A 51919-nucleotide genomic window follows, 5' to 3' on the forward strand; every position below is an offset into this window, starting at 1 on the left:
GAGAACTAAAACTATCAAGCTTTTGTTGGGATATCGCCAAGCGGTAAGGCAGCAGGTTTTGATCCTGCCATTCCCAGGTTCAAATCCTGGTATCCCAGCCACAATGGCTAAGTAGCTCAGTTGGTTAGAGCACATCACTCATAATGATGGGGTCACAGGTTCAAATCCCGTCTTAGCCACCATTCTTCTTTTAGAATGGCTCTGCAGGAGTTAAAGCTGCGCTCAATGAAGAGTTTAAAATAACTACCAGTACTTTTAGTACGAATGATGCGGGAGTGGCGGAATTGGTAGACGCGCTGGATTTAGGTTCCAGTAACTTCGGTTGTGAGAGTTCAAGTCTCTCCTTCCGCACCATGTTCTTAAGTAGAACTAAAACTTTTCAAGTTTAGCGTTGGGATATCGCCAAGCGGTAAGGCAGCAGGTTTTGATCCTGCCATTCCCAGGTTCAAATCCTGGTATCCCAGCCAACTACTTACTTCCCTTTCAAGTTTCAAGTTTCAAGTTTCAAGTTTCAAGTTTCAAGTTTCAAGTTTCAAGTTTCAAGTTTCTCCAAAGTATATTCGGTAATTTTATACCAATTCGCTTAATTAAGTAGTCTATTTTGAGGCAATAAAAACTCGTTGATAACAAGGCAAAAATTTCGTTATTTAGTTGTTCTAAATCAGAAATTTTTAACGCAGGTAGCGACAGGTTTAATCCCTCAAAATGATTAAGTATTATTGCGGATTGGTATTAGCATAAAAAAACGGGCTAATTTTCATTACCCCGCTTCTTTGTCTTTAGTACGATTAATTTTTACGATTAACTTAATGTCCCGCTAATCGCATACTTTAAAACCCAATTTTTTGCAGGGCCTGTGTTATTAGCAAGCTTTAAAAACTTACTGCGCACCCAGCTTAATGGCTTTATCTCGTTTGAAAAACCAAAGTAACATGCATCCATCATACTCATCATTAGTAAATTAGCGTGGCGGCGTTTTTTCTCGTAGCGCTTCAATAACGCTTGCTGACCAACATCAGGTTGATCTGCCAAAATATCTGCCAGTGCAACGACGTCTTGAAAGCCTAAGTTCACGCCTTGCCCAGCGAGCGGGTTAATTGTATGCGCCGAATCACCAACTAAAACTAAACGACCGTGCGAATAATCATTAGCGTGTTGGCGTGCAAGTGGAAAAACAGCATGCTCAAGCACTCAAAGTCGCCCGGTAGTTCAGGAAAATGCGCAATGAGGTTTGCTTTGAGTTGCTCATTCGACAATGTTTGCCACTGCTTTAAAACCGCAGCATCGTGATAACAAATTAAATTAGCATAAGGCGCTTGCATCGGTAGAAACGCTACGGGTCCGGTTGGCTTAAATTGTTGCCACGTTTTTACTTGCTGCGGGGCATCTAACTTAATTAATACGCCCATGCAGTGCTGACCATATTGCCACCCCGTCACACCTAAGCCAGCTTTGCTTCGCAATTGTGACTGTCCACCGTCTGCTGCAACAACTAAATCGGCGGAATATTGAGTATCGCCATAATGTAAGGTGATTGAATCAGCCGTTTGTGTAATATCCGTGATGGCTGACGTTTGCTCTATCACTTCGATGTTGTATTTTGAAAATTGCTGCCAGAGACTTGCTTGAATTAAATTATTTTCGATTAAATGACCTAAGTGCGTTTCGCCAATTTCATGGCAATCAAACAATAAATTCTCACCTTGTTGTTGGTAGGCTTCAAGTTGTTGATAAGGCGCAATGCGATTTTCTCTTAGCAATGGCATGGCACCAAGGTCATCGAGTAAATTTTCTGAAAAACGATTAATAGCCGAAATGCGAATATCGACCTTATCTGAGCTAAGAATATGATCGGCATCGATAAGGTGCTTTTCAATAACGGTGACATCCCTACCCTGTTTTGCCAGTTTTACCGCTGTAGCAGCACCGACCATGCCACCACCGACAACAATTACCTTATTTTTATTCATTTAATATTCGCTCATTTGGCTATTTAAATACGCGACAAATTGTAACGTAATTCAATAATCAGTGTCAGTGCATTTACTGCTTAAGAATTTCAAAACAGTGACTTGTTTGATTTCACACCACAAAGATAAAAACTATACTTGGATCTGTGCGGGTATCCAGCTAAAATACGCGTCCTTTAAGTCGGCATACTTGCCACTTAATCCTGTTTCTAACACATTTTTGTGTCACTACCGAATTGAAAACGAGGCTATATTTCAATGAGTAAAAAGCTGCATATTAAAACCTGGGGTTGTCAGATGAACGAGTACGACTCTCAGAAAATGGCTGATCTACTAGATGCGACTAACGGCTATCAGTTAACTGAAGAAGCTGAAGACGCTGACGTGATCTTACTCAATACTTGTTCAATCCGTGAAAAGGCACAAGAAAAAGTATTCCATCAGCTTGGCCGTTGGAAGCTATTAAAAGATGACAAACCTGACTTAATCATTGGTGTTGGTGGTTGTGTTGCATCGCAAGAAGGCGACTCTATTCGTCAGCGTGCGCCGTTTGTTGATGTAATCTTTGGCCCGCAAACATTACACCGCTTACCTGAAATGATTAAGCAAGTACAAAGTGGCGATAGCACATCGGTCGTTGACGTTTCATTCCCAGAAATCGAAAAGTTCGACCGCCTTCCTGAGCCAAAAGCTGAAGGTCCTTCTGCATTTGTATCAATTATGGAAGGTTGCTCTAAATACTGTACATTCTGCGTAGTTCCTTATACTCGTGGTGAAGAAGTAAGTCGTCCACTTGATGACGTTTTACTTGAAGTCGCACAACTTGCAGAGCAAGGTGTACGTGAAGTAAACCTACTTGGCCAAAACGTAAATGCGTATCGTGGTGAAACACACGACGGCGAAATTTGTTACTTCTCTGACTTATTACGTTATGTAGCAGCGATTGACGGTATTGACCGTATTCGTTACACCACTTCACACCCTGTAGAATTTACACCAGATATCATCGATGCTTATGCTGATGTGCCTGAGCTTGTTGATCACCTACACTTACCAGTGCAAAGTGGTTCAGACCGTATTCTTAACCTTATGAAACGTGGTCATACTGCAATCGAGTACAAATCGACAATTCGTAAGTTACGTAAAATTCGCCCTAACCTAAGCATGTCATCAGATTTTATCATTGGTTTCCCTGGCGAAAGTAAAGCTGACTTTGAAGCAACCATGAACCTTATCAATGATATCGGTTTTGATATGAGCTTTAGCTTCATCTACAGTGCGCGCCCAGGTACGCCTGCTGCTGATTTACCAGATGACGTAACAGAGCAAGAGAAAAAAGAGCGTTTATACGTATTACAAAACCGCATCACGCAAATGGCGCAGCAAATTAGCCGCCAAATGTTTGGTACTGAGCAACGTATCCTAGTTGAAGGTCCTTCTAAGAAGAACCCAATGGAATTACGCGGCCGTACTGAGAACAACCGTGTAGTTAACTTTGAGGGCCCTCATTCAGTGATCGGTCAATTCGTTGATGTTCGTATCACTGAAGCACTGCCAAACTCTTTACGTGGTGAATTAATTCGTACAGAATCAGAAATGAACTTACGTCGCGATGTGGCACCTTCAGCAATTCTAAGTAAAGCAGCTGAAGCAGAGGCCGCTGCGGCCCCTAACGAAATTGGCGTTGCTACTTTCGTACCTTAGGGTGACACTTGGTGCAGGCACCGCCTGCACCCATCAATAGGAAGCAATTTTGAGTAATCAGTTAAAAACATTAGAGATTTATTTAGAACCCGCCGACAACAAACGCCTTTCATCTTTATGTGGTCCGTTTGACGAAAACATTAAGCAAATTGAGCGCCGCATCGGTGTCGAGATTGCTCACCGTGATAATTTCTTCAGAGTAACCGGTAAACTGCACCTTGCAGCAGCGGCTGTTGAGATACTAAAAAACCTCTATATTGACACTCAACCGATTCGCGGCCTGATTGGCGAAATTGAACCTGAAGCCGTGCATTTGGCTATTAGCGAGTCAAATGCCTTAGAACAAGATGAAAACCCAGGTGTATACGGTAAAGACATCGTAATCAAAACTCGCCGTGGTGTAATTAAACCACGTAACGACAACCAAGGCGTGTATGTCGCGAATATACTTCATCACGATATAACATTTGGTATTGGCCCTGCTGGTACAGGTAAAACCTATTTGGCGGTTGCTGCGGCAGTTGATGCCTTAGAGCGTCAAGAAATTCGCCGTATTCTACTCACCCGTCCGGCGGTTGAAGCAGGTGAAAAACTAGGCTTCTTACCTGGTGATCTAAGTCAAAAAATCGACCCGTATTTACGCCCTTTATACGATGCATTATTTGAAATGCTTGGTTTTGAGCGCGTCGAAAAACTGATTGAGAAAAACGTGATTGAAGTTGCGCCCCTTGCCTACATGCGTGGTCGTACACTCAATGATGCGTTTATCATTCTTGATGAAAGCCAAAACACCACTGCTGAACAAATGAAAATGTTCTTAACCCGTATCGGTTTTAATTCAAAAGCAGTGATCACCGGCGATATCACGCAAGTCGACTTACCGCGCGGTGCTCGCTCAGGCCTTCGTCATGCTATCGAAGTATTAAACGGTGTGGATGAAATTAGCTTTAATTTCTTCCAATCACACGATGTCGTGCGTCACCCCGTTGTTGCCCGTATCGTTGAAGCCTATGAGCGCAATGATGAAGCAGAACGATTAAAGCGCGCTGAAAAGCAACGAGCTAAAGAAGCACAAGCAAACCAACAAGAAGCAAACTCGTGACCGAATTAGATTTACAAATAGCCTGTGAGTTTGACAACTTACCAAGCTTTGAACAATTTCAACTTTGGGCTGATAAAGCCCTCAGTCATTATCGTGAAGACGCAGAACTGACTATTGTGATCAGCGATGAAGCACAAAGTCAGCAGCTCAATAATGATTACCGTGGCAAAGATAAACCGACTAATGTCTTATCTTTTCCATTTGAAGCACCACCGGGTATTGAGTTACCTTTAGTGGGTGATTTAATCATTTGTCCGGCCATTGTTTTAGCCGAGTCAATTGAGCAAGAAAAGACCTTTCACGACCATTTTGCCCATATGGTTATTCATGGATGCTTGCATTTACTTGGATTTGACCATATAAAGGACGAAGATGCACTCGAAATGGAAAGCATAGAAAAGCAATTACTTGCCGATCTGAACATCGCTGACCCATATCGAGACGATATTTAAATTAACGGAGCAATTAGACGCAATGAGCGACGACAACTCGCAAACTAGCCAGGGTTCTTCTGGCAAAACGTGGCTGGGCCGCATAGCCCAAATGTTGCAAGGGGAACCCCAGAATAGAGAAGAGCTGGTAGAAGTAATTGCCGATGCGCAAGAACGCGACCTTATCGACCCTGAAACCAAAGAAATGATTGAAGGGGTACTAGGTGTATCAGAGCTAAAAGTGCGGGATATCATGATCCCTCGCTCACAAATGGTAACCTTAGAGGTTGATACACCTTTAGAAGAGCTATTACCTATGATGGTTGACTCAACACATTCACGTTTTCCTGTGGTGTGTGAAGACAAAGACCATGTAGAAGGTATTCTCCTCGCAAAAGATTTATTACCGCTTATCTTAAACAAAGATGAGCAGTTACCTTCATTACGTGGCTTTCTACGCCCAGCTGTCGTTGTGCCTGAAAGTAAACGTGTAGACACGCTGCTTAATGAGTTCCGTCAACAGCGTTACCATATGGCTATCGTTATTGATGAGTATGGTGGTGTGTCTGGCCTTGTGACCATCGAAGATATTCTCGAAATCATCGTGGGTGAAATCGAAGACGAACACGACGAAAGCGAAGAACAACAAGATATTCGCCAAGTTGCTAAACACGTTTATGCGGTGCAAGCACTGACAGAAGTTGACGACTTCAATGAATATTTTAAAACCGGTTACAGCACTTCAGATGCTGACACCATAGGGGGTATTGTTTTACACGCATTTGGTCATATGCCAAGCCGTGGTGAAACAATCGAGGTAGAAGGCTTACAGTTTAAAGTCACTAACTCTGATAACCGCCGCATCTTACAATTGCAAGTCACCATTCCAAAGGCTGATGATAACGACAGTGAAGAAACTGCTAACTAACCTAAGCCACCTTGCAAAAGATAAAAAAGCCTGGCTCGCACTTGTTGCGGGCCTCTTTTTAACCTTAAGTTACGCTCCCTATAACCTTTGGTTTTTAACCTTTCTATCTCTTGGTGCTCTACTCTACTGTATTAATCCACTGGCAAACGGTAAATTAGCCGCAAAACAAAGCGCTAAATATGCCTTTTTATTTGGTTTAGGCTGGTTTGGCGCTGGTATTAGTTGGGTGCATGTATCAATAGCGACCTTTGGTGGCATGCCATTAATCGCATCGATGTCGTTAATGGTGCTGTTATGTGCTTATTTAGCTCTGTATCCTGCATTAGCCGCTTGGCTGACTACACGCCTTGCTAAGGGCCCATATAGCTTTATCTGTTGGTTACTTGCCGCTGTAGCTACTACAGAGTACTTACGTGGCACATTGCTGACAGGCTTCCCATGGTTGAGCTTTGGTTACACACAAACCGATAGCCCACTCAATTTTTTAGCCCCAGTAATTGGCGAGTTTGGTATTACGCTGGTATGCGTGCTTATTGCATTTGCTTTATATCGCTTAACAAATAAAGATGGCAAACCTCTTATCGCCTCTGTAATCCTCCTAGCAGGCTTATATACGATTGCAAGCAGCGCTCAGCTGCAGCACCAAGACAAAACCATAAAAACTGTACTGGTGCAGGGTAATATTAAACAGCATCTTCGCTTTGAGCCGTCTGAGTTTTGGACGACAATGAGCAAATACCAAGATATGACTCGCCTGCATTGGAATGCTGATTTAATTGTCTGGCCAGAAGCTGCAGTTCCAGAGCTTGAAGCTTTATCAACCGAGTATTTAACAGGCCTTGATAGTGCTGCCACGTTTAATAACACCGCACTCATTACCGGTATTGTTGACTATCAATACGACACGCGTAACATTTTTAATACGCTCATTGTGCTGGGTAAAAAAGAGCATGATGACAGTGAAGGCCACTATCAATATTTAGGTAAAAACCGCTATCAAAAGCATCAGTTATTACCCATTGGTGAGTTTGTGCCGTTCCAAGACTTCTTACGCCCTATCGCACCACTGTTTGATTTGCCTATGTCATCCTTCACTCGAGGTGATGAAGTGCAAAACAATTTACGTGCAAATGGCTTAAATATCTTGCCGGCTATTTGCTATGAAATTGCCTTTGCTGATTTAGTTCGTGGTAATTATCGCAGTGACTCCGACATCTTATTCACGGTGAGTAACGATGCATGGTTTGGTGACTCGCATGGCCCGCATCAACATATGCAAATAGCGCGTATGCGCGCCCTAGAGTTACAGCGCCCGCTAATTCGCGTGACGAATAATGGTATTAGCGCCGTTTACGACCCCATCACTAAATCACAATTGGCTATGCCGCAATTTAAAGCGGATGTACTCGAAGCCAATATCTCGTTAATTAAAGGCGATAGCATTTATAGCCAATATGGTAATTGGCCGGTATGGATTGTAGTGATATTACTTGGTGCTGTTGGTGTGCTTGTTAGGGTTAAAGAATAACAATTAAAAAGGCTTCATGATGAAGCCTTTTTTACATTTTAAGATTCTATCTTTATCAGCTCTACATCAAATATCAGTAGCGAGCCTGCTGGAATGCTGCCTGCACGTTTACGGCCATATGCAAGCTGTGGCGGGATATAAAAGGTAAACTTATCCCCTTCGCTCATAAGTTGTAAGCCTTCGGTCCAGCCTGCAATCACTTGATTTAAACCAAAGCTAATTGGCGAATTTCTTACCACTGAGCTGTCGAAAACACTGCCATCCATAAGCGTACCGTGATAGTGAACCTTTACTTTACTGGTTGCACTTGGCTTTGCGTCATTACCTGAACTTTGCTCAATTTTGTATTGCAACCCAGATGCGGTTTCATGAACATCATCAGCTTTGCCATTATTCGCTAAAAAATCCGCGGCAAGCTTCTCATTTTCAAGTGCTTGAAGCTTCGCTTTTTTACTATTTTTAAAAATTAAAAAGCAAAAAATACCAATGATCAGTAAAAGTATTAAATTAATCATTCAGCGTCCTTCTCATCATCATTATCGCCATTTACGATATCCGCAATATTGGCAAGCCTTGCTAACGCAAGTGCATTAATAGAGCCTTCTGGATAACCTTCTGCGGTCATTTCGCCTGCGTCTTTATCCATTAATAAACTCAGTGCTTGATCAACGGTTTCAACGGCATAAATGTTAAAGCGCCCTTTTTCAACGGCATCAATCACTTCATCATCAAGCACTAAATTAACTTGATTTGACTTAGGAATAATCACCCCTTGCTCGCCGGTTAGGCCACGCATTTTACAAAGCTTAAAGAAGCCTTCTATTTTCTCGTTGACGCCACCAATTGATTGCACATCACCATGCTGGTTAATTGAACCAGTCAGTGCAATAGATTGGCTAATAGGTAAGTTCGTAATAGCTGATATCAGCGCGCATAGCTCTGCTAATGAAGCACTGTCTCCATCAATATAGCCATAGCTTTGTTCTATCGCGATATTGGCACTGAGCGTTAGACTAAATTGCTGAGCATATTTATTGCCTAAGTAACCGGTTAATAGCATCACCCCTTTTGAGTGAATGGCTTTACCCAGTTCAGCTTCTCGTTCAACGTCAATTACGCCATCTGCACCTGCGTACACAGTGGCGGTAATACGTGCAGGGGTACCAAATGAAGTATCACCAATGTGCAGCACAGTTAAACCATTTACTTTGCCCACTGCGTGACCTTCGGTTGCAATTAAAATTTGCCCCTCTTTGATATCACTCAGCATGGTTTCTGAAATTTGTCCGGTGCGGTATTGCTTGCCTACAATGGCTTCATCAATGTGATGAGCATCAATCATAGTTTGCCCATCTTGCTTGGCATAAAAACTCGCTTCTGCCACTAATTCCAATACATCGGCAAAACGAGCTGAGAGCTTATTGTGATGCTCAGCTTGGCGGTAACTAAACTTCAATAGTCTTGCCATCGCTGCTTCATTTGCAGTGCAATTAAGGGTTTGCTGGCAATATTCAGTCACCTTGGTAATGAACTGATATTGCAGTTTATCGCTACTTGGCAAGTAGTAATCAAAGTCAGCAAGGACACGGAATAACTCAGCAAACTCTTCATCATATTCACCTATCGTGTAATAAAGGTCGCGAGAGCCTAGCAGCACTATTTTTACATCAAGAGGTATAAGCTGCGGACGTAGTGTAAAACTACTTCCTACAGAGCTGTCTTGATAGGGTAAGTCGTTTTTAATTTGATGCGTTTTTAAAGACAGTTTTAGGCCATCCCACACTTGTGGGTTCGCCATGACTTTCTCGGCATCCATAATCAAATAACCACCATTGGCACGATGCAGTGCCCCAGGCTGAATTGAGCGGTAACTGGTGATAAGCGAGCCTTGCGAAGTCGCATATTCAATTTTACCGAAAATATTACCAAAGGTTGGGTTCGGCTCATACACCACAGGGGCTGCATCGCCCTCTTTGTATTCCACGAGAATATTTGGCGCAAAGAAGTCCGTTAGCATCCCTTTACGGTCAAAATCTTCTTTGTTTTCGTCGTTGTCATCGTCGTCAAGCCACTCAAGAACTGCATCAATAATTTCTTCGCGGATGTCTTTTAAGTAACGTAATACACCAATATGCGTGGCGTATTTATGCTCAAGGGCTTTAATAAGTGGTTTCGTAGCAAGCTCTGCGGTAGATTTTTTAAGATTACGCAGTTTTTCAGATGATTCACGTTTCCAACGAGGTAGCTCTATCAATGCTTCGATTAATGCGTCTTCAAGTTTTTCAATAACCTCATAAAACTCAATACGTAGAGGCTCTTCTAGGGCTGAAAATTCATTGTCGCTCAGTTGTTTACCATCAACTAAAGGCGCAAATCCAACAACACCATTTTCTTCAATCAGCGCAACACTTTGCTCAAGAGCAGCAATTTCAACAGCAGTAATTGCCGCATCATAGGTATCGTTAAACTCACGGTCGATTGATTTTTTCTTGCGCTGATAACCCGGGTTATCAAAAGCTGCTGGGAATGTATCGAGTACTTCGTCGATAAAAGAGTCTATATCGTCAGCTAATTGCTTCGATTGACCGGCTTGCATAAATAACGCGATTGGCTCACGGTGGTCGTCATAGTTGTTAACATACAACCACTCATTAGGCGTTGGGCGGTCTTTAGAATGGGCTGTGAGTTTGTCTTTTACTAAAGTGTATCGACCGTGTGCAGCTTCACCCATCACATAAACATTATAACCAGGTAACTCCATGCCCAGTGAAAAGTCGAGGGCACTTTGCGCACGTTGCTGGCCAATAAATGGCAACGCTTCTGGATATGGGTTTTGCATACACGTGGCAACATGACTCGCCGCAATCTCAGGTGCTAACGCAGAAACAGGTAGTGGGATTAGTTTTTTTGTCATTCTAACTTCTTATTTCCCAGTCTTGACTGGGCATTATAGGTAACGCCCAGCACAAGCTTGCGTCACTGATTAAGGTTGTAATGCCTTACGGCGAAAATAAATACCGCCACATTCAGTACAAGGAGTAATTTGCGTAGCATGGTAAACATCGTAACTATGTTGACAATTTTTACATACTAATGTGCCCATGGCTATCCATTCTCCTTCTTGATAAACACCATTGTGTTGAAAATCTTGGTTTAAGGCTTGCCATTCGAGCTGAGTTTTATCTTCAATGTGCGACAACTCGTACCAAAGCGACTCTTTAAGCTCGAGCCATGCGAGTGAATCATAGTGACTGTCGTTTTCTTTGATGTGGTCGATATCGCGTTGTAAATAGTCACGATACTGATTTAATTTTTCTTGCCCTAAATCTTTAAGTGCCTGCTCTGATTCAACAAATTTCTCCATTGCATCCTTGAGCTCATGATCTTTTACGTCTTTAAGCCAAGCACTCAAATCACTCAGCCAAGATTTATAATCTGCCATCGTTTACTCCTTCAAAAGTGATGAAAAATCAACCGTTATTCTAGTTGAGTATAGGTTAACCTGCCCTGAAAATATATTTCCTTGGAAAATTAACAAAAGCGCCTATTTGCCGCTGTGATTAGCATGTATTTTGGGTTATCCTTATCGACAATTTTTTATTAATTTGCAAGAAGTCTGGAATCGTAGATGCAAGAGCAATATAACCCGCAAGACATTGAGTCAAAAGTACAAGCCTACTGGGAAGAAAACCAAGTATTTAAAGTCACTGAAGATGAGAGCAAAGAAAAGTATTACTGTCTATCTATGTTCCCATACCCAAGCGGCCGACTCCACATGGGTCACGTTCGTAACTACACCATTGGTGACGTAGTATCACGCTTCCAACGCTTGCAAGGCAAAAACGTAATGCAACCTATGGGTTGGGATGCGTTTGGTCTACCAGCTGAAAATGCAGCAATTAAAAACAACACGGCCCCTGCTAAGTGGACTTACGAAAACATCGATTACATGCGTAACCAGTTAAAGCAACTAGGTTTTGGTTACGACTGGGATCGTGAAATCGCAACATGTCACCCAGAATACTACAAGTGGGAACAATGGTTCTTCACTAAGCTTTACGAAAAAGGCTTAGTTTACAAAAAGATGTCAACAGTTAACTGGGATCCAGTTGACCAAACAGTACTTGCTAACGAGCAAGTAATTGATGGTCGTGGTTGGCGTTCAGGTGCGATTGTTGAGCAAAAAGAAATTCCACAATGGTTCATCAAAATCACTGATTACGCACAAGAGCTATTAGATGATTTAGATAAGCTTGATCACTGGCCTGAGCAAGTTAAAACCATGCAGCGCAACTGGATTGGTCGTTCTGAAGGTTTAGAAATCGAATTTAAGCGTGCTGATAACGAAGACACATTCAGTGTTTATACAACGCGTCCAGATACCTTCATGGGTGTGACGTATGTAGCTGTTGCTGCTGGTCACCCGATTGCTCAAGAAGCCGCTAAAAACAGCGATGCTGTAGCAATGTTTGTTGATGAGTGTAAAAACACGAAAATCGCCGAAGCAGACATGGCGACCATGGACAAAAAAGGCATTGCAACAGGCTTTTATGCAATTCACCCATTGACAGGTAAGCAAGTACCAATTTGGGTCGCTAACTTCGTATTAATGGATTACGGCTCAGGCGCTGTTATGGCTGTTCCTGCGCACGACCAACGTGACTACGAGTTTGCAACAGCGTATGGCCTTGAAATTGCCCAAGTTATTGCGCCAGCTGAAGGTTCAGAAGAAAGCGTTGATTTAGACAACCAAGCATTCACTGAAAAAGGCGTGTTAGTTAACTCTGGTGAGTTCGACGGCCTTGAGTTTGAAGCAGCGTTTAATGCCGTTGCAGACAAACTAGAAGCACTGGGTGTAGGTGAGCGTAAAGTGAACTTCCGTCTACGTGACTGGGGTGTTAGCCGTCAGCGTTACTGGGGCTCTCCAATCCCAATGTTAAGCGACGAAAATGGTAATGAGCTTGCTGCAACAGAAGACATGCTGCCAGTTCGCTTACCAGAAGACGTGGTAATGAATGGTGTTACTTCACCAATCAAAGCTGATCCTGAGTGGGCTAAAACAACTGTAAATGGCGCGCCGGCATTCCACGAAACAGATACCTTCGATACCTTCATGGAATCGTCTTGGTACTACGCTCGTTACTGTAGCCCACGTTTTGACGAAGGCATGATTGAACCAGGTGCAGCAAATTACTGGTTACCAGTAAACCAATACATCGGTGGTATTGAGCATGCGATCTTGCACTTACTTTACTCGCGTTTCTTCCACAAATTATTACGTGACTTTGGTTTAGTAACCTCTGATGAGCCATTTGAGCGCTTACTATGTCAAGGCATGGTATTGGCAGATACTTTCTATCGTAAAGATGAGAAAGGCGGTGATATCTGGATTTCACCAACAGACGTACAAACTGAAACAGACGACAAAGGTCGTGTTGTTAAAGCGTGGCACAAAGAAGATGGCGAGCCAGTATTCTCTGCAGGTATGAGCAAAATGTCGAAATCGAAAAATAACGGTATCGACCCACAACAAGTTATCGCCCAGTACGGTGCGGACACAGTGCGTTTATTCATGATGTTCACTGCACCACCAGAGCAAACTCTTGAATGGTCTGATTCAGGTGTTGAAGGTGCAATGCGTTTCTTAAAACGTATTTGGAAATACGCTGTTGATGTTGAAACAGTAGGTTATCAAGCGCTTGATAAATCAGCGTTAAATAACGACCAAAAAGTACTTCGCCGTGAACTTCATAAAGCAATTGCAAAAGTGACTGATGACGTTGAGCGTCGTCAAACATTCAACACTGCAATCGCTGCAATCATGGAAATTTCGAACAAGTTACTTAAAGCACCACTTGCTGATAAACAAGATGTAGCAATTGCTAACGAAGCACTTGAAGCATTACTTATCATGCTTGCGCCTATCACACCGCACATGTGTCACCAGTTATGGCAAGACCTTGGCAAAGAAGGCGATATCTTAGATGCAGCATGGCCAACAGTTGATGAGTCAGCACTTGTTGAAGATGAGAAGCTAATCATTGTACAAGTTAACGGTAAGCTACGTGCTAAGCTAACAGTGCCTGCAGATGCAACTAAAGAGCAAGTTGAAGCATTAGCATTTGCTGAAGAAAACGTGACTAAGTTCACTGATGGCGCGACTATCCGTAAAGTAATTTACGTACCAGGCAAACTACTTAACGTGGTTGCTAACTAAGATGGCAGCGCTTCACGCACTGAAAAACGGACTAGCCCTTGCGCTAGTCTGTTTACTGCTGACAAGTTGTGGCTTTCATTTAAAGAAAGCCTCTAACTTGCCTGACGACTTAAAAGTCATCACGCTTGTTGGCGATGATGAAAAGTCAGCGCTTTTCGAATTAGTTGAAAAAGAGCTTATTGCGAGCAAAGTTGAACTTAACCAAGGTGGTAAACACCCTGAGTTAAAGATCCACAAAGACCGTTTAGAGCGTCAAATCTTGTCATTATTTGATAATGGTCAGGTTGCTGAGTATGAACTTGCCTACAGTGTAAGCTATACCTTGAAGCGCCCAGGACAAAAAGCCATTAATCAAAGCTTTGAATTGTATCGTAACTACCAAGACGACCCAGACAATGCCCTTGCCAAAGCAAAAGAGCTTGATTTGCTATTAAGCGAAATTCGTAAGCAAGCAAGTCGTCGTATCGTTCGTGAGTTATCACAACTGTAATGCGTTGTTATGCAAACCAGCTTCCTAGCCAGTTAAAAAAAGGCTTAGCGCCTTTTTATATGGTATTTGGTGAAGAGCCTTATCAAATTGCGCAGTGCGTCATGCAAATACGCCAAGCAGCTAAACAACAAGGCTTTGACGAAGTCATTAAATTTACCTTAATGCCGGGTTTTGACTGGCAAGAAATTGTTGCTCAATACCAAAGTATGTCGCTATTCAGCGCTCGTACCTTAATCGAGTTTGATTTAAACGAACAAAAACCAGGTACGCAAGGCAGTCAAATCTTTAAGCAACTTGTTGAGCTTGCTAATCCCGATACTATTTTGGTTTTAAAAGGTGCCAAAGCAAGCCAAGATATACAACGCAGCGCTTGGTTCAAAGCCCTAGATAAACAAGGTTTATTTGTTCCGTGTTATCCGCTTACGGGTAACCACCTAAGCCGTTGGTTAGATGAACAGTGTTATCGTCTAAACTTAAATCTTCACAACAACGCAAAACAAAGCTTAATTGATGCCACTGAAGGTAACTTACTAGCCTGCCACCAAGAATTAGAAAAACTGTCTTTGCTTTATGGTAGCGAACTGATTGACCAGCAAGCTGTGATGCAAGGACTACTCAACCAATCAAAGTTTGATATTTTTGATTTAAGCGGTGCATTATTGAGTGGTCATGCTGATCAAGCGGTTAAAGTGATGACAAAACTGGCTGCCGATAACACTGAAGCCATGAGTATTTTTTGGGCCATTAATAAAGAAGCTGCTAACTTACTGGCAATGCAACACGGCCGTTTAAACGGTGCCAATATGGCTGATTTATACAAGCAGTTTAATATTTGGAAAAACCAACAAGCCGCTGTGCAGCAAGCTTTAAATCGCTTAAATATTAATACCCTCGAACAAATCATAAAGCATTTAGCGCAGTTTGATGCGGCTTATAAGCAAGGTAATTTGGTTGCTCCTTATCAAGCATTAATGCAAATATGCTTAGTGTTTTGCCAACCTGTGGCAATGCCATTACCTTGTCATCCGAACCTTGATTAAGAGTAACCATTGATGATTGCTATTTTCGGTGGCACCTTTGACCCAATTCACTTAGGTCATATTAATATGGCCGAGCAATGTGTTCAGCAGTGTCAACTCGATACCCTTTATTTTATGCCTTGCGCTATTCCTGCCCATAAAGCAAAACCTGGGATCAGTGATGAGCACCGTATTAACATGCTAAAGCTAGCCATTGAAAACAATCCACACTTTGCCATCGATTACCGTGAGTTAAACCGAGAAGGTGCCTCGTATTCGCTATTAAGCCTTGAAGAACTGCGCGCAGAAAACCCATCAGCACCGATTATGTTTTTAATTGGTATGGACTCATTCAATACCCTAGATAAATGGTTTAAATGGCAAGAAATTGTCAAACTTTGTCACATTGTGGTGTACCAGCGTCCGGGGCAACACTGCCAAGTAGATGGTGAACTCGCTGCCTATAAAGCTCATGCCTTTACGGAGCAGCTCAGTCAACTACAACACGCTCCTGCTGGTAAGTTATTCTTTTTAAATGGCTTACAAGTAAATGCTGCGTCTAGTGAAATCAGAGAAAAGTTACAATTAAATGCTACCGCAGCGGAACTTTTACCTACTGCTGTCAGTCAATACATTGCGCAGCATCATCTTTACCAAACAGATGAATAAATACTGCCTACGTGATAAAATAACAAATTACGATTATTTATTTTTGAGAAAACACTTTGGATTCTAAACAACTACTCGCATTTGCCCTTGATAAAGTCGACGATATGAAAGCCCGTGATGTGGTTCAGCTTGATGTTCGTGGTAAATCTGACATTACCGATTACATGTTAGTATGCTCTGGTAACTCTAAACGTCACGTGCAATCAATTGCAGCTCACGTTGCTAAAGAAGCACGCCATGCAGGTGAAGAACCGCTTGGTTACGAAGGCCAAAATGAAGGCGAATGGGTGCTTGTTGACCTAGGTGATGTGGTTGTGCACGTAATGCAAGACCAAACTCGCGATTTCTATGATCTAGAGAAACTTTGGGGTTAACCCTTAGCAAGGACATAGGTAACCATTTTGAAAATACAATTGATTGCTGTTGGTACCAAAATGCCAGCATGGGTTGAAACCGGATTCACTGAATATCAACGCCGTTTTCCGCGTGATATGCCTCTTGAGCTAATTGAAATCCCCGCAGGCAAACGTGGTAAAAATGCGGATATCAAACGTATTTTACAACTTGAAGGCGAAAAGACCCTAGCTGCGATCCCTAAAGGCAACCGCATTGTTACGCTAGAAGTAACTGGTAAACCAATGGATACCCATCAGCTGGCAAAAAGTATGGAAAAATGGCAACTTGATGGCCGTGATGTCAGCTTGCTGATCGGCGGCCCTGAAGGCTTAGCGCCTGAGTGTATCGCAGCCTCAGAGCAAAAGTGGTCATTATCCAACCTAACACTACCGCACCCTTTAGTGCGTATTATTGTTGCTGAAAGCCTATACCGTGGCTGGAGCTTGAATAACAACCACCCTTATCATCGCGAGTAGTAAAGCCAATGCGAAAACACAGACCCACAATTCGAGATCACTCGGCTGAAGCTAATTTATTTGCCCGCCGAGCATTTGTGGGTTTTGTGTTTGTTACACTGTTAATTGGCGTGTTGCTATCAAACTTATACAACATCCAAGTTATTGAGCATCAAGATTATCAAACCCGCTCGAATGATAACCGAATCAAAGTCATTCCTATCGCCCCTAACCGTGGCCTTATCTATGACAGAAATGGCGTGTTACTGGCAGAGAACAAGCCGGTTTATAATTTAGAAGTGATCCCCGAAGAGGTTGATAACCTCGAACAGGCACTGAGCGAAGTTGAAAAAGTTATTGAAATTAGTGAGCAGCAAAAAGCTGACTTTTTAGATGACATTAAGCACAACCGCCGCTTTAAAAGCCAAGTATTAAAAGCCCGTTTAGATGAAACCGAAGTTGCAAAATTTTCGGTTAATCAGCATAAGTTTCCAGGCTTTAGTATCGAAGCGCGTCTAGCTCGCTATTACCCCTATGGTGATACCCTCACCCATGCCTTAGGTTATGTAGCCAAACTCAACAAAAAAGAGCTCACCAAACTGGAAGCAGAAGACCAAGCAACCAACTACCGCGCAACGCACGACATTGGTAAGCTAGGTATCGAAAAATATTACGAAGAACTCCTTCATGGTGTAGTTGGTTCACAGCGCGTTGAAGTGAATAATCGCGGTCGAGTAATTCGTACTTTAAGCCTCACTCCTCCAGAGCCTGGTCACGACTTAGTACTAACTCTGGATATTGGCCTACAGCAAATTGCTCAGCACGCATTGAAGGATATGCGTGGCGCCATCGTGGTACTAGACGCTAAAGATGGTGGTGTTTTAGCCATGTATTCCAACCCAAGTTATGACCCTAACTTATTTGTGCACGGCATCAGCAGTAAAGATTATAAAGAATTATTAAACCCAGACCGACCACTTATCAACCGGACCACCCAAGGTCGCTATGCCCCAGCCTCAACAGTTAAGCCTCATATGTCAATTCTTGCCCTTGAAGAAGGATTGGTAACCGAGCAAACACAAATATGGGATCCGGGCTTTTTCCAAATTCCTAACGTAGAGCACAAATGGCGTGACTGGAAACGTTGGGGGCATGGTCATGTTGATGTTTATCGTGCCATTGAAGAATCATGCGATACCTATTTTTATGATGTAGCTTATCGACTTGGTATTACAAAAATCAGCGACTTTATGTCGCAGTTTGGCTTTGGCGAGCTATCGGGTATTGATATTCATGAAGAAACTGCCGCCATTATGCCTTCTAGAGAATGGAAAGAAGCACGTTTTAGAGAATCATGGTGGCGCGGTGATACGATTTCAGTGGGTATCGGCCAAGGCTATTGGACCGCCACACCGATGCAAATTGCTAATGCTACCAACATCTTAGTGAATCGAGGTTTAGATCACCCGCCACATCTTGTGCAGGTAGCGAAAAAAGAAGACGAAGTAACACAGATTAATAATGATGAGAAACCACCTTTGGTACTCAAAAACCCTCATCATTGGCAAATTGCACTAGATGCCATGCACAACACCGTGCATAAAGTCACCGGCACCGCCCATAAAGCATTTAAAGGAACAAATTACGACCCAGCAGGTAAAACGGGTACTGCTCAGGTTGTAAGTATTGCCCAAGGTGAGCGTTATGATGCTAAGTCACTTAAAGAGCGTCAGCGAGATAACGCTATCTACGTTGGTTTTGCTCCTTATAAAGACCCACAAATTGTGGTCTCTGTGGTGGTTGAAAACACCGGTGGTGGTAGTACGGTTGGTGCGCCAATTGCGCGTCAATTGATGGATTACTACTTTTCAGCTAACCCAATACAAATTGCCCAGAGTGATGCGCCATGATCCCATTAAATAAAAAGCGTTCAATATGGCAGCGCCTACACCTAGACTTTCCTCTGCTTCTAGCTCTGATGACGATGATGGTAGCCAGTCTTGCCATTGTATACAGTGCCAGCGGCCAAGACTCAGCGATGATGATACGCCACGCAACACGTATGTTTGGCGCTATCCTAGGCATGTTTATACTCGCGCAATTTTCACCTAATACATTAAAAAGCATGGTTATCCCTCTTTATTGCATCGGCCTTTTGATGCTGGTTGGGGTGTTGTTATTCGGGGTAAGTTCAAAAGGGGCACAGCGCTGGCTTGATTTAGGTGTGACCCGTTTCCAGCCCTCAGAATTAATGAAAATTGCCGTGCCTATGATGGTTGCTTGGTATATTGGTCGCAACCATTTACCGCCTCGACCGCTGCACTTAATTATTGGTTTTGTGATTGTGATGGTGCCCACCATTTTAATTAAAGAGCAACCCGACTTAGGTACATCTATTTTGATTGCCAGTTCAGGTATTTTTGTATTGTTTTTATCTGGTCTTAGTTGGCGCTTGATTGGCTTTTTATCAGCGACAGTGGCATTAGCAGCTTGGCCGTTTTGGCATTACGTGATGCTTGATTACCAAAAGCAACGAGTACTGACCTTTTTAGATCCTGAAAGCGATCCGCTTGGCTCTGGTTACCACATTATTCAATCGAAAATTGCAATTGGCTCGGGAGGAATTGAAGGAAAAGGCTGGCTGCAAGGTACGCAATCGCAACTAGAGTTTTTACCTGAGCGTCATACCGATTTTATCTTTTCTGTACTGAGCGAAGAGTTTGGCCTGTTTGGGGTCTGTTTATTATTGTGTATGTACTTATTTATCATTGGTCGTGGGTTGTATATCGCAGTGAACGCTCAAGATGCGTTTGGTAAACTACTTGCTGGCGCATTAACACTGACCTTCTTTGTTTATGTATTTGTTAATATTGGCATGGTATCGGGTTTACTACCGGTTGTCGGTGTTCCGTTACCTCTGATAAGTTATGGTGGCACCTCAATGGTGACCTTAATGGCCGGATTTGGCATTATTATGTCAATCGCCACCGATAAAAGGATGCTTTTAAAATAATGACACAGCGAGTCAATTTCTTACTTATTGCGTTATTTTCTGTGCTGCTAGCAGCATGTAGTTCATCTTCGCAACAAGGCCGTTATGCCATGGAGCATGATGCAGCCCCACTTCGAAAACCAACCGAGTTGGAAATGCAAGATGCGATTGTCACTGCGGTTGTTAAAAGTGCAAGCGCTAGCCGTCCTTACGAGGTTCGCGGTAAACGCTACACGCCGATGCTAGATGAAACTGGCTATGCAGAAGAAGGCATTGCTTCGTGGTATGGTCGAAAGTTTCACAATTATCACACCTCAAACGGCGAAGTATACGATATGTTTGCGATGACAGCCGCCCATAAAACGCTGCCGCTACCGAGCTTTGCCAGAGTAACAAATTTAGATAATGGAAAATCAGTGATTGTTCGCGTCAATGACCGTGGCCCATTTCATGATGACCGTATTATCGATTTATCTTATTCTGCGGCCTATAAATTAGGTTATTATCGACAAGGTACAGCCCGTGTTAAGGTTGAGGCTGTTACCCTTGCCAATTCTGCCCCTCGTTTAAGCTACATACAGGTTGCAGCGGGAAGTACTCTTGCTAATGTTGAGGCGCTCGCGTTTCAACTTCGTCAGCAATATCATGTGCCAACAAACATTGTTGAAAAAGACGGGATCTATCGATTACGTCTCGGTCCAATAAAAGATGCCGCAGAAGCACAAGCAGTTTTAGAGAAGCTAAAACAAAACCAATTTCAGAACGCGTTCTTGCTTTACAGTGAGTAAGGCCTTTAGAATAGGTCAACGCGACATGTTTAACTTTAACCATTAATGAGTACGATGAAATCTATAAAATATAAAATCTTAAGTGGCGTTTGTGGCCTTGTTTGCACTGCTAGCGTATTTTCAGCAACAGCCCAAATCATCCCTGCCCCACCTCAAGTTAATGCGAAAGGTTACTTTCTGGTTGATTTCACCACAGGTAAAGTGATTGCCGAAGGCGAAGCAGATACCAAATTAGCACCGGCTAGTTTAACCAAAATGATGACCAGTTATGTAATTGGTACAGAAATCAAAGCAGGCAATATTGCGCCAACTGATATGGTTACTGTAAGCGAAAAAGCGTGGGCAAAAAATTTCCCTGAGTCATCAAAAATGTTTATCGAAGTGGGTAAGCAGATCAGTGTTGATGACCTTAACCACGGTATTATTATTCAATCAGGTAACGATGCTTGTGTCGCAATGGCTGAGCACATTGCTGGAAGTGAAAGTGCATTTGCTGATTTAATGAATGCCCATGCAGAAAAGCTTGGTATGACGAATAGTCACTTCATTAACAGCCACGGCTTAGATACTAACGAGCACTACACAACACCACGCGATATGGCAACATTAGGTGCAGCTCTTATTCGTGATGTTCCAGATGAATATGAAGTATACGCACAAAAATCATTTACGTTTAATGGCATCAAGCAATACAACCGCAACTCATTGTTGTGGGATGAAAGCATGAATGTTGATGGTATTAAAACAGGCCATACATCAGAAGCAGGCTATAGCTTAGTTAGCTCAGCAACAAAAGACGACATGCGTTTAATCGCGGTAGTGATGGGCACAGAAAGCGAGCGTGCACGTAAAGTTGAAAGCAAAAAGCTATTAAACTACGGTTTCCGCTTTTTCGAAACAATCACACCATACAAAGCAGGCGACAGCTTTGCTGAGCAACGTATTTGGATGGGTAACAAAGAAAACGTATCGCTAGGTATCCTAGAAGATACGCCAATTACTATTCCACGTGGCCAACGTAAAAATTTAAAAGCGAACTTCGAGCTTGATAAAACATTAGAAGCACCGCTTGCTAAAGGCACGAAAGTAGGCACGCTTTTCTTACAACTTGAAGGTGAAGAAATTGCACAATATCCACTAGTTACACTAGAAGAAGTGGAAGAAGGCAGCTTCTTTAGCAAGATTTACGATTACCTACGTTTACAGATCCAGTAATCTGGTTATAAAGTTTATAAACGCCTTGCATCGCAAGGCGTTTTTTTTTGTCTGAAAAATGATAGAATGCGCCCCATATCAGTCGCGCTGGGTCGAGTGCGTCGTAATCTAAGTTTGCTTAATATCAAGAAATGGTAGAGATCACTTCTTTTAAGCACACGCATTGTTTGAGGAGTCACCGTCGTGGTTCAACCTGTAAAAAATACTAAGTTTGACGAGTATTTAGATTTCCCTTGCCCATTCACATTTAAAATCATGGGCTTAGCAAACGTAAATCTGACGGATCAGATCCTAGAAAAGCTGCAACCAATTGCACCGGGCGACTATGCGCCAAAGGTTAAACCAAGCAGCAAGGGTAATTACGAATCTGTAACGCTTGTAGCAACCGTTACAAGTAAAGAGCACATTGAAGAAATTTATAACGTGATCAGCAACATCGATGACGTACGTCACATGCTATAGGCCGATTACGGAGTAACTCGTGAGCGAAAGAGAATTAATCGTTCGTCAATTAGGTCGTCAGCGTTACATGCCAATTTGGCAAAAAATGCAATCTTTTACCGACACCCGTGATGAGCACACTGCCGATGAAATTTGGCTTGTAGAGCACGAGCCTGTATTTACGCAAGGCCAAGCTGGTAAAGCTGAGCACTTATTAAATACCGGTGATATCGAAGTGATCCAAGTAGACCGTGGGGGTCAAGTAACCTACCACGGACCGGGTCAGCAAATGATGTATGTGCTGTTCAACTTACGCCGTTTAAACATTGGTGTAAGAGAGCTGGTAACCTGGCTTGAAGAGTGCATTATCGACACGTTAAAAGACTATGACATTGATGCCTACGCAAAAGCAGATGCACCGGGTGTTTACGTTAACGATAGCAAAGTTGCTTCATTAGGTCTTCGCGTTCGCCGCGGTTGCTCTTTCCACGGTTTAGCACTTAATGTAAACATGGATCTAAGTCCATTTTTACGTATTAATCCATGCGGCTATGCTGGCATGAACATGGTGCAAACAACCGACCTTAACGGTCCGCAAAACCTCGAGCAAGCAGGTGCAGGGCTTGTAAAACACATGATTAAAAAGCTTAATGCTACTGTGGTTAAGCACACTGAAGGGTTTGAAAACGAATGAATAAACCAGTCAAAATGGAACCGGGCGTAAAACTGCGTGATGCAGAAAAAATGGCGCTGATCCCAGTTAAAGTTTTACCGACTGAAAAGAACGAAATGCTGCGTAAGCCAGAGTGGCTAAAAATTCGCTTACCAAAATCAACCGAGCGTATTGATGGTATTAAACAAGCGATGCGTAAACATGGTTTGCACTCAGTGTGTGAAGAGGCATCATGCCCTAACCTATCTGAATGTTTCAACCACGGTACAGCGACTTTCATGATTTTAGGTGCAATTTGTACTCGTCGTTGCCCGTTCTGTGATGTTGCCCACGGCCGTCCATTAAAGCCAGATGCAGCTGAGCCTGAAAAGCTCGCACTGACTATTAAAGACATGAAGCTGAGCTATGTTGTAATCACGTCAGTAGACCGTGATGACTTACGTGATGGCGGTGCACAGCATTTTGCTGATTGTATTCGTGAAATTCGTAAGCACAATCCAAATATCACAATTGAAATCTTAGTACCTGATTTCCGTGGTCGTATGGACAGAGCCCTTGATATCTTAATTGAGACGCCACCAGATGTATTTAACCACAACCTAGAAACAGCACCGCGTTTATACAAATTAGCGCGTCCAGGCGCTGATTATAAGTGGTCACTTGAGCTATTACGTCGTTTTAAAGAAGCGCACCCAAATGTGAAAACGAAGTCTGGCTTGATGGTGGGTCTTGGTGAAGAGATCAGTGAAATCGAAGAAGTGTTACGCGATTTACGCGCTCACAACGTTGATATGCTTACCGTAGGTCAATACTTGCAACCTTCTAAGCACCACTTACCGGTTAAACGCTACGTGCCGCCAGCAGAGTTTGATGGACTAAAAGAGTATGCAGATGAAATTGGCTTTACACATGCAGCTTGTGGCCCATTTGTTCGCTCAAGCTACCATGCTGACCAACAAGCAGCTGGTAAAGAAGTGAAGTAAGCCTTCTTACAGATGTTAAAAAGCCCGCATTAAGCGGGCTTTTTTATATTCCAAAATATCAGCGCCCATAACGCGCTAAGAACATTTTCACGGTTTCGCTTATCACTTTGTTGTCTGAGTCACCTTCTTGGCGCTCAAAGCCATACAGCAACGGATAAAAGATCAGCGACTTTAACTGATAAACAAACTGTTTTGCCGCAAACTCAACATCATCAATCGTTAACACCTGCGCTTGCACACCCGCTTCTAAAAACGCTACCAGATCTTGCATACAGCCCATGTTATTACTGGCTAATGATTTTGCTAAATCAGGTTGCTGTAACATTTGCATAAAAGCGACTTTCGCTACTTTTAAAAACTCTTCAGAGGTGAGTAACGTGACTTCTTGTTCAGCAATGCGTGTTAATTGCTCAGCAATTGGCAAAGCAGCATCAAACACCACCGCTTGCTCTTGGCGAACTTTTTCAAACATAAACACTAGAATAGCTTGAAACAACACATCTTTATTTTCAAAGTGATTGTATACGGTGCGCTTTGAGGCACCCGCTAAGCTTGCAACCTGATCCATACTTGTATGCTCAACACCCTGCTGAAAAAACAATGTTTCAGCTGCATTCAAAATATCTAATCGTTTTCTCTGTGATAATTTCATGGACCCCTCCGATAAGGGTTACTAGTGTAACGCAAAAATAAAAAATGCACTAGATAGTTTACTTTTATAGCAAACCATGAAAAACTACACTGTGTAGTTTACTTATGGTGACGATATGAAATTTCTAAAATGGCTCGCAATCGCCACTCTATGCATCGTGATAGGAGTGTTTATTATGAATAATCAATTAGCCGCTGAAGGCGTGAGTGAGAACAGCCACTCTGCGCAATTATCTGATGGCAAGTTCCACAATAGTGTTGAAGTAGAAAGACCCAGCTTTAAGAAAACGCTAGGTATCTTCAAACGCTTTATTACTGAAAAGAAAATTGATGCAGAGCCAAAGGGCGAGCTGCCTATGCATTCTGTTTCTCACGCTCAGCTTGAGCGTTTATCAAATGACACAGTGCATTTTGTAAAGCTAGGTCACTCCTCTATTTTAGCGAAAGTGTATGGCGAATACTGGCTATTTGATCCAGTATTTTCAGAGCGCGCTTCGCCTTTCTCATTCATGGGTCCAAAGCGCTTTCAGCCAACACCTATCAGCATTGCAGAGTTACCAAATATTGCCAAGGTGTTTATTTCACACAACCATTATGACCACTTAGATAAAGCAGCAATTAAACAGCTTGTTGATAAAACAGATTCTTTTTATGTGCCATTAGGAGTCGAAAACGACCTGAAAAAATGGGGCGTTGATGAACAAAAAGTGCATAGTTTTGATTGGTGGCAAGAGCAAAATATGGCTAATGGCCAAATTGTATTTACACCAACCCAGCACTTCTCTGGCCGAGGTTTAACAGACGGCAATAAAACCCTTTGGGGCTCTTGGGCTATTAAAATAAATGACAAGCGCTTTTATTTTAGCGGTGACTCTGGCTATTTTGCTGGCTTTAAAAAAATTGGTCATCGTTATGGGCCATTTGATATCACCTTTATTGAAACCGGCGCTTACGACAAAGATTGGGCTGACATTCATATGACACCAGAACAATCAGTGCAAGCCCACCTCGATTTACAAGGTGATGTAATGGTGCCAGTGCATAATGGAACATTCGATCTCGCCTTTCATGCTTGGTATGACCCACTTAAACGTGTCGCTAAAAAAGCAGGACAGGAGCAAGTATCACTGAGTACTCCGCTAGTTGGAGAGGTTTTTAAGATTCAAGATACCGCGATTGATAAAGCGTGGTGGTAAAATTGGCAGGGTGAAAGGTGCATTATTATCCTTTCATCCTGAATAATTAGTTATTTGTAGACTCTTTCTGGACAGCCCCCCTTCTCGTCCCATATAGTGAAACCCTGTGCAATCAACCAGAAAAACTATGACAACTCACCTTAAGTATGCAAGTTTGGCACTTGCAGTTGGTTTATTCGGTTGCTCTGAGCAACCAACATCAAGCGCTGATGCAACAAGCGCAAGCAGCCATGAAGCCGTTAACATTGCCAATGTACGCTCACATATTAAAACCCTCGCCTCTGATGAATTCTTAGGCCGCGGCCCTTTAACTGAAGGCGAAACACTGACCATTAACTATTTAGCCGACGAATATAAAAAACTCGGCTTAAGCGGCAGTTTTAATGGCGAGTTTTTACAGCCAGTTACCATGGCAAAACTCACTCCAGATCAAAACATGACCTTAAAAGTAGGTGATTTAAGTTTTAATGCTGGCAGTGATTTTACCGCCCGTACGCAGCAGATTAATCCTGAAATCAACATTGATGGCTCTGATGTAGTGTTCGTTGGCTACGGTATTAATGCACCTGAATATAACTGGGATGACTTTGCAGATATTGATGTAAAAGACAAAACAATCATTGTACTTGTTAATGATCCTGGTTTTGCCACCCAAGACGACGCACTTTTCACCGGTAATGCTATGACCTACTACGGTCGTTGGACTTACAAATATGAAGAAGGTGCACGCCAAGGTGCAAAAGCGGTATTTATCGTTCACGAAACAGCTCCTGCCGCATACCCTTGGGGTGTTGTAGAAAGCTCGAACACGGGTAGTAAATATACCTTAATCGACCAAGATAAAAACGCTTCTGACATCCCTGTAATGGGCTGGATTGATGAACAAGCAGCAAATGAAATTTTTGCTCAAGCGGGTCTTGATTATCAAACTGAAAAAGCCAACGCGCTAAAAGCAGACTTTAAACCTGTCGACTTAAAAGCGAAAGCAGCCCTAACACTGAAAAGTGATATCTCTCAAGCACAATCGCATAACGTTGTTGCAACGCTTAAAGGTAGCGAAACCCCTGATGAGTACATTGTAATTGGTGCACACTGGGATCATTTTGGTACCAAGCAAACTGATGAAGGCGTGAAAATCTACAATGGTGCTGTTGATAACGCATCAGGTAGCGCAGCAACGGTAGAAATAGCCCGTATTCTTACTGAAATGCATAAGAAAAAACCATTTAAACGCTCGATTATCTTTGCCAACTTTACGGCTGAAGAAACTGGGCTTATTGGTTCTGAGCAATTCGCTACTGGCGAAATTGTACCAACCAAGCAAATGGTCGCACTGCTTAATATTGATGGTATGAACGTACTTGATGGCGTTGACTACATATTACAATACGGTAAAGGCATGTCTGAAATGGAAGACTACCTTGCAGATGCAGCGAAAGCACAAGGTCGTCATGTAAAAATGGACCCTCGTCCTCAAAATGGTTTGTTCTTCCGCTCTGATCACTTCTCTCTAGCTAAGCAAGGCGTGCCTAGCTTACTATTTATGAGCTTAGGTGATACAGATCCTGATTACATCGCCCATAAATATCACAAAGAAGCTGACGACTATTCAGCAGATTGGTCGATGGGTGGTGTTGAGCAGGATATTGAGCTGATCGTAGATATTGCCGCTAAACTTGCTAATAACGGCGATTGGCCTAAGTGGAAAGCCGAGTCTGATTTCAAAACTCGTCGCTTACAAGACAAGCAATAATCTTCGCTTAGATATAAAAAAACCGAGCTAGTTAGCTCGGTTTTTTATTGGTTAGTTTTACTTATTACTCGTTAATTTTAGCTTTAAGTGATTGTGCTTCTTCTTGCACTTCCTCTGGGCCATTGGCAATAACATCTTCAATGGCTTGCAGCGCTGCATCAAAGTCATCTATTTCGATATATGCTCGCGCTAAATCCAGTTTTGCTGAGTAACCACCACTTTCGGCATCAACATCAGTTGGGTTATCGCCGGCAAGTAAATCATTAAAATCACTTAACCCTACATCCATATCAATGTCATCATAAGGTTCATGGTCGAGTGCTTCATCATCACTTTGCTCAAGTAACGAGTCGATATCGACAAACTCATCATCAGAAGGTTGTTGCGCTTGTTGCGCCTCTTCTATGTGCTCTACTTCAGGTTCAACTGGTTGCTCGCTTTCACCCTGTAAATCTTCATTTAACAGTGCATTAAAATCAACATCGAACTCACTGGCATCACTGATATCTGCTTCGTCTGGCTCTGCTAATTCATTTAACAGCGCATCAAAGTCGGTTTGAGTTAAGTCAGCCATAAAATCATCATCGATTTCATCGTCTGACATTTCACTCAAGTCAGTCTCATCGGCTAAATTTGACTCTAAATCAGCAATTGTTTGCTCAGCTGCTGTCGTATCATCAAGCTCAATATCGTCTAATTCGAATTCTGGGAAATCCTCTAATTCGTCTTTACTATCAGCCACTTCAGCATCAATCGGCTCTTCAATCGGTTGTACTGATGGCGCTTCGTTTTCTGAAGAAGAGAGTAAATCATCTTCAGGATCAAGCATGTCTTGTTCTGTGAATTCATTATCAAGCAAGATATCATCATCAAAATCATCGTCTAGCTGATCAAGTTCATTACCTGCTGCTAAAGAATTTGCAAGGTCTTGCTCCGCTTGGCTTAACTGTAATGGCGAATCAGCATCTAATTCTTCAGAAGCTTGTTCATCAGAGTCATCTAACTCAAAACCCGCTTCATCTAGCTCAAGCTCTGGGTACTCTTCTAACTCTTGGCTAGGCGTTACCGTATCTTGCTGCAGAGGCTCTTCTTCGCCTGCTAAATCAAACTCATCCGTTAAGTCTTCATCGGCTAGCGGATCATCGCCTAAGTCAATTTCAACCTCTTCAATGTCTTGTTCAGGCTCATCAATTGACCAATCTGGTGCTGCGACATAATCGTCTTCTTCACCGATTTCACTTAATAACTCATCGACGCTTTTCAGTGATGGATCATCAAATTCATCAAGACTGTCATCTTCATCCAATAGCTCGTCGCTATCTTCGTTAAATTCATGATTTAGTGCCTCATCAATATCAACTTCGTCAGTATCATCTGCTTCATCAACTAACTCTGAGGCAACTGATTCAACATTTAAGTCATCTATTACTTGATCCGCATCTGCTAAATCTTCAAGAGACTCTTGCAGGTTTTCATCATGCTCAGTATTGATGTTTTGCTCGTGGCTTAAATCAGAAATTTGCGCTTCGGTATCTTGTTTCAGCTCATTTGTTTGTTGAATAAGCTCTTCAAGCTCGTCTTCAGAGTCTGAATCGTGTTCATCAATAGAATCCTCTTCTAATAATGAATCAATATCAGTCACATCTAATTCATCATCTTGCTCAAGCATGTCTTGAATATCATTGTCATCAACATCTAAGCCATCTTCATCCAAGAGTTCAGGCTCTTGCGGCTCTGCACCAACATCGTCAAGAAGTGAGTCGATATCATTGGTATCGAAATCATTACTTAGCTCATCTTCGTCGATTAAATCGTCAGCGCTAGGCTCTTCTGTTAGCTCTTCAGTTAACTCTTCAACAAGCTCTTCAGATTCTTGTATTTCTTCAGGCTGCTCTTCTTGTGCTTCATCTAAGAGTGAATCAATGTCATCAACATCAAGGGCATCTTCAAGCTCGTCTTCGTCGATTAAATCGTCTGCGCTTGGCTCTTCTGTTAGCTCTTCAGTTAACTCTTCAACAAGCTCTTCAGATTCTTGTATTTCTTCAGGCTGTTGCTCATCTTGAGCTTCATCTAAGAGTGAATCAATGTCATCAACATCAAGGGCATCATCAAGCTCATCTTCATCGATTAAATCGTCTGCGCTTGGCTCTTCTGTTAACGCTTCAACAAGCTCTTCAGATTCTTGTATTTCTTCAGGCTGTTGCTCTTCTTGCGCCTCATCTAATAATGAATCAATGTCATCAACATCCAGGGCATCATCAAGCTCGTCTTCGTCGATTAACTCATCTGCACTTGGTTCTTCGACTGGCACTTGCTCTTCTTGAGCTTCATCTAATAGCGAGTCAATGTCATCAACATCCAGCGCATCATCAAGATCATCATTTTCTAATGTATCGTTCTCTTCAGCTGCTGGCTCTGCTACTTGTGCTTCATCAATTAAGCTATCGATATCAAGATCATCTTCATTAATGAGTTGATCTGCATTTGGTTCTTCGACTGATGCTTGTTCTTCTTGAACGTCATCTAATAACGAGTCAATGTCATCAACATCCAGTGCATCATCAAGATCATCATTTTCTAATGCATCGTTCTCTTCAGCTGCTGGCTCTGCTACTTGCGCTTCATCAATTAAGCTATCGATATCAAGATCATCTTCGTCAATGAGTTGATCTGCACTTGGTTCTTCGACTGACGCTTGTTCTTCTTGAACGTCATCTAATAACGAGTCAATGTCATCAACATCCAGCGCATCATCAAGATCATCATTTTCTAATGCATCGTTCTCTTCAGCTACTGGCTCTGCTACTTGCGCTTCATCAATTAAGCTATCGATATCAAGATCATCTTCGTCAATGAGTTGATCTGCACTTGGTTCTTCGACTGACGCTTGTTCTTCTTGAACGTCATCTAATAACGAGTCAATGTCATCAACATCCAGCGCATCATCAAGATCATCATTTTCTAATGCATCATTAAGATCTGAGGATGGCTCTTCGGTTTGCGCTTCATCAATTAAGCTGTCGATATCGAAATCATCTTCGTCAATAAGTTCAGCTTCAACGTTCGTGGCTGATGCGTCATTATTTTCATCAAGTAAATCATCGATATCGTCTAGATTAACGTCTTGATTAGAGTCAGTATTGTTTTGCTCATCAATTAAGCTATCAATGTCAAAATCATCTTCCGCGTCATCTTCTGCCAGCTCTTCACTAAGTGCTGCCATTTCATCATTCGCGTTATCTAATGAGTCATCGTCAGTATCAAAAAGGTCGTCAATATCATCAGCACTTAAAATATCACCAGACAAATCTGCCTGAGGCTGCTCAACATCTAGGTCTATTTCATCACCTAAACTGTCATCATCAGTTTGATCGAAATCTTGCTGTAAAAATGCATCTAAATCATCATCGTCGCCAGCCATAGTTGATGATTCATCATTAAATTCGATGTCATCACTTAATAAACCCTCTAACTCATCTTGGTTTAAAATACTGTCATCTTCATCAAAGCTATCATCAATACTGTCGTCGAAAATAATGTCGTCATCTGGCAGCATATCTTGATCTAAGTCATCATCTAAACGCACACTTAAATCATCGTGGTCTTCAATTGGATCAGGTACTAGAGGGTCGCTTTCGACCATAGGTTCTAAATCGTCATTAGCCTTAAACGTTGGGCTTTGAGGTAAAAACTCATCGTCATCGCTGGCACTCGTATCATCACTAGGGCTATTGCGTTTTTTCAAAAACATTACAACGGCAGCAATGATCAGTAATGCAGGAATAAACATTAATGCACCGAGAACAAGTGGATTACTCAGTAAATTCGAAAAGTTAAACCCACTGTCCTCTTCAATCTTTTTTGCTTTTTGCTGCTCGATAATTTCATTTTGTTTAGTGATCAGCTCTTTCAGCTGTTTTTGAATTTCACTGTCTTGGCCAAGCTGATCGCGAACAGTTTCAAGCTCTTTAGAAATACCGGTAAGTTGCTTTTTGAGCTTGTTGTTCTCAGCTAAGATTTCTTCAACGTTTTCAACCGATGATTTAAACTGCTTTTGAAGCTCTACTAATTGCGTGCCCTGCTCTGTTTTAATGGTGTTGATTTCTTGTTTAAGCTCTTGTTTTGCTTCGTCTACATCAACTTTGCGAGCTTGAGTTACTTTCTTTTGCGATTCATTAATTTCAGCAGTGGTCAGTGTGCCGTTTTTCTTTTTCTCCCATAGCTCATCATCTTGTTCAGAACGTGCTTTTGCTAGCGTCGGATTGACCGCACGCATCTCTGAAATCGTTGGGATTTTTAGGTATGCGCCATCACGCATGTGATTCAAGTTTTGGTCTAAAAATGACGATGGGTTTTTGTCATACAGAGCTTGCATGACCTGATAAATACTGACAGAGTTGTCTGGACGAATTTTAGCGGCAATGCGCCATAGTGTATCGGTCGGCTTAATTGGACCAATTGAGCGCCCCTGCGCACCGTAATCGACACCTTTAGGGCCTTTAAGTGTGGAGCCTTCATCAGAGTATGTCGGTGTTACCACCAATGCAGACGCTAATATGAAGAGTGTTGCTAAACCGCGCATGCTGATCCTTTATGTTTTAAATGTTAACGCAGCAACCTTGGTTGCTTAAACATCAAGTAATTCTTGCAGAATTGATTCTTAATTATGCTTTCTTGCAAGCTCTATTCCAGCTGCAAACTATAACTTAGTTGCCTTGCAATATCTATTGCAACACCTTGATAGTAAATAGCTTAAATATTAGCGGCTGAGAGACTTTTTTATTGTTATCGTTAAGTTTATACGCTTTTACAACGTATGCGGCAATAATTTGGCAGTGAATTCACAAAAAAAGCGGCAAATTGCCGCTTTCTGTCAAATTTAGATCAGCCTAAATCATCAGATTTATAAATAATTTGCGATTAGCTCTTCAGCAATCTGCACACTATTTGTTGCTGCACCTTTGCGCGTATTATCACTTACAACCCACATATTTAAACCATGTGGATGCGAAATATCAGCACGTAAACGACCTACGTATACAGTATCGTTGCCACTTGCATCTGACACAGCCGTTGGGTAATCCGCTAAGTCTTCAATAAACTCTACACCAGGTGCATCGTTTAATAGCTGTTTAACATGTTCGATATCTACTGGCATACGCGTTTCAATATTAATCGCTTCACTGTGACCAAAGAACACGGGAACACGAACACAGGTAGGGTTAACCACAACACTGTTATCACCTAAGATTTTTTGTGTTTCGTTAACCATTTTCATTTCTTCGCGGGTATAACCGTTATCTTCAAAGCTGTCGATTTGTGGGATCACGTTAAAAGCAATTTGTTTAGGGAAAACGGCATTATCCATTGGGCGAGCATTCATTAAGTTTGCTGTTTGCTTGGCTAGTTCATCAACGGCTTCTTTACCCGTACCCGATACAGCTTGATAAGTTGATACGTTAATGCGGTCAATGCCATAAGCATCATAAATTGGTTTTAATGCCACCAGCATTTGAATCGTTGAGCAGTTAGGGTTTGCAATGATGTTGCGATTTCTGAAATCCGCCAAGCTTGATGCATTCACTTCAGGAATAATTAATGGCACATCGTAGTCATTACGAAAGTGTGAGGTATTATCAATTACGACACAGCCTGCTTCTGCCGCAATCGGTGCGTATTTTTCAGAGACACTGCCGCCTGCTGAAAATAAACCAATATGAGCTTGGCTAAAATCAAACTCTTCGACATCGATTACTTCAATGCTCTCACCGCGAAATTGAATTTCTTCGCCGGCACTACGGCTGCTTGCGAGTAAAAATAATTGGTCTACCGGAAACTTACGATCTTCTAAAGTTTCGATAATTTGACGACCCACTAAACCTGTGGCACCTAAAACGGCTACATTAAATTTTTGCGACATGTGTTTTCCTCTTTTGAATAAAGCAAATGGCTTTATTCGTTAATTCTAAATCCCAGTGCAGCTAATGCGCCTTCACATGCACTGTTTGCAGCCACCGACAACGTACTAAACTCGCGTCGTGGCGGGTAATTCTTACGTAAACTATCAAAGCCTTCGCTTGCTAATTTACTTCGTAAAATGCCATCGTCGCGACGGACATCATAAATTAAGTGCACCAAGCGACCTATATCGTCTAGGTTAAAGGTTTCACCTAGCGTGACAGAGTGGCTGATTGGCTCTGGCAAAAAGTCGTCCAGAGACTTAAGCGCTGCGATTCCTTCAAGCTCACACACTTGCTGATACAGCATTTGTGTACCGCGGGCTTTGCCTTCAAGTGTATGCCCTGCAATATGCACACTGGCATAACGCACATAATCAAGCAGAGGAGTAGTATATTGGGTTCGTTTTCCCAAACATCAAGCACACAATCTAATTTTGCGCCTTGCTCAAACAATGCTAGTAATGCTTGGTTATCAATCACATCACCTCGGCTTGCATTGATAATCGTCATACCCGGCTTAAGTGCTTTTAAGCGTGTTTCGTCTAGCATGTGCAAGGTTTTATGTGGCCCTTGCTTAACTAATGGCACGTGAAAAGTCACAATATCAGCTTTAGCTAGTAATGTGTCTAACTCAATATGCTCTGCAAGCTCACCGGCTTCATATTTGGGTGGATCACATAACAGTACATTCAAGCCAAGCAAGCTTAACTTATCACGTAAACAGCTACCTATACTGCCAACGCCCACTATGCCGATGGTTTTGCCTTGTAATGAACTGGCGTTTTCTTGGCTCAAGGCATATAAGCTACTAATTACATATTCCGCTACCGCCACAGCATTACACCCTGGAGCGCTGCTAAATGCGATATTTCGCTCAGCAAGTAACTCGGTATCAATGTGATCAACACCTATGGTTGCTGTGCCCACAAATTTTAATTTATCTGCTTGAGTGAGTAAGGCTTTATCTACATTAGTAACTGAACGGGTTAACAAAATATCGACCCCGACTAGCTGCTCGGGTTGAAGATTACGGCCATCAAATCGCTCAACATCACCAAAATCGGCAAAGTACTGCTCAACCAATGGCATATTTTGATCTGCAAGAATTTTCATTTGTGTGTCCGAGAGGCAGAAAGTGGCGCTATTGTAGCGAATTTATCAGTATTCGGATAGGTAACAACTAAGACGATTTTGGGGTAATTTATAACAAATGAAAAAGCCGAGCTATTGCTCGGCTTTAAGCAAATACTGGAGAGGTTTAACCTTTATATTTGCTCATTACTAATGTGGCGTTAGTGCCACCGAAACCGAAGCTGTTAGACATAACTGTATTTAGTTCAACGTCTTTACGCTCAGTTACAATGTTTAGACCTGCAGCTTGCTCATCTAGTTCATCAATGTTGATAGATGGAGCAACAAAGTTATGCTCAAGCATTAACAGCGAGAAGATTGCTTCGTGAACGCCTGCTGCACCTAAAGCGTGACCTGTCATCGCTTTGGTTGCACTGATCATTGGCGAGTTACCACCAAATACTTCTTGAATAGCACCAAGCTCTTTCACATCACCAACAGGCGTTGAAGTACCGTGAGTATTTAAGTAATCAATACCGCCTTCAAGACCTTGCATTGCTTGCTTCATACAACGTACAGCGCCTTCACCTGATGGAGCTACCATGTCGTAGCCGTCAGATGTTGCACCGTAACCTGTGATTTCTGCATAGATGTGCGCGCCACGAGCAAGTGCATGCTCAAGTTCTTCAACAACAACGATACCGCCACCAGCAGAGATAACAAAACCATCACGGTTTGCATCATAGGTACGTGATGCTTTCTCTGGTGTTTCATTGTACTTAGTAGACAATGCACCCATTGCATCGAATTCCATTGCGAGTGTCCAGTGAAGCTCTTCACCACCACCTGCAAAGATGACGTCTTGCTTGCCTAATTGAATTTGCTCAACCGCGTGGCCGATACAGTGTGCAGATGTTGCACATGCAGAACTTAGCGAGTAGTTAACACCTTTGATTTTGAATGGTGTTGCAAGGCACGCCGAAGTCGTGCTCGCCATAGTACGTGGTACCATGTAAGGACCAACACGTTTTACGCCTTTTTCACGTAAAATGTCAGCGGCTTCAACTTGCCACTTAGATGAACCACCACCTGAACCCACTAATAAACCAGTGCGCTCGTTTGAAACTTGATCTTCACTAAGGCCTGCATCTTCAATCGCTTGTGCCATAGAGATATAAGCGTATGCCGCTGCATCGCCCATAAAGCGCATTGCTTTACGATCAACAAACTCTTTAACATCAATATCGATTTTGCCAGATACGTTACTACGTAGGTTGTAGTCAGCAAACTCTTGGTTGAACGCGATACCACTACGGCCTTGTTTTAATGATTCTAATACTTCTTCTTTGTTGTTACCGATGCTTGAAACAACACCGATGCCCGTAATAACGGCTCTTCTCATGGGTAATTACCTTAGCTCTATACTAAATTGTGTTCTATTTTACGCTGAAATTACTCTCGAAGTGGTCAGCTTTCTAGCGTACACATGTACTCTGAATGTCTAGCTTATAAATAACGCCAGACTATTTCAAAGAAAACACGTAAAATAATGAAAAAAAGTTTGTAGTTAATTAGTTAAACCATGATCAAAAACGCACATATTCATTTTAATCACCTTGGTACCCCTGTCGCCGATCAGTTTGACGATGTTTATTTCTCTAATGATGATGGCTTAGCCGAATCACATTATGTGTTTTATCAACAAAACCATATCCCGCAACGATTACAAAATCATGACCGTAACCACTTTGCCATTGCTGAAACAGGCTTTGGTACCGGGCTTAACTTTTTAAATACATGGCAACACTTTGCAGCTCACCTTGATAGGCAGCATGCAGAGCAAGAAGTTCAAAATCAACACGACCATAGTGGTAAAAAAAGTGTTACCCGCCTGCACTTTATCTCTTTTGAAAAGTTCCCTATTAAGCGTGATGACCTCGCTCAAGCACTCAAAGCCTGGCCTAATTTAACTGAATATAGTGAGCAACTAATTGCTCAATACCCAATTAATTTGGCCGGCTGCCATCGCCTTGAATTTGCTGGCGACAAACTAGTACTCGACCTTTATTTTGGTGACGTACAAGACAGCATTGATGCCATGAGTTACCCAAATGAAGGAGTTGTCGATGCGTGGTATTTAGATGGTTTTGCTCCAAGCAAAAACCCAGATATGTGGCAACAGAGTTTGTTCAACAAAATGCGGGCTATCTCTAGAGCAAATGCCACACTCGCCACTTTTACGGCCGCAGGCTTTGTCAGAAGAGGACTCATCGAAGCAGGCTTTAGCATGAGTAAAGCTAAAGGCTATGGTAAAAAACGCGAAATGCTGATTGGCGAGCTAACTGAGCCTAATGAGCAACAATCAGGGCCTGCCTATTTTGCTCATCAGCAAAGTGAATTGAGTAATGTGGCTGTTATTGGCGGTGGTATTGCCAGTAGCAGTGTACTGTATTCACTGGCAAAAAGAGGCCTAAAAGCCACGCTTTTTTGCCAAGATGAAGCGCTTGCCATGGGCGCTTCTCACAATGTACAAGGGGCTGTTTATCCGCATTTGCAAGCGAAGAACTCACCGCACAGTGAAATGTTCGCTCATAGTTTTTTATATGCGATGCGTCTTTACCAACAATTACTTGATGATGGTTTTGACTACCCCCACCAGTGGTGTGGTGTATTACAACATGCGGTTAAACAAGGCCTAGCTGATAAACATCAAAACCTTGCCGATAAAGAACTTTGGCCAGCTGAATTATTGCGTAATGTAAGCGCCGAAGAAGGCGACGAAATTGCCGGCGTGGAAACGGGTTATTCAGGTGTGTTCTTTGCAAAAGGCGGCTGGGTAAATCCACCAGCCCTGGTTACAGCACTCTTTAATGCAGCAAATTCGTTAACTGCAACTACTAGTAATAAAATGGACAGTCACTTTAATTGCCATATTGAAAAGCTCGAGAAAACCGCTGATGGCTGGTTATTACACACAAAAGAGCAAACATTCGGACCATTTAGCGATGTGATTAATTGTGCAGGTGAACACAGTGACCAGTTTAGCCAAACTCAGACACTGCCCGTTGTGGGTGTGCGCGGTCAAGTCTCGCATGTGCAAGCAAGCGAGCAGTCAAAACGCCTAAAGACAGTGCTTTGCCATAAGGGCTATTTTACTCCTGAATATCAGGGTCATCATTGTATGGGCGCGACCTTTGAAAAAAACTCAAAAAGCCGTGAAGTTAAAGAGCAAGACAACCATACCAATCGCGAACAACTTTTAAGTTTTTACACAGACAGCGAGTTTGCAACGACCTTAGGTGAAATAACAGCGGCAAAAGCAGCTGTAAGATGTACCTTCATCGACCATCTACCTATGGCTGGTGAGTGGGCTGAACAAAGTGATTATGTAAGTGCGTTTGCTAATCTACGCTTAGGTAAGCGTTATCAGTACCAAACGTTATCGAAACCTCAGCAAGGCTTGCATCTTCTCACTGGCTTTGGCGCAAGAGGCCTGTGCAGTGCCCCTCTATGTGCTGAGCATTTAATTGCTTGTTTAAACAATGAACCAAGACCATTTAGCGAACGCGTGAGCCAAGCTATCCACCCCGGCCGTTTTATTGTTCGCGACCTAATTCGCAATAAAATTTAAGGATTGGATGGGGCTTTAATTAGCCCCGTTATTTTTCTTGATTACAATTTCGTTTTTAGTTTCCCCTTTAAAAATAAATTCACACCCCAAGGTCTTTAGTAACACAGCAATTAGAAGGAGTTTGATATGAAGACCTTAATCATTGGCGCAACGGGTCAAATAGGTAAAATGACCACCGAAAAAATGCTGGCAAGCGGTCATGATGTAGTAGCTTTAGTTCGAAACAAAAACAAGCTGAGTGCGCTTGAAAGTAATAATTTAACGATTGTAGAGCAAGACCTCGAAAACGATTTTAGTCGTGCCTTCGAGGGTGTTGATCAAGTGATTTTTAGCGCGGGTTCTGGCGGCGCTACGGGTGCAGATAAAACCTTACTGATTGATTTATGGGCCGCAGTCAAAGCGATTAATTATGCGGTAGATGCCAAGGTTAAGCACTTTATTATGGTCAGCTCTATTGGTGCTGATGCCCCAGATAATATTGAAAGCAGTATAAAACCATATTTAGTTGCAAAACATATGGCTGACCAACATTTAATCAATAGCGAATTAAATTACAGCATTGTCAGACCTGGCACGCTATTAAATGATGCAGCAACGGGGCTATTAACCACCACGCGCCCTGCAACGCGCCGAGATGCGGTGATCAACCGTGAAGATGTAGCAGATACCCTGCTATACCTTGCTGAACGTACACCGAAAAAACCGCAAGTGTTTGAATTGTTTAATGGTGATAAGTCAATCGACAACCTACTAAGCGATTGATTAGGTATGAATACGTATGCATAAGAAATAAGATTGAGAAAGCGCGTAAAGCACTTTAGTTTATTGTTTACATAATAATAACAAAGGTGCTTTATGCGTCATTTTGCTTTTCTTTTTTGCTTTACTTTTACGTCGGCTTGTTTTGCCGCACCGGTAAAAGTTCAAAGTTACAGTGGCGATACCTCCCTTCCCCACAAATTATTGATCAGCGCCATTGAACGGGCTGACTTAGAGTATGTTCACCCTTACGAAACCAATAAAGATATCTCTAACGCACGTATCTTAAACGATGTAAAAAACAACCAGCTGGATGTGATGTGGAGCATGACATCCACTCAGTTAGAGCAAGATTATCAAGCCGTTTATATCCCCTTATTTCGTGGCTTACTTGGCATGCGAGTAGCAATAGTGAAAGCACAAAACCGCGAACTGTTTAGTTCGGTAACTAGCTTACAAGATTTAAAACGTTTCACCGCTGGGCAAGGTAAAACCTGGCCAGACACGAAAATATTAAAAGCAAATCAACTGCCTGTTGTTACTACATTAAAATACCCTAATTTGTTCCCAATGCTTGAAGGCGAACGCTTTGATTACTTCCCACGTGGGGTGAATGAACCTTGGGATGAAATTGCCAATCACTCAGAGCTTAACCTCACTGTAGAGCCGCATTTGGTGATTAAGTACACCGCACCACTTTACTTTTTCGTCAACAAAAACAACCACACACTTCATAAACAGCTAAATGATGCGCTAAACGAGATGATTGCTGATGGCACATTTAACGCCATGTTTTTGGCAGACAGCCAAGTACAAACGGTTTTATCAAAAGCCAACTTAAGCTCGCGTCGCGTTATTGAGCTAGATAACCCAACGTTATCGTCGAGCACACCTAATAAAAATAGCCCTTTGTGGTTTAACCCATTTCAATGAGCGCACAATGAAATCATTAAAATATAAAATGACCTTGGCACTGTCTTTGTGCCTTTTACTGAGCGTGATCTTCGTGATCAGTGCAAACTATCTGCTCGCAAAGTCGAGTCAAACACAACAATGGCAAGACGACATCACGGCTCTCAATGAGCAAATGCAGGTTATTTTAGCCGAGCCAGTATTCTCTTATGATGAACCGTTAATCAATCAGATTATTAAAGCCTTTTCGCAAAACAAACATGTACATAGCATTTCAGTGACAGATCATCGCAATAAGCCACTTGCTTCTATCACTAAACAAGGCAATAGCGCATCGGTTAGCAAAACTATTGATTTGCACTATTTAGATAATTTAATTGGTCACATAAAAATTGGTTACTCACAAAAAGCACTGCATAGCACCATTGCTGAGTCGACACGTACCATGTTTATTACCTTGCTGGTCTCTTTTATCACCTTGGGGGCGGTGATTATTTATATCGTGCGGCTATTAGTGATAAAACCAATCGATAGCGTAAATAGCCTTGTTGATGAAATTGTCAAAGGTGAAGGCGACCTTACAAAACGTATTAGCTATCAATCTAATGATGAAATAGGCTATTTGGTCGATGGTTTCAATCGATTCATAGCGCAAGTGCAAGAAATAATTACAGAGCTAGGCATTACAGCCAGTGAGCTTGAAATGATAGCCAGCACAGTAAACGAAGCATCTGTGCGCTCTAAAAACGAAGCCGAGCTTGAATATAATCGCACTGATTCAGCAACCAATGCGCTTAGTCAGTTAAGTGAAGCAACCAAAGAGATTGCACAAGGGGCTAATCAAACTGCACAGCAAACAACCGACGTACATCGCTTATGCCAACAAGGCGAACAAAATATGAATGCCAATGGCAACATGGTTGACGAATTAGCTGCACAACTCGACCATACATCAAACGTAGTTAAACAACTAAACGCCAGCAGTAATGAAATTAGCCAAGTGCTCGATGTTATAAAAAGTATTGCCGAGCAAACCAATTTACTGGCTCTAAATGCTGCTATTGAAGCGGCTCGTGCGGGGGAATCTGGTCGTGGCTTTGCTGTGGTGGCCGATGAAGTAAGAGCGCTTGCTAGTAAAACCTATGATTCAACGTCTGAAATTGAGTCGATTATTGTATCGCTACACAACAATACTTCTGATTGTGTAACCGCAACGGAGCAAAGTAAGTCACTCAGCGATAAAGTGAGCCAAGCAAATCAAAAAAGCCAAGCGGTGTTTAAAGATATTGCTAAACAAATCAATACCATTAATCAAATGAACGAAAGTGTAGCAGCAAGTTCTGAAGAGCAAACCAGTGTGACCGCTGATATCTTAAATACCATGCAGCTTATTAACCAAGGCGCTAAGAGCCTATCGCAAGAAGCTCAGCACCTCGATAACACCATAGGCCAGCTCAATGAACTAGAACGTGGCATTGTTGCTAAACTGGGTTTGTTCAAATACTAAAAGCCATAATTCCCTGCCACGCAAGTTGCAGGGAAAGCACCGTTAACACTAAACGAAAAATCTTTTTAAATTTATCTGACGAAATGCGGTGCAATAACTTAAGGCCAAGCCAAGTACCTAAAGCACCGCTCATTATCATGAGCATAACCAGCGGCAACCACTGCCAAAATGCAAAACCCACAGTCCCATATAAAATCGCTTTTAAGGTATGTTGTACTGTCATGCAGCTTGAAAAAGTAGCGGTAAATTTAAGCTTATTATAATTATTCACATATAAGCAGCTGCCAACCAAAGGCCCACTTGCCCCTACAAACATCGAGATAAACGTGGTCCAAAGTCCAGCGAGAACACGCCATAACTTTGAGGTTTCTCTGAGCTTTGGCGTCACACCCCAAAGTAAATAAAGCACAAATGCAGCAACCACTATTTTCATTAATTCAAGGGGTATTGATGTGACAATCGTTGAGGCAACCAGCGCACCTAAGACTCCCCCTAAAGAGAAGTACACAAACATAGCACCATCAATATGTTTAAACGTGAACAAAAAGCGGTTTGCATTAGAGCCTAACTGCACTAACCCATGAACAGGAATAACCACACTCATAGGAAGCATGGATGCCATGATCACCAGCAGCATTAAGCCGCCGCCCGCACCAAAAGCTGCTGAAATCATTGAAGTAAAGCCCGCAACCACAATGAGCATGATTGTGCTGATCGGGCTTAATAAATCTCCACCTAAAAACTGCCAACTGATCAAATCCATTGTTACGCTTTAAATAGTGTGTTTGAGCTAACGCTATCATGACTCACCACTATTAGCGATATATTGGAAAATAGTTTCGACTAAAAGACCATATCAACCAAAAGAGAAGTGCCCCTAAACTCACAACTGGTCAGACTTGTGGTTTATTTTGTTAAACCGATGGTATATAACTATGCCCACAACACAATAAAATTAAAGGCACAGCATGACACTGATGAATGTAAGTACACAAGGATCTGTTGCTATCTTAACTATGACAACAGCTGAAAATCGCCATAACCCTGCTTTTGCAGAGGCTTTTTTAACTTGCCTTGACGAAATCGAACGTAATCCTGAACACAAAGCACTGGTGATCACTTCAAGCAGCGAAAAATCATGGAGCTTGGGCATAGATACCGATTGGCTTATGCCCGCATTAAAAACACAAAAATTTGCTGAAGTAAGTGGCTTTATGCACTCAATGGATGCGGTATTTAAACGCCTATTACTGTTCCCAATGCCAGTCATTGCAGCGATAAATGGCCACGCGTTTGGTAATGGTGCAATTTTATCGTGCGCCTGTGATTTTAGGTTTATGCAAAGCGACCGTGGTTTCTTCTGCTTCCCAGAAGTTGACTTATCAATCCCGTTTTTACCGGGCATGCTCGCCTTCATTAAAAAAGCTATTCCAGACTATCGTTTTAACGAGATGATGCTAACAGGCCGCCGCGTTACCGCAGGCGAACTTGCCACGGATCATGTTATTGAACAAGCCTGCCCAAACAAAGAAGCTTTATTTAATGCCGCCCTCGAATTTGCCAGCCAGTTCGATAAAAAACGCGCGATTTTCGCCGAGCACAAAAAGCGCCTACACAAACACATCATCGAAACCATAGATATCGAAAACAAACCGATTATTGATGCCGTTCAGTTGGTTGTTTAGAAAAAACCTCTAAGCATCTGTGCTTAGAGGTTACTTTATATTTAATTTCACATCGATAATAATAACACTTTAAAAATTACCAAGCAGAAAAAATCTAGTAAAAATTTAAATTTGCACATCCTAAAAAAAGACCTAATATATTATTTTAAATTCGAAGTAAAATTTAAAATAATATAAATAAAATTCATTATATTTAAGATAAAAGCATGCACTTTTTTATTAGGCAAAGGAGAATGCTCATGAAGTTTATTACATTTATTTTATCTATCTCAGTTCTAGCTGGATGTACCTCACATACTAAAATTCCTGATACATTAGCTGAGAAACAAACATCATATAGTTACATACCATTTGATCCCTTACCTGTACAGACTCTAGAGGGGGCTAGTTGTTCCCCAGCAGATAACGAACTTAGATTTAAAAATAAAGAAATTGTTTTGCGCAATTTAAAAGATTCATTTCCTGATCAAACAGTTCGTTTAGCAGTTGCTGAATTTACATCTGATGGGACACTTAACTTTGGCCCATCAACAATTGGTTATGAAGGTCGCTCTTATCAAGTTATTATTGACTATGCAAATACAGACACCACAAAGGGTAGCTTTTTAGTTAAAAGAGAAATATCCGGCCAAATACCAGATGTAAAATGGTGGGGAGCCGATAATACTAGCCAAACTTACGAAAAAGGCCAACCCATAAAATTATTTGAACACGTTCCAGATAATGTAATCTCTAATTATAAAGTTATAGTTAATCCGAATGATGGCTTATTTTCAAAGGCAAAAGAAAACAAAGAGCTAAAATCAGCTTTTGATTTATCAAACTACGATATTCAGGACTATGAACTCGTGAATTTGCCAGTATATGTAGGAGTTGGGTTAAGGCTCACTGCGACTATTAATGTCTTAAATGGAAATGTGAATTTGTCTGGTTTACCTGCAATCGCAGCTGAAGCAAAAGCTGGAAACTTAACAGGTACTTTAGTTGTTCAAACACTGGGAGCTACAGGTGAGCTAGTCTCTGCTAATTTACCTTTACCAAGCGAGTTAAATCAAACAACTATTCAAAATTCGATTTTATCACTCGGCTCGATAAAAGCTTTGCTCCATGACGAGAATATTAGAATAACACCCAGAGTAATCGGCATCTATAACCCAATAGGCGGAGGTCAAAGTTTTGTTAATAAAATTATTTCAGCCTTAGCATCTGTAAGGTTAACATGGTATCAGCCCTGTGATGCCATCGATAAGAAATCATAAATAATGCTATCTACTATTTCTATATTTTAGACAATAAAAAAGGCCGCTCTGAGAGCAGCCTTTTTCATATTTGGTGGAGCTGGGGGGATTTGAACCCCTGACAAAACACCTATAGACTACGCAAGACTTGAAGATTGTGTATGCTCTTAGTCTAATGTAGTCCTGTTTTACTATCAATATGATCCAAAATAGATCCAAATAATTCCAATAAACAACTCATTTGAGAATGTTTAGCATCCTAACCGTTTCGTTTATTTCGCTAACTAATTCATAATCAAGAAAGAGACTTAATTGTTTTCCGGATATTACTTAACTTCTTTAACGTCCATTAACTTAGACTGTGCTAGAACAGCTTCCTGATATTCAAGATCTATTTTTTTTGTACAAATCCCCATTATTTGTGCCTCTTTACGCCGAACAGCTAGACGCTTAATTCTTTTTTCCAGCTTACTATCTGCTCTCATAAGTCCAGGACTTTGAATATCAAATAGAGCAAAAAACCAATCACCTGCATAAACGAGTGGTGTAATCACCAAAGGAGTACATATTGTTAATACTTCCAAATATTCAGAATCTGAAAAACAATGTTGAATAATTGCTAATGCCCCAGTATTGGCGCCTGCTATAAGTGAACCTAAGAGTTTCTTATTATCTTTCATATGAACTCCGAGTATTCAATAGCTTTTTAACTAGCTCTTCATCATCATCAAGATCTATTTTAACGATACGAGTGTTACCACTTTCATCAGTTATTTCTATCTTCAAATATTTAGGAGGAAAAAGTTTAGCTGTTAACCATCTACCTATGTTGTAAAACACATATCCGCAGTAAGGCATACATAATATAATGCCTAACATCGCGATTAATTGTATATATGCTTCAGTTTCACTCATTATCTTTAATAATCTTAGCTTCAGGCCTTACTCTATGACGAACAACTCGTGTTATTTCGCTATTGTATATTGGGCTATTTCCAGTTCTGTGCTTTTTAGTGGTCTTAATTACAACACTAAACAAATCATCTTTCACAAAGTTTTGCTCATTACCTTTAATCCTTGTTAGAAAACGATCATCTGACATTTTCACTGTTAATACATCACCATCAGGAAGTCTGACCTGCCAACCACTAGAACCTTCAAAATTTATTTTTACAAACCTAATATCTTTTGTTTCTTCCGATTCGCTGATTTCATCTACTATAGTCTTTGATGGTGTTTTAAAACTCTGCACTTCTTCACTATCAAAAACGACTTCATTACCATCTTGATCTTTTATCTTAAACTTTGCATCAGTGGTCCCCTGCAAAGGCGCTTTTATGACTGTATCCAAGTCTTTTCTGATATCTCTATTTAATACCAACTTCGCAATATCATCATCTAATTCCAATGAATCTTCATCATTAAAATACAATTTAGTTTTGCCTGATGCAGTCTTCTCTGTGAGCTTAATTGTTCGAGATTTTATTTCTGCTATTGCACCAAGTACGGTTTTTGATGCAACAGTAGCTCCCCCAGCAAACCCTAGTAGGGTTAAAGGGTTAATTCCATTAGCATTAAGGTAAGTTACAAACTCAACAACAAACGAACCTTCAGAGTGGGCCTTAACATCTAAGTCAAGATCTGATTCTTCGCCATTAAGGGTTTTATCTGCATTTTTGAGAGCTTTCGCTGTACCAATTATTGCTGCGCCAAGCTTTTCAGCATCAATAGTGTGGTCTTTAGTTTCTGATGTGTCATAAGATATTTCAAAAACATATTTAGCTTTATTATTTTTATCCAAGATTGCGCCTTTGTGTGAAAAGTAGACGCGGCATTATAGAGTAAAAGTAACTAAATACTACACGTCCGTATGTAATACTTTAACTATATATGTGTTTAAAAAGTTATACAAGCCATCAAAATGACCCCTCAACAACATTATAGATATATGATGCAGAGTAATAATATATTGAACTTGAGCATCTTAACCATATAATGACAAGTAATCGTATTAGTTTTGCACACACCAAGAACTTAACCATTCGTGTGCTTTGTAAAACTCGTGAAGTTGTGACCCGCACCTTTGCAAGAGTACGATTATGGGTACAAGATATATAAGAGTAAAATTTGAACAACTATAACAAAGAGGATTTAAGGTTCACTGCACTTTTCCTATTAGTTTTTCTACTTCTCACTTTTGGGAGCACACTTACTACAGGTGTGTTAGGTGGAATTATAACTTTGGGCGCTGCATATCTAAAAAATTAAATCCTACAAATTTGAAATTAAATATTTGCTAAAGTCACTCAGCGCTACTCAGTTATCGTAATAGAGCCGGGAGGAATGGCATCGAATGACTTGTATATATTTAATGACATATGTACAAATCTGAATAAAGTTAGTAGCGCACAGTCCCAAGGGTTTGCGCTCACCTTTTCATCATGCTGAGCTGTTAAATTCCATACAAGGCTTATGCAAACGAATGCTTCTGGTTACAACCCCTTCTAAACAGAAATCATCCTCTGGTGAAACATATACAGGTTTAAACTCATCAGAGGCTGATAACAGCAACCGATTCTCTTTATCTATGATCTTACATACAAAGCAACCGTTGTAACTCGCAACAACAATATCTCCATTACTCGCATCAACAGCTCTATCAACTAACAGTAAGTCTCCATCAAAAATACCTACTCCCTGCATAGACTGCCCAGAAGCCATGCCAATGAACGTAGCATCAGGATGCTTAATTAAGAGCTGATCAAGCGATAGTCCAAGTTCTTTGTATTGAGCCGCTGGTGATTCAAAACCTGTGATACCTGCTTCGATATAAATGGGAATAACTAACATAGACAAAACCATATACCTGTACATAAATACAGTATAATTTAAGAGCGGGATTTCGTGAAGTGAATTATGTTATGTGCTTTTTACTCTGCTTTGGACTGTGAAATCATTTCAGACGCTTTTCTATCTCCCTCACTATGGCAATCACTTTAGGATCTTCACCTTCAATTAGCTCAATTAGACTCGGTAATCTGTGCTTTCCTATACAAAAAATCAGTTCTTTTATAAAGGTATCTTTATCCTTAGCAAAATTTATATCTATCAACAGTTCAGTGAACTTGTGAGTGAAAATAGACTCTTCGTACATTGATTGATCTTTTTTGAAAATTTCTTTTGCTACTGACTTGAGTTGCAAAAACTGATTGCGAGATTTTGTCAATTTATGGAGAGTAGGACTGATTAATATTTGGCTAAAATTACTATCAGCTAACTTATTTGCTAATTCACTTTTATATAGCTTTAAATTCTTTGCTTGCGGGAGAGCAAGCCTATTTTGTTTAAAATAGTCATCCATATATTCCAATAATTTTGGTTCTGGCAACTCAACAAACTGATCGATTGAATCTCTTATAAGTTCATTTGATATCGATTTATTTAGATCATCAGAAAACTCTCTTAAGTGAACTTTAAATAAATCAAACCGTTTCGAATCATGGATATATATACGCGTAGCTTCAAGCTCCTTCTTGCTAGTCTGCCAAGTGAAGAATATTAATATTATAGAAACTAACAAAAGCCCAGGGGTTAGAGCATTATTGTAAAAACTAGCCACACTTAGCCACTGATCTACACTTTGATTTCCAAAGTAAAACTCAAAGTTATATGTGAACAATACGCAGCTTGCAATAGAAACCCCAAAGAAAACTATTCCAACTATTATCAAAATATATTTAGTCAAAGCAGATCCATAATTTAGTAAAAAAACAACTATCAATCTTAACCCATTAAATTGCAATTAAATTAAAAGTAAATATTTGGAATTGTAATGCTTGTAGTTGTTGGCGCAGGGCTATCATCATCTAGGTATACTCGTTCATCATCAAGCTCAGCGGTTACTGAAACCTGGTCCGTTGATGACGGCTTAATATCTTTTATAAGCACACCATTACACCATCTTGTACTGATCCCAAACATATAAAGGGGTGGTTCAATTGAACCGTCTAGTACCGGTGTAAAGTCTAAATCAGCATCGATGACGACTTCATTGGACTCAGTCCCAAGTGTAGCATTGTAAGGGCCTGATAGAGTGCCGTCTGCTTTTCTTAAGGCTAGAATATGTGTTTGCCCTGTTTGCCATTTCAGTTCAGGGTTATCAAGGTAGATAGAGCGACCAACATGCCCTATTACAGTACCCGTTTGTTCATACCCAGGAATATCATCAGCGACTGCGCAATAGTCTAGGTACTTTGAATTCAGTGCATCCATTTCTGTTTTGAAATCAAACCGAGTACGACGAAAACGACGAATGCGGCGTTTTCGCATGCCAAACTGATACGCTTTATCGCGGTTTGTTATTCCAAAGGCTCTGACTTTTTCTGGGTTGGCACCTTCGTCACCTGGTAACAAGCAAAGAATTGTTTCTGACTTCCATGTAACAGGGTCAAAGTACTCAACTTCGATACCGTCAGGTTCATCATCATCCATCAGCTTAATAGAGCGCTTAAGCATGCCAATATAGTTATCTGGTTGATACATGTGGCGATAGATAGTTCGCTTTTGATCACGTACAGGTGTAATTTTTCCATAATCAATCGTAGGCTCAGCAAAACCGACTGCAAGAACACGTTTAAGAACTTCAAAAACAGTACTCTCACTGTCAAACACAGCATTAAATTCATCTGCACGGCCATGCCAAATAGGATGTAATGTATTTAGGGATTCTAAACCAATTTTGTCATCGCTATGCCCTGCACTTTTTAATACATGTGCAAAGAATGGTGCTATATCAGTTGTTGGCCTTGGTGCGCTCCAAGCGCCATTTTCATACACAGGCAAAATACGGGTACCAATAATATTAAATTTATTTTCAGCTGTGCCAGCTAAGGCATTTGTGCCACGGATCTTAATTGCTATTGTGGTTAAACCATCATAACTAGTCGCGCTGTTTAATTCGGCCTTAAGGGCAGTCCAAAATATATCGTCATAAATACGCGTATCGTCAGTTGCTGCAGTGGCCCTTTTTACTCTTACCTCAGGCCTTATTTTAGATGGTAATGTAACTGGTACCGTTCGCCCTAGTTCATCATTTGTAGAGCTGGTAAATACTTCGTCATCAACTGCAGTCCAGTCTTGAGCACCTTCAGCACGGTATTCTATTTGAACGGTGACTGTGCGACTTAAAAAATTACCATCATCATCAAGTTCACCTAAACCTTGTGGTAAACGAAAATCGAACCAAAGTTTGTCAGTAACTNCTCACTTGAGGTATAAACATTTCTGTGAGCTTCATGGCCTGTTACGTTTTCACCTGGTTCAAATACCTGTATATCAATATCGCCAGCATAACTTGTAGTAGGAGTATTACCTATGAACATTTCATTAGATAATATTTCATAGCGCCCTACACCTACACTTAACATTAAGTAAAGCCATTGCTCATTATCAATAAATTCTCGTCGTGGCATTGTTAAATAGTCAGGGTAAATTTTATGGCGCCCTGCCCCTTCAGGGATAATGCCCATAAGCCTGGGCTTATTTCCTTGGGTATTTACATCATAAATACTGCTACCATCGGGAGTCGTCGAGTTATAGTTATCGGGGATTTGGTTTGCAGTGTATACGGCATAACCCACAGCGATTACAGCAATAACCGCATAGGCTATAGTGGCGGGCTCTTTTGGCTCAACAATAATATTTACATCATCCCACGCCTTAAATTGATAAGTCTTCCAATTTGTAGGTAATAAGATCTGCTTATTAATAAGCACAGTAAAAAGTGGTTCTTCACTTTCATAATAAGCAGGGACATTTTCAGTCAGCCATTGATGAAGTGTCGAACCTTCCTTACATTTGCAAGGCTCCATTAAAGACGGGTCCAATTTGTTTGGGTAAACCTTGATATCAACCCACGTATTCATAAAATTTAACCTCTTTAAATAACCGTTTGAAGTCATCGATGCTGTCAATGGATGGCCCTTTACGGCGGGATGTGTGCAGTATTTCAAGCTTACCGTCGATCAGTTCAACTGTGCCGATATGAATTAAGCTACCAAACTTAAAACCACACACCACTGCACCGGGTGATGGCTCGCAGGGTCTAAAGCTAGAAACAATTTGTTGATACGCTTCAGTAAGCAAACTTTTATCGTCGGGGTGAATATGGCCAAACGATTCGAACAATGGTTGACCATAATAGTGATGGAGGCGATGCCGAGTTTGACCCCAACAGTCAAAACCAGACATATCTCTCCCCTCATTCACATAGGGAACACTTAAATAATCATTAATTGTGTATGACATTATTAGCTGAAGTATTTGAGCCCAGGGGCAATGGAAGGTGTATAGCGCTTGTTAGGCCAAGCTTTATTTACAAGATCATTAAATGATGCAACTACATTGATGCTCTGTGAAGTAGCTTGAACGTCAGCAGCTTTCATTGTAACTGCCGGCTCTGCAGGTTCGCTTAAGTCACTCGATACATAGACCCGGTAAATTACATCAATTTTTACGCCCGCATCAATTGCCTGATCAATCAGTGCAAGTGCTTCGCCAGACACATTATCAATTTGAAATTGTAAGTCCTGGCGCCCTTTCACACCTCGTTGCGGTAACGACACACCCATACCACTGGCTTTGAATGTAACCATGTCGCCATTTTCAATGCCGGCAACTTGGTCATCAAAGCCATCACAAATCCTAAGCTCCCATAAATCTGCAGCCTTAAGCTCTAATGTGTGAATGGGGATGTCGTTAACTGGGGCACTTGCGTAGATACGTTGGAGTACTTCACTCATTGAATAAATCCACAAGTGCCTTACCGATGGCCTTTAACTGGGCTGGACCAGGATGGTTATAGCCACCTGAAGCGCATAAACTGTGTCCAGACATACCACTAAAGCCAAGAGCATCATCATTTTCGATGTAAGTAGTAGAAACAAAAGCCACACCTGCAGACTCAGCTGCAAGATAAAGCCTATCGTTGGTTAGCTGCCAATCTTCTAAAGAACAACGACCACCAAACGAATTAGGGCGAGGGCAACCTAAAATAATCACATCAGCACCAGCTGCCTTACAAGCGGTTGCTATATCAGCAACGTTTTGGGTGGTGTTAGATGAGCCTATTTCGTTCATTCCAAATGCAATAACAACAACATCTGGATTATAAGATAGCATCGCGTTTAAACGTCCCGGCTCTAAACCGCCGCGCTGGTTGTTGTCTGTTTCGCTTATATAATTGGCGCTCCAAGAACCACCAATGCCAAAGTTTAAATAAGTAACATTTGAACCTAACTCTTCAAACTTAGCTTTTAAAGCATAGTTCCAACCAAAATGCTGATGAACAGCGCCAGCTCCATCCCCATGGTCGAATACTTCAAATGCTCCACGAGTGTCAGCAGGTAGTTTTCCATAAAAACCTAGTCCGTCACGATTTGGGCCATTCGGTTCGTCATAATTTGCCGGGCTTCCTTGCGCTGTAATAGAGTCACCATAACCCGCAATAGTAATAGCTGATTGCTGATTTAACTTGCCAATTAACTTACTTAACGTT

The 51919-nt window shown here is 41.6% G+C and carries 42 protein-coding genes, 4 tRNA genes and 3 pseudogenes; 30 read left to right on the forward strand and 19 right to left on the reverse strand.

Annotated elements, in window-relative coordinates:
• Positions 1-26: 26 nt before the first annotated feature.
• The 4 genes from C2M25_RS07100 to C2M25_RS07115 all read left to right on the forward strand — a co-directional run bounded on the left by C2M25_RS07100 (position 27) and on the right by C2M25_RS07115 (position 467).
• Positions 27-101: transfer RNA gene (locus C2M25_RS07100), tRNA-Gln, on the forward strand.
• A gap of 4 nt (positions 102-105) precedes the next feature.
• Positions 106-182 (forward strand) — tRNA-Met (locus C2M25_RS07105).
• 87 nt (positions 183-269) lie between these two features.
• A tRNA-Leu gene (locus tag C2M25_RS07110) sits at positions 270-354 on the forward strand.
• Positions 355-392: 38 nt separating this feature from the next.
• A tRNA-Gln gene (locus C2M25_RS07115) sits at positions 393-467 on the forward strand.
• Between the two features lie 334 nt (positions 468-801).
• Here C2M25_RS07115 and C2M25_RS07125 read toward each other — a convergent pair.
• A pseudogene (locus tag C2M25_RS07125) lies at positions 802-1970 on the reverse strand (FAD-dependent oxidoreductase).
• Between the two features lie 258 nt (positions 1971-2228).
• Between C2M25_RS07125 and miaB the strand changes: the two are divergent.
• The 5 genes from miaB to lnt are packed head-to-tail and all read left to right on the forward strand — an operon-like array spanning position 2229 to position 7663.
• On the forward strand, positions 2229-3674 hold the full coding sequence (miaB, locus tag C2M25_RS07130; protein WP_063706105.1) for a tRNA (N6-isopentenyl adenosine(37)-C2)-methylthiotransferase MiaB: 1446 nt from the start codon (positions 2229-2231) through the stop codon (positions 3672-3674).
• A 49-nt stretch (positions 3675-3723) separates the two neighbouring features.
• Positions 3724-4776, forward strand: a complete 1053-nt coding sequence (locus C2M25_RS07135; protein ID WP_063706108.1) for a PhoH family protein — start codon at positions 3724-3726, stop codon at positions 4774-4776.
• Positions 4773-5228, forward strand: a complete 456-nt coding sequence (gene ybeY / locus C2M25_RS07140) for an rRNA maturation RNase YbeY (protein ID WP_036967379.1) — start codon at positions 4773-4775, stop codon at positions 5226-5228. Before C2M25_RS07135 ends, ybeY begins: the two co-directional genes overlap by 4 nt.
• Before the next feature lie 22 nt (positions 5229-5250).
• Positions 5251-6135: a CNNM family magnesium/cobalt transport protein CorC gene (gene corC / locus C2M25_RS07145; protein ID WP_063706110.1), complete on the forward strand. Its 885-nt coding sequence runs from the start codon at positions 5251-5253 to the stop codon at positions 6133-6135.
• Positions 6116-7663: an apolipoprotein N-acyltransferase gene (gene lnt, locus C2M25_RS07150; protein WP_199775159.1), complete on the forward strand. Its 1548-nt coding sequence runs from the start codon at positions 6116-6118 to the stop codon at positions 7661-7663. Before corC ends, lnt begins: the two co-directional genes overlap by 20 nt.
• Before the next feature lie 38 nt (positions 7664-7701).
• Here lnt and C2M25_RS07155 read toward each other — a convergent pair whose 3' ends face one another.
• From C2M25_RS07155 to C2M25_RS07165, 3 genes are all read right to left on the reverse strand, one after another.
• Positions 7702-8178 (reverse strand): FKBP-type peptidyl-prolyl cis-trans isomerase, encoded by a 477-nt coding sequence (locus C2M25_RS07155; RefSeq protein ID WP_063702316.1) that lies wholly within the window; start codon positions 8176-8178, stop codon positions 7702-7704.
• Positions 8175-10577, reverse strand: coding sequence for a Lon protease family protein (locus C2M25_RS07160; RefSeq protein ID WP_063702315.1), 2403 nt, complete (start codon positions 10575-10577; stop codon positions 8175-8177). Before C2M25_RS07160 ends, C2M25_RS07155 begins: the two co-directional genes overlap by 4 nt.
• A gap of 69 nt (positions 10578-10646) precedes the next feature.
• Positions 10647-11105 (reverse strand): zinc ribbon-containing protein, encoded by a 459-nt coding sequence (locus C2M25_RS07165; protein WP_054551664.1) that lies wholly within the window; start codon positions 11103-11105, stop codon positions 10647-10649.
• Between the two features lie 186 nt (positions 11106-11291).
• On the opposite strand from C2M25_RS07165, the gene leuS reads away from it, so the two are divergent.
• From leuS to lipA, 13 genes are all read left to right on the forward strand, one after another.
• Entirely contained in the window at positions 11292-13880 is a 2589-nt protein-coding gene (leuS, locus tag C2M25_RS07170) for a leucine--tRNA ligase (protein WP_063702313.1), read from the forward strand.
• Position 13881: 1 nt separating this feature from the next.
• Entirely contained in the window at positions 13882-14370 is a 489-nt protein-coding gene (locus C2M25_RS07175) for an LPS-assembly lipoprotein LptE (RefSeq protein ID WP_063702311.1), read from the forward strand.
• Complete coding sequence (gene holA / locus C2M25_RS07180; RefSeq protein WP_105180761.1) at positions 14370-15410, forward strand: DNA polymerase III subunit delta; 1041 nt, start codon at positions 14370-14372, stop codon at positions 15408-15410. The genes C2M25_RS07175 and holA overlap by 1 nt, the downstream gene beginning before the upstream one ends.
• A 12-nt stretch (positions 15411-15422) precedes the next feature.
• A complete protein-coding gene (gene nadD, locus C2M25_RS07185; RefSeq protein ID WP_105180762.1) occupies positions 15423-16058 on the forward strand; it encodes a nicotinate-nucleotide adenylyltransferase in 636 nt (211 codons plus the stop codon).
• 56 nt (positions 16059-16114) lie between these two features.
• On the forward strand, positions 16115-16432 hold the full coding sequence (gene rsfS / locus C2M25_RS07190) for a ribosome silencing factor (protein WP_063702304.1): 318 nt from the start codon (positions 16115-16117) through the stop codon (positions 16430-16432).
• A 27-nt stretch (positions 16433-16459) separates the two neighbouring features.
• Complete coding sequence (gene rlmH, locus C2M25_RS07195) at positions 16460-16930, forward strand: 23S rRNA (pseudouridine(1915)-N(3))-methyltransferase RlmH (RefSeq protein ID WP_036967350.1); 471 nt, start codon at positions 16460-16462, stop codon at positions 16928-16930.
• Between the two features lie 8 nt (positions 16931-16938).
• Positions 16939-18819 (forward strand): penicillin-binding protein 2, encoded by a 1881-nt coding sequence (mrdA, locus tag C2M25_RS07200; RefSeq protein ID WP_105180763.1) that lies wholly within the window; start codon positions 16939-16941, stop codon positions 18817-18819.
• Positions 18816-19922 carry a rod shape-determining protein RodA gene (gene rodA, locus C2M25_RS07205; protein WP_105180764.1) on the forward strand — a complete coding sequence of 369 codons (1107 nt, stop codon included), beginning with the start codon at positions 18816-18818 and terminating at the stop codon, positions 19920-19922. The genes mrdA and rodA overlap by 4 nt, the downstream gene beginning before the upstream one ends.
• Positions 19922-20689, forward strand: coding sequence for a septal ring lytic transglycosylase RlpA family protein (locus tag C2M25_RS07210; protein WP_105174593.1), 768 nt, complete (start codon positions 19922-19924; stop codon positions 20687-20689). The genes rodA and C2M25_RS07210 overlap by 1 nt, the downstream gene beginning before the upstream one ends.
• Positions 20690-20743: 54 nt before the next feature.
• On the forward strand, positions 20744-21904 hold the full coding sequence (locus C2M25_RS07215) for a serine hydrolase (RefSeq protein WP_063702297.1): 1161 nt from the start codon (positions 20744-20746) through the stop codon (positions 21902-21904).
• Positions 21905-22087: 183 nt separating this feature from the next.
• Positions 22088-22366: a DUF493 family protein YbeD gene (gene ybeD / locus C2M25_RS07220; RefSeq protein WP_054551674.1), complete on the forward strand. Its 279-nt coding sequence runs from the start codon at positions 22088-22090 to the stop codon at positions 22364-22366.
• Positions 22367-22385: 19 nt separating this feature from the next.
• Entirely contained in the window at positions 22386-23039 is a 654-nt protein-coding gene (gene lipB / locus C2M25_RS07225) for a lipoyl(octanoyl) transferase LipB (RefSeq protein WP_105174594.1), read from the forward strand.
• Complete coding sequence (gene lipA, locus C2M25_RS07230; protein ID WP_063702293.1) at positions 23036-24001, forward strand: lipoyl synthase; 966 nt, start codon at positions 23036-23038, stop codon at positions 23999-24001. Before lipB ends, lipA begins: the two co-directional genes overlap by 4 nt.
• Before the next feature lie 58 nt (positions 24002-24059).
• On the opposite strand, the gene C2M25_RS07235 is transcribed toward lipA, so the two are convergent.
• Positions 24060-24653 carry a TetR/AcrR family transcriptional regulator gene (locus tag C2M25_RS07235; RefSeq protein ID WP_063701947.1) on the reverse strand — a complete coding sequence of 198 codons (594 nt, stop codon included), beginning with the start codon at positions 24651-24653 and terminating at the stop codon, positions 24060-24062.
• Between the two features lie 175 nt (positions 24654-24828).
• Here C2M25_RS07235 and C2M25_RS07240 point away from each other — a divergent pair, with 175 nt between their 5' ends.
• The gene (locus C2M25_RS07240) at positions 24829-25848 is read left to right on the forward strand and encodes an MBL fold metallo-hydrolase (protein ID WP_234003544.1); all 1020 of its coding nucleotides are present in this window, start codon (positions 24829-24831) and stop codon (positions 25846-25848) included.
• Positions 25849-25975: 127 nt separating this feature from the next.
• Positions 25976-27601: a M28 family metallopeptidase gene (locus C2M25_RS07245; protein ID WP_105180766.1), complete on the forward strand. Its 1626-nt coding sequence runs from the start codon at positions 25976-25978 to the stop codon at positions 27599-27601.
• Between the two features lie 64 nt (positions 27602-27665).
• Here the strand turns inward: C2M25_RS07245 and C2M25_RS07250 are convergent, their stop codons facing one another.
• The 4 genes and pseudogenes from C2M25_RS07250 to fabB form a co-directional block, all read right to left on the reverse strand.
• Positions 27666-32183 carry a FimV/HubP family polar landmark protein gene (locus C2M25_RS07250; protein ID WP_105180767.1) on the reverse strand — a complete coding sequence of 1506 codons (4518 nt, stop codon included), beginning with the start codon at positions 32181-32183 and terminating at the stop codon, positions 27666-27668.
• Positions 32184-32504: 321 nt separating this feature from the next.
• The gene (locus C2M25_RS07255; RefSeq protein ID WP_105180768.1) at positions 32505-33521 is read right to left on the reverse strand and encodes an aspartate-semialdehyde dehydrogenase; all 1017 of its coding nucleotides are present in this window, start codon (positions 33519-33521) and stop codon (positions 32505-32507) included.
• Between the two features lie 32 nt (positions 33522-33553).
• A pseudogene (locus C2M25_RS07260) lies at positions 33554-34674 on the reverse strand (4-phosphoerythronate dehydrogenase).
• Between the two features lie 145 nt (positions 34675-34819).
• Positions 34820-36034 (reverse strand): beta-ketoacyl-ACP synthase I, encoded by a 1215-nt coding sequence (fabB, locus tag C2M25_RS07265; RefSeq protein ID WP_105174600.1) that lies wholly within the window; start codon positions 36032-36034, stop codon positions 34820-34822.
• A gap of 180 nt (positions 36035-36214) precedes the next feature.
• Between fabB and mnmC the strand changes: the two genes are divergently transcribed.
• The 4 genes from mnmC (at position 36215) to C2M25_RS07285 (ending at position 41441) form a co-directional block, all read left to right on the forward strand.
• Positions 36215-38263, forward strand: coding sequence for a bifunctional tRNA (5-methylaminomethyl-2-thiouridine)(34)-methyltransferase MnmD/FAD-dependent 5-carboxymethylaminomethyl-2-thiouridine(34) oxidoreductase MnmC (gene mnmC, locus C2M25_RS07270; protein WP_063701961.1), 2049 nt, complete (start codon positions 36215-36217; stop codon positions 38261-38263).
• 126 nt (positions 38264-38389) lie between these two features.
• A complete protein-coding gene (locus C2M25_RS07275; RefSeq protein WP_105180769.1) occupies positions 38390-39025 on the forward strand; it encodes an SDR family oxidoreductase in 636 nt (211 codons plus the stop codon).
• A gap of 93 nt (positions 39026-39118) precedes the next feature.
• A complete protein-coding gene (locus C2M25_RS07280) occupies positions 39119-39955 on the forward strand; it encodes a substrate-binding periplasmic protein (RefSeq protein WP_105180770.1) in 837 nt (278 codons plus the stop codon).
• 7 nt (positions 39956-39962) lie between these two features.
• Entirely contained in the window at positions 39963-41441 is a 1479-nt protein-coding gene (locus C2M25_RS07285) for a methyl-accepting chemotaxis protein (RefSeq protein ID WP_105180771.1), read from the forward strand.
• Here C2M25_RS07285 and C2M25_RS07290 read toward each other — a convergent pair.
• Entirely contained in the window at positions 41431-42204 is a 774-nt protein-coding gene (locus tag C2M25_RS07290) for a sulfite exporter TauE/SafE family protein (RefSeq protein ID WP_105174604.1), read from the reverse strand. The genes C2M25_RS07285 and C2M25_RS07290 overlap by 11 nt on opposite strands.
• 205 nt (positions 42205-42409) lie before the next feature.
• On the opposite strand from C2M25_RS07290, the gene C2M25_RS07295 reads away from it, so the two are divergent.
• Entirely contained in the window at positions 42410-43126 is a 717-nt protein-coding gene (locus C2M25_RS07295; protein WP_105180772.1) for an enoyl-CoA hydratase/isomerase family protein, read from the forward strand.
• 239 nt (positions 43127-43365) lie between these two features.
• Positions 43366-44385, forward strand: a complete 1020-nt coding sequence (locus C2M25_RS07300) for a hypothetical protein (protein ID WP_105174606.1) — start codon at positions 43366-43368, stop codon at positions 44383-44385.
• 305 nt (positions 44386-44690) lie between these two features.
• Here the strand turns inward: C2M25_RS07300 and C2M25_RS07305 are convergent, their stop codons facing one another.
• From C2M25_RS07305 to C2M25_RS07345, 9 genes and pseudogenes are all read right to left on the reverse strand, one after another.
• Positions 44691-45044, reverse strand: a complete 354-nt coding sequence (locus tag C2M25_RS07305) for a hypothetical protein (RefSeq protein WP_105180773.1) — start codon at positions 45042-45044, stop codon at positions 44691-44693.
• The gene (locus C2M25_RS07310; protein ID WP_105180774.1) at positions 45034-45279 is read right to left on the reverse strand and encodes a hypothetical protein; all 246 of its coding nucleotides are present in this window, start codon (positions 45277-45279) and stop codon (positions 45034-45036) included. Before C2M25_RS07310 ends, C2M25_RS07305 begins: the two co-directional genes overlap by 11 nt.
• Positions 45272-46165 (reverse strand): hypothetical protein, encoded by an 894-nt coding sequence (locus C2M25_RS07315; protein WP_105180775.1) that lies wholly within the window; start codon positions 46163-46165, stop codon positions 45272-45274. The genes C2M25_RS07310 and C2M25_RS07315 overlap by 8 nt, the downstream gene beginning before the upstream one ends.
• Positions 46166-46803: 638 nt before the next feature.
• Positions 46804-47214, reverse strand: coding sequence for a LexA family protein (locus tag C2M25_RS07320; protein ID WP_105180776.1), 411 nt, complete (start codon positions 47212-47214; stop codon positions 46804-46806).
• A gap of 103 nt (positions 47215-47317) precedes the next feature.
• Positions 47318-48109 (reverse strand): hypothetical protein, encoded by a 792-nt coding sequence (locus tag C2M25_RS07325; RefSeq protein WP_105180777.1) that lies wholly within the window; start codon positions 48107-48109, stop codon positions 47318-47320.
• A gap of 62 nt (positions 48110-48171) precedes the next feature.
• Positions 48172-49560: pseudogene (locus C2M25_RS21955) on the reverse strand (host specificity factor TipJ family phage tail protein); the annotation flags it as partial.
• Positions 49561-50271: 711 nt separating this feature from the next.
• The gene (locus C2M25_RS07335; RefSeq protein WP_234003546.1) at positions 50272-50613 is read right to left on the reverse strand and encodes a hypothetical protein; all 342 of its coding nucleotides are present in this window, start codon (positions 50611-50613) and stop codon (positions 50272-50274) included.
• A 59-nt stretch (positions 50614-50672) separates the two neighbouring features.
• On the reverse strand, positions 50673-51164 hold the full coding sequence (locus tag C2M25_RS07340; protein WP_105180779.1) for a DUF1833 family protein: 492 nt from the start codon (positions 51162-51164) through the stop codon (positions 50673-50675).
• The coding region (locus C2M25_RS07345) for an SGNH/GDSL hydrolase family protein (RefSeq protein ID WP_199775160.1) at positions 51157-51919 on the reverse strand (763 nt) is incomplete at its 5' end. The genes C2M25_RS07340 and C2M25_RS07345, both read right to left, overlap by 8 nt.

Origin of the sequence: Pseudoalteromonas sp. T1lg21 (genome assembly GCF_002964625.1) — a bacterium.
Lineage (GTDB): Bacteria > Pseudomonadota > Gammaproteobacteria > Enterobacterales > Alteromonadaceae > Pseudoalteromonas > Pseudoalteromonas gelatinilytica.

Bases quoted from the DNA above. Each gene is read 5' to 3' on its own strand.
- mrdA (WP_105180763.1), top strand. From the start codon at position 16,939: ATGCGAAAACACAGACCCACAATTCGAGATCACTCGGCTGAAGCTAAT.
- miaB (WP_063706105.1), top strand. From the start codon at position 2,229: ATGAGTAAAAAGCTGCATATTAAAACCTGGGGTTGTCAGATGAACGAG.
- C2M25_RS07305 (WP_105180773.1), bottom strand. From the start codon at position 45,044: ATGAAAGATAATAAGAAACTCTTAGGTTCACTTATAGCAGGCGCCAAT.
- C2M25_RS07210 (WP_105174593.1), top strand. From the start codon at position 19,922: ATGACACAGCGAGTCAATTTCTTACTTATTGCGTTATTTTCTGTGCTG.
- C2M25_RS07160 (WP_063702315.1), bottom strand. From the start codon at position 10,577: ATGACAAAAAAACTAATCCCACTACCTGTTTCTGCGTTAGCACCTGAG.
- C2M25_RS07275 (WP_105180769.1), top strand. From the start codon at position 38,390: ATGAAGACCTTAATCATTGGCGCAACGGGTCAAATAGGTAAAATGACC.
- lipA (WP_063702293.1), top strand. From the start codon at position 23,036: ATGAATAAACCAGTCAAAATGGAACCGGGCGTAAAACTGCGTGATGCA.
- C2M25_RS07250 (WP_105180767.1), bottom strand. From the start codon at position 32,183: ATGCGCGGTTTAGCAACACTCTTCATATTAGCGTCTGCATTGGTGGTA.
- C2M25_RS07215 (WP_063702297.1), top strand. From the start codon at position 20,744: ATGAAATCTATAAAATATAAAATCTTAAGTGGCGTTTGTGGCCTTGTT.
- C2M25_RS07340 (WP_105180779.1), bottom strand. From the start codon at position 51,164: ATGAGTGAAGTACTCCAACGTATCTACGCAAGTGCCCCAGTTAACGAC.
- nadD (WP_105180762.1), top strand. From the start codon at position 15,423: ATGATTGCTATTTTCGGTGGCACCTTTGACCCAATTCACTTAGGTCAT.
- C2M25_RS07280 (WP_105180770.1), top strand. From the start codon at position 39,119: ATGCGTCATTTTGCTTTTCTTTTTTGCTTTACTTTTACGTCGGCTTGT.
- C2M25_RS07155 (WP_063702316.1), bottom strand. From the start codon at position 8,178: ATGATTAATTTAATACTTTTACTGATCATTGGTATTTTTTGCTTTTTA.
- rodA (WP_105180764.1), top strand. From the start codon at position 18,816: ATGATCCCATTAAATAAAAAGCGTTCAATATGGCAGCGCCTACACCTA.
- C2M25_RS07255 (WP_105180768.1), bottom strand. From the start codon at position 33,521: ATGTCGCAAAAATTTAATGTAGCCGTTTTAGGTGCCACAGGTTTAGTG.
- C2M25_RS07175 (WP_063702311.1), top strand. From the start codon at position 13,882: ATGGCAGCGCTTCACGCACTGAAAAACGGACTAGCCCTTGCGCTAGTC.
- C2M25_RS07295 (WP_105180772.1), top strand. From the start codon at position 42,410: ATGACACTGATGAATGTAAGTACACAAGGATCTGTTGCTATCTTAACT.
- C2M25_RS07240 (WP_234003544.1), top strand. From the start codon at position 24,829: ATGAATAATCAATTAGCCGCTGAAGGCGTGAGTGAGAACAGCCACTCT.
- leuS (WP_063702313.1), top strand. From the start codon at position 11,292: ATGCAAGAGCAATATAACCCGCAAGACATTGAGTCAAAAGTACAAGCC.
- fabB (WP_105174600.1), bottom strand. From the start codon at position 36,034: ATGAGAAGAGCCGTTATTACGGGCATCGGTGTTGTTTCAAGCATCGGT.
- C2M25_RS07300 (WP_105174606.1), top strand. From the start codon at position 43,366: ATGAAGTTTATTACATTTATTTTATCTATCTCAGTTCTAGCTGGATGT.
- corC (WP_063706110.1), top strand. From the start codon at position 5,251: ATGAGCGACGACAACTCGCAAACTAGCCAGGGTTCTTCTGGCAAAACG.
- C2M25_RS07310 (WP_105180774.1), bottom strand. From the start codon at position 45,279: ATGAGTGAAACTGAAGCATATATACAATTAATCGCGATGTTAGGCATT.
- C2M25_RS07285 (WP_105180771.1), top strand. From the start codon at position 39,963: ATGAAATCATTAAAATATAAAATGACCTTGGCACTGTCTTTGTGCCTT.
- C2M25_RS07165 (WP_054551664.1), bottom strand. From the start codon at position 11,105: ATGGCAGATTATAAATCTTGGCTGAGTGATTTGAGTGCTTGGCTTAAA.
- C2M25_RS07290 (WP_105174604.1), bottom strand. From the start codon at position 42,204: ATGGATTTGATCAGTTGGCAGTTTTTAGGTGGAGATTTATTAAGCCCG.
- C2M25_RS07245 (WP_105180766.1), top strand. From the start codon at position 25,976: ATGACAACTCACCTTAAGTATGCAAGTTTGGCACTTGCAGTTGGTTTA.
- C2M25_RS07335 (WP_234003546.1), bottom strand. From the start codon at position 50,613: ATGTCTGGTTTTGACTGTTGGGGTCAAACTCGGCATCGCCTCCATCAC.
- C2M25_RS07320 (WP_105180776.1), bottom strand. From the start codon at position 47,214: ATGTTAGTTATTCCCATTTATATCGAAGCAGGTATCACAGGTTTTGAA.
- holA (WP_105180761.1), top strand. From the start codon at position 14,370: ATGCGTTGTTATGCAAACCAGCTTCCTAGCCAGTTAAAAAAAGGCTTA.
- mnmC (WP_063701961.1), top strand. From the start codon at position 36,215: ATGATCAAAAACGCACATATTCATTTTAATCACCTTGGTACCCCTGTC.
- C2M25_RS07235 (WP_063701947.1), bottom strand. From the start codon at position 24,653: ATGAAATTATCACAGAGAAAACGATTAGATATTTTGAATGCAGCTGAA.